This window comes from Rhizobium binae (assembly GCF_017357225.1).
Lineage (GTDB): Bacteria > Pseudomonadota > Alphaproteobacteria > Rhizobiales > Rhizobiaceae > Rhizobium > Rhizobium binae.
This window is the reverse complement of the sequence record NZ_CP071611.1, coordinates 114,526-170,764: the sequence shown is the minus strand read 5'-3', so window position 1 is coordinate 170,764 and position 56,239 is coordinate 114,526. Positions and strand designations below refer to the sequence as shown.

53 protein-coding genes and 3 pseudogenes (2 of these 56 running past the window's edge) are annotated in these 56,239 nt (G+C 62.5%); 28 read left to right on the top strand and 28 right to left on the bottom strand.

Annotated features, from left to right (window positions below):
• The 4 genes in view from J2J99_RS33630 to J2J99_RS33615 are tightly spaced (at most 25 nt apart) and all read left to right on the top strand, a layout consistent with a single transcriptional unit that may run on beyond the window.
• A protein-coding gene (locus J2J99_RS33630; RefSeq protein WP_168296391.1) for an ABC transporter ATP-binding protein crosses the window boundary here: on the top strand, positions 1-788 show its 3' portion. The gene continues 745 nt to the left of window position 1, outside the view; the window shows 788 of its 1,533 coding nt (coding positions 746-1,533); its start codon lies beyond the left edge, outside the window; its stop codon occupies positions 786-788.
• On the top strand, positions 778-1,827 hold the full coding sequence (locus tag J2J99_RS33625) for an ABC transporter permease (RefSeq protein ID WP_168296290.1): 1,050 nt from the start codon (positions 778-780) through the stop codon (positions 1,825-1,827). Before J2J99_RS33630 ends, J2J99_RS33625 begins: the two co-directional genes overlap by 11 nt.
• The gene (locus J2J99_RS33620) at positions 1,824-2,768 is read left to right on the top strand and encodes an ABC transporter permease (protein WP_168296289.1); all 945 of its coding nucleotides are present in this window, start codon (positions 1,824-1,826) and stop codon (positions 2,766-2,768) included. The genes J2J99_RS33625 and J2J99_RS33620 overlap by 4 nt, the downstream gene beginning before the upstream one ends.
• Positions 2,769-2,793: 25 nt before the next feature.
• On the top strand, positions 2,794-4,083 hold the full coding sequence (locus J2J99_RS33615; protein ID WP_168296288.1) for an amidohydrolase family protein: 1,290 nt from the start codon (positions 2,794-2,796) through the stop codon (positions 4,081-4,083).
• 51 nt (positions 4,084-4,134) lie between these two features.
• On the opposite strand, the gene J2J99_RS33610 is transcribed toward J2J99_RS33615, so the two are convergent.
• A complete protein-coding gene (locus J2J99_RS33610) occupies positions 4,135-4,914 on the bottom strand; it encodes a class I SAM-dependent methyltransferase (RefSeq protein ID WP_168296287.1) in 780 nt (259 codons plus the stop codon).
• Between the two features lie 136 nt (positions 4,915-5,050).
• Between J2J99_RS33610 and J2J99_RS33605 the strand changes: the two genes are divergently transcribed.
• Positions 5,051-5,926 (top strand): alpha/beta fold hydrolase, encoded by an 876-nt coding sequence (locus J2J99_RS33605; protein ID WP_485064287.1) that lies wholly within the window; start codon positions 5,051-5,053, stop codon positions 5,924-5,926.
• Positions 5,927-5,982: 56 nt separating this feature from the next.
• Here J2J99_RS33605 and msrA read toward each other — a convergent pair whose 3' ends face one another.
• A complete protein-coding gene (gene msrA, locus J2J99_RS33600) occupies positions 5,983-6,492 on the bottom strand; it encodes a peptide-methionine (S)-S-oxide reductase MsrA (RefSeq protein ID WP_168296286.1) in 510 nt (169 codons plus the stop codon).
• 185 nt (positions 6,493-6,677) lie between these two features.
• On the opposite strand from msrA, the gene J2J99_RS33595 reads away from it, so the two are divergent.
• Genes J2J99_RS33595 through J2J99_RS33580 form a run of 4 tightly spaced genes read left to right on the top strand, consistent with a single transcriptional unit; the run spans position 6,678 to position 10,651 of the window.
• Complete coding sequence (locus J2J99_RS33595) at positions 6,678-7,823, top strand: extracellular solute-binding protein (RefSeq protein ID WP_168296285.1); 1,146 nt, start codon at positions 6,678-6,680, stop codon at positions 7,821-7,823.
• Positions 7,823-8,713: an ABC transporter permease gene (locus tag J2J99_RS33590; RefSeq protein ID WP_168296389.1), complete on the top strand. Its 891-nt coding sequence runs from the start codon at positions 7,823-7,825 to the stop codon at positions 8,711-8,713. Before J2J99_RS33595 ends, J2J99_RS33590 begins: the two co-directional genes overlap by 1 nt.
• Positions 8,710-9,537, top strand: coding sequence for an ABC transporter permease (locus J2J99_RS33585; RefSeq protein ID WP_168296284.1), 828 nt, complete (start codon positions 8,710-8,712; stop codon positions 9,535-9,537). The genes J2J99_RS33590 and J2J99_RS33585 overlap by 4 nt, the downstream gene beginning before the upstream one ends.
• 34 nt (positions 9,538-9,571) lie before the next feature.
• Positions 9,572-10,651, top strand: a complete 1,080-nt coding sequence (locus J2J99_RS33580) for an ABC transporter ATP-binding protein (protein WP_168296283.1) — start codon at positions 9,572-9,574, stop codon at positions 10,649-10,651.
• Positions 10,652-10,669: 18 nt separating this feature from the next.
• Here J2J99_RS33580 and J2J99_RS33575 read toward each other — a convergent pair whose 3' ends face one another.
• From J2J99_RS33575 to J2J99_RS33545, 7 genes are all read right to left on the bottom strand, one after another.
• Positions 10,670-11,503: an inositol monophosphatase family protein gene (locus J2J99_RS33575; protein WP_168296282.1), complete on the bottom strand. Its 834-nt coding sequence runs from the start codon at positions 11,501-11,503 to the stop codon at positions 10,670-10,672.
• A 109-nt stretch (positions 11,504-11,612) separates the two neighbouring features.
• A complete protein-coding gene (locus J2J99_RS33570) occupies positions 11,613-12,689 on the bottom strand; it encodes an ABC transporter ATP-binding protein (RefSeq protein ID WP_168296281.1) in 1,077 nt (358 codons plus the stop codon).
• Between the two features lie 61 nt (positions 12,690-12,750).
• Positions 12,751-13,638, bottom strand: a complete 888-nt coding sequence (locus J2J99_RS33565) for a carbohydrate ABC transporter permease (RefSeq protein WP_168296280.1) — start codon at positions 13,636-13,638, stop codon at positions 12,751-12,753.
• Between the two features lie 3 nt (positions 13,639-13,641).
• On the bottom strand, positions 13,642-14,550 hold the full coding sequence (locus J2J99_RS33560; RefSeq protein WP_168296279.1) for a carbohydrate ABC transporter permease: 909 nt from the start codon (positions 14,548-14,550) through the stop codon (positions 13,642-13,644).
• A gap of 67 nt (positions 14,551-14,617) precedes the next feature.
• Positions 14,618-15,880 (bottom strand): ABC transporter substrate-binding protein, encoded by a 1,263-nt coding sequence (locus tag J2J99_RS33555; protein ID WP_168296278.1) that lies wholly within the window; start codon positions 15,878-15,880, stop codon positions 14,618-14,620.
• A gap of 103 nt (positions 15,881-15,983) precedes the next feature.
• Positions 15,984-16,883: a sugar phosphate isomerase/epimerase family protein gene (locus J2J99_RS33550; RefSeq protein ID WP_168296277.1), complete on the bottom strand. Its 900-nt coding sequence runs from the start codon at positions 16,881-16,883 to the stop codon at positions 15,984-15,986.
• 11 nt (positions 16,884-16,894) lie between these two features.
• Positions 16,895-17,929 (bottom strand): Gfo/Idh/MocA family protein, encoded by a 1,035-nt coding sequence (locus J2J99_RS33545; RefSeq protein ID WP_168296276.1) that lies wholly within the window; start codon positions 17,927-17,929, stop codon positions 16,895-16,897.
• Positions 17,930-18,064: 135 nt separating this feature from the next.
• On the opposite strand from J2J99_RS33545, the gene J2J99_RS33540 reads away from it, so the two are divergent.
• The 8 genes from J2J99_RS33540 (at position 18,065) to J2J99_RS33505 (ending at position 26,343) form a co-directional block, all read left to right on the top strand.
• Complete coding sequence (locus J2J99_RS33540; RefSeq protein WP_168296275.1) at positions 18,065-19,105, top strand: substrate-binding domain-containing protein; 1,041 nt, start codon at positions 18,065-18,067, stop codon at positions 19,103-19,105.
• A gap of 159 nt (positions 19,106-19,264) precedes the next feature.
• A complete protein-coding gene (locus J2J99_RS33535; RefSeq protein WP_168296274.1) occupies positions 19,265-20,875 on the top strand; it encodes an ABC transporter substrate-binding protein in 1,611 nt (536 codons plus the stop codon).
• Positions 20,876-20,915: 40 nt separating this feature from the next.
• Entirely contained in the window at positions 20,916-21,905 is a 990-nt protein-coding gene (locus J2J99_RS33530) for an ABC transporter permease (RefSeq protein ID WP_168296273.1), read from the top strand.
• The gene (locus J2J99_RS33525; RefSeq protein WP_168296272.1) at positions 21,902-22,735 is read left to right on the top strand and encodes an ABC transporter permease; all 834 of its coding nucleotides are present in this window, start codon (positions 21,902-21,904) and stop codon (positions 22,733-22,735) included. Before J2J99_RS33530 ends, J2J99_RS33525 begins: the two co-directional genes overlap by 4 nt.
• A complete protein-coding gene (locus J2J99_RS33520) occupies positions 22,732-23,529 on the top strand; it encodes an ABC transporter ATP-binding protein (RefSeq protein WP_168296271.1) in 798 nt (265 codons plus the stop codon). Before J2J99_RS33525 ends, J2J99_RS33520 begins: the two co-directional genes overlap by 4 nt.
• A complete protein-coding gene (locus tag J2J99_RS33515) occupies positions 23,526-24,305 on the top strand; it encodes an ABC transporter ATP-binding protein (protein WP_168296270.1) in 780 nt (259 codons plus the stop codon). The genes J2J99_RS33520 and J2J99_RS33515 overlap by 4 nt, the downstream gene beginning before the upstream one ends.
• Positions 24,306-24,316: 11 nt before the next feature.
• The gene (locus J2J99_RS33510; RefSeq protein ID WP_168296269.1) at positions 24,317-25,408 is read left to right on the top strand and encodes a pyridoxal-phosphate-dependent aminotransferase family protein; all 1,092 of its coding nucleotides are present in this window, start codon (positions 24,317-24,319) and stop codon (positions 25,406-25,408) included.
• Between the two features lie 65 nt (positions 25,409-25,473).
• Positions 25,474-26,343 (top strand): glycerophosphodiester phosphodiesterase, encoded by an 870-nt coding sequence (locus J2J99_RS33505; protein WP_168296268.1) that lies wholly within the window; start codon positions 25,474-25,476, stop codon positions 26,341-26,343.
• Here the strand turns inward: J2J99_RS33505 and J2J99_RS33500 are convergent.
• The 7 genes from J2J99_RS33500 to J2J99_RS33470 form a co-directional block, all read right to left on the bottom strand.
• Positions 26,340-27,161: an inositol monophosphatase family protein gene (locus J2J99_RS33500; RefSeq protein ID WP_168296267.1), complete on the bottom strand. Its 822-nt coding sequence runs from the start codon at positions 27,159-27,161 to the stop codon at positions 26,340-26,342. The two genes, J2J99_RS33505 and J2J99_RS33500, sit on opposite strands and share 4 nt — an antisense overlap.
• A complete protein-coding gene (locus J2J99_RS33495) occupies positions 27,161-28,165 on the bottom strand; it encodes a LacI family DNA-binding transcriptional regulator (protein ID WP_168296266.1) in 1,005 nt (334 codons plus the stop codon). Before J2J99_RS33495 ends, J2J99_RS33500 begins: the two co-directional genes overlap by 1 nt.
• A complete protein-coding gene (locus tag J2J99_RS33490; protein WP_168296265.1) occupies positions 28,149-28,928 on the bottom strand; it encodes a glycerophosphodiester phosphodiesterase in 780 nt (259 codons plus the stop codon). Before J2J99_RS33490 ends, J2J99_RS33495 begins: the two co-directional genes overlap by 17 nt.
• Positions 28,928-29,983: an ABC transporter ATP-binding protein gene (locus tag J2J99_RS33485; protein ID WP_168296264.1), complete on the bottom strand. Its 1,056-nt coding sequence runs from the start codon at positions 29,981-29,983 to the stop codon at positions 28,928-28,930. Before J2J99_RS33485 ends, J2J99_RS33490 begins: the two co-directional genes overlap by 1 nt.
• On the bottom strand, positions 29,983-30,825 hold the full coding sequence (locus J2J99_RS33480; protein ID WP_168296263.1) for a carbohydrate ABC transporter permease: 843 nt from the start codon (positions 30,823-30,825) through the stop codon (positions 29,983-29,985). The genes J2J99_RS33485 and J2J99_RS33480 overlap by 1 nt, the downstream gene beginning before the upstream one ends.
• A 2-nt stretch (positions 30,826-30,827) precedes the next feature.
• Positions 30,828-32,129, bottom strand: a complete 1,302-nt coding sequence (locus tag J2J99_RS33475) for a carbohydrate ABC transporter permease (RefSeq protein ID WP_168296262.1) — start codon at positions 32,127-32,129, stop codon at positions 30,828-30,830.
• Between the two features lie 63 nt (positions 32,130-32,192).
• On the bottom strand, positions 32,193-33,539 hold the full coding sequence (locus tag J2J99_RS33470; RefSeq protein WP_168296261.1) for an extracellular solute-binding protein: 1,347 nt from the start codon (positions 33,537-33,539) through the stop codon (positions 32,193-32,195).
• A 581-nt stretch (positions 33,540-34,120) separates the two neighbouring features.
• Between J2J99_RS33470 and J2J99_RS33465 the strand changes: the two genes are divergently transcribed.
• Entirely contained in the window at positions 34,121-34,309 is a 189-nt protein-coding gene (locus tag J2J99_RS33465; RefSeq protein WP_168296260.1) for a hypothetical protein, read from the top strand.
• A gap of 97 nt (positions 34,310-34,406) precedes the next feature.
• Here the strand turns inward: J2J99_RS33465 and J2J99_RS33460 are convergent, their stop codons facing one another.
• From J2J99_RS33460 to J2J99_RS33435, 7 genes and pseudogenes are all read right to left on the bottom strand, one after another.
• Positions 34,407-35,237: a sugar phosphate isomerase/epimerase gene (locus tag J2J99_RS33460; protein ID WP_168296259.1), complete on the bottom strand. Its 831-nt coding sequence runs from the start codon at positions 35,235-35,237 to the stop codon at positions 34,407-34,409.
• Positions 35,234-36,439, bottom strand: a complete 1,206-nt coding sequence (locus J2J99_RS33455) for an NAD(P)/FAD-dependent oxidoreductase (protein WP_168296258.1) — start codon at positions 36,437-36,439, stop codon at positions 35,234-35,236. The genes J2J99_RS33460 and J2J99_RS33455 overlap by 4 nt, the downstream gene beginning before the upstream one ends.
• 67 nt (positions 36,440-36,506) lie before the next feature.
• Positions 36,507-36,818: a MocE family 2Fe-2S type ferredoxin gene (locus tag J2J99_RS33450; RefSeq protein WP_088686841.1), complete on the bottom strand. Its 312-nt coding sequence runs from the start codon at positions 36,816-36,818 to the stop codon at positions 36,507-36,509.
• The gene (locus J2J99_RS33445; protein ID WP_168296257.1) at positions 36,815-37,849 is read right to left on the bottom strand and encodes a sterol desaturase family protein; all 1,035 of its coding nucleotides are present in this window, start codon (positions 37,847-37,849) and stop codon (positions 36,815-36,817) included. Before J2J99_RS33445 ends, J2J99_RS33450 begins: the two co-directional genes overlap by 4 nt.
• Positions 37,850-38,018: 169 nt before the next feature.
• The gene (locus J2J99_RS33440; protein ID WP_168296256.1) at positions 38,019-39,020 is read right to left on the bottom strand and encodes a LacI family DNA-binding transcriptional regulator; all 1,002 of its coding nucleotides are present in this window, start codon (positions 39,018-39,020) and stop codon (positions 38,019-38,021) included.
• Between the two features lie 63 nt (positions 39,021-39,083).
• Positions 39,084-39,302: pseudogene (locus J2J99_RS34660) on the bottom strand (Tn3 family transposase); the annotation flags it as partial.
• Between the two features lie 361 nt (positions 39,303-39,663).
• Positions 39,664-39,987 (bottom strand): annotated as a pseudogene (locus J2J99_RS33435) (FAD-dependent oxidoreductase); the annotation flags it as partial.
• A gap of 4 nt (positions 39,988-39,991) precedes the next feature.
• On the opposite strand from J2J99_RS33435, the pseudogene J2J99_RS34435 reads away from it, so the two are divergent.
• From J2J99_RS34435 to J2J99_RS33425, 3 genes and pseudogenes are all read left to right on the top strand, one after another.
• Positions 39,992-40,130 (top strand): annotated as a pseudogene (locus J2J99_RS34435) (SAM-dependent methyltransferase); the annotation flags it as partial.
• A 433-nt stretch (positions 40,131-40,563) separates the two neighbouring features.
• Positions 40,564-41,022, top strand: coding sequence for a YbaK/EbsC family protein (locus J2J99_RS33430; protein WP_088686836.1), 459 nt, complete (start codon positions 40,564-40,566; stop codon positions 41,020-41,022).
• Between the two features lie 85 nt (positions 41,023-41,107).
• Entirely contained in the window at positions 41,108-42,109 is a 1,002-nt protein-coding gene (locus tag J2J99_RS33425) for a Tim44 domain-containing protein (protein ID WP_168296255.1), read from the top strand.
• A gap of 49 nt (positions 42,110-42,158) precedes the next feature.
• Here J2J99_RS33425 and J2J99_RS33420 read toward each other — a convergent pair whose 3' ends face one another.
• Positions 42,159-43,190, bottom strand: coding sequence for a hydroxyacid dehydrogenase (locus J2J99_RS33420; RefSeq protein WP_168296254.1), 1,032 nt, complete (start codon positions 43,188-43,190; stop codon positions 42,159-42,161).
• Positions 43,191-43,487: 297 nt separating this feature from the next.
• On the opposite strand from J2J99_RS33420, the gene J2J99_RS33415 reads away from it, so the two are divergent.
• The 7 genes from J2J99_RS33415 to cydX all read left to right on the top strand — a co-directional run bounded on the left by J2J99_RS33415 (position 43,488) and on the right by cydX (position 51,330).
• On the top strand, positions 43,488-44,087 hold the full coding sequence (locus J2J99_RS33415) for a HupE/UreJ family protein (protein WP_168296253.1): 600 nt from the start codon (positions 43,488-43,490) through the stop codon (positions 44,085-44,087).
• Positions 44,088-44,375: 288 nt separating this feature from the next.
• Positions 44,376-44,954, top strand: coding sequence for a GbsR/MarR family transcriptional regulator (locus J2J99_RS33410; RefSeq protein WP_168296252.1), 579 nt, complete (start codon positions 44,376-44,378; stop codon positions 44,952-44,954).
• 4 nt (positions 44,955-44,958) lie between these two features.
• The gene (cydD, locus tag J2J99_RS33405; RefSeq protein WP_168296251.1) at positions 44,959-46,689 is read left to right on the top strand and encodes a thiol reductant ABC exporter subunit CydD; all 1,731 of its coding nucleotides are present in this window, start codon (positions 44,959-44,961) and stop codon (positions 46,687-46,689) included.
• Positions 46,686-48,377, top strand: coding sequence for an amino acid ABC transporter ATP-binding/permease protein (locus tag J2J99_RS33400; RefSeq protein ID WP_168296250.1), 1,692 nt, complete (start codon positions 46,686-46,688; stop codon positions 48,375-48,377). Before cydD ends, J2J99_RS33400 begins: the two co-directional genes overlap by 4 nt.
• 76 nt (positions 48,378-48,453) lie before the next feature.
• On the top strand, positions 48,454-50,034 hold the full coding sequence (locus J2J99_RS33395; protein WP_168296249.1) for a cytochrome ubiquinol oxidase subunit I: 1,581 nt from the start codon (positions 48,454-48,456) through the stop codon (positions 50,032-50,034).
• A gap of 5 nt (positions 50,035-50,039) precedes the next feature.
• Positions 50,040-51,194, top strand: coding sequence for a cytochrome d ubiquinol oxidase subunit II (cydB, locus tag J2J99_RS33390; protein ID WP_168296248.1), 1,155 nt, complete (start codon positions 50,040-50,042; stop codon positions 51,192-51,194).
• 13 nt (positions 51,195-51,207) lie between these two features.
• Positions 51,208-51,330 (top strand): cytochrome bd-I oxidase subunit CydX, encoded by a 123-nt coding sequence (gene cydX, locus J2J99_RS33385; protein ID WP_003595707.1) that lies wholly within the window; start codon positions 51,208-51,210, stop codon positions 51,328-51,330.
• A 46-nt stretch (positions 51,331-51,376) separates the two neighbouring features.
• Here cydX and J2J99_RS33380 read toward each other — a convergent pair whose 3' ends face one another.
• The 4 genes from J2J99_RS33380 to J2J99_RS33365 all read right to left on the bottom strand — a co-directional run.
• A complete protein-coding gene (locus J2J99_RS33380) occupies positions 51,377-53,380 on the bottom strand; it encodes an aldo/keto reductase (protein ID WP_168296247.1) in 2,004 nt (667 codons plus the stop codon).
• A gap of 148 nt (positions 53,381-53,528) precedes the next feature.
• Positions 53,529-54,611 carry an ABC transporter ATP-binding protein gene (locus J2J99_RS33375; RefSeq protein WP_168296246.1) on the bottom strand — a complete coding sequence of 361 codons (1,083 nt, stop codon included), beginning with the start codon at positions 54,609-54,611 and terminating at the stop codon, positions 53,529-53,531.
• A gap of 13 nt (positions 54,612-54,624) precedes the next feature.
• Complete coding sequence (locus tag J2J99_RS33370) at positions 54,625-55,461, bottom strand: carbohydrate ABC transporter permease (RefSeq protein WP_168296245.1); 837 nt, start codon at positions 55,459-55,461, stop codon at positions 54,625-54,627.
• Positions 55,458-56,239 carry the 3' portion of a carbohydrate ABC transporter permease gene (locus tag J2J99_RS33365; protein WP_168296244.1) on the bottom strand. Its footprint extends 79 nt past the window's final position, so the window shows 782 of its 861 coding nt (coding positions 80-861); the start codon falls outside the window, past its right edge; its stop codon occupies positions 55,458-55,460. The genes J2J99_RS33370 and J2J99_RS33365 overlap by 4 nt, the downstream gene beginning before the upstream one ends.

The window sequence follows — 56,239 nt, the reverse complement described above, 5'->3', positions numbered from 1 at the left end:
CGTCGACACCTGGCGCCGTTGCACTCGAGGCTTCGGGCGTGACCGTGCGAATTGGCGGCATCGATCGTCTGAAATCGATCAGCTTTCGGCTGCACCAGGGAGAGATCCTCGGCATTATCGGCGTTTCGGGCAATGGCCAGGCGGCGTTGGCGCATCTTCTTTCCGGCACGCTGGCGCGCAGCTGCGGCGACCTCAGGCTGTTCGGCGAAGTGGTCGGCAATCTTGACGTCGCCGATGTCGTCGAAGCCGGCATCGGCCGCATTCCCGAGGACCGCAACCATGAGGGTGTGATCGGCGAAATGGCCATCTGGGAAAATGCCGTGCTGGAGCGCATCGCTTCGCCCGCCTTCTCGCGCCGCGGCCTCGTCAACCGCAAGGCCGGCATGGCCTTTGCGCGCGAGATCATCGACGGCTTCGACGTTCGCGGCGGCGGCCCGGCAACCCGCACGCGGCTGCTGTCCGGCGGCAATATGCAAAAGCTCATTCTCGGGCGCAGTCTCTATCGGCGGCCGCGCATCCTGATCGCGGCGCAGCCTGCGCGCGGCCTCGATGAAGGTGCGGTTGCCGCCGTGCATGCGCGCCTGCTGGAAGCTCGCCGGCAGGGGACTGCGGTGCTGCTGATCTCGGAGGATCTTGACGAGGTGATCGCGCTTGCAGACCGCATACAGGCGATCGTCGGCGGCCGGCTGTCGCCGCCCGTCAATGCCGATGGCGCCGACGCCCGTAGGCTGGGGCTGATGATGGCCGGCGAATGGCAAGAGACCCGCGAGCCCGATCATGCGATTTGAGCGCCGCGAGCACCGCCCGCTTTACCTGCTGATCGCCACACCCGTCATCGCCATCATCGGGGCGCTGGCGCTGGCGGGCATCTTGATCTCGATCGCCGGCGCACCTGTTCTCGACGCCTATTGGCGCATCCTGACCGGCGCCTTCGGTTCGCGGCTTTCGGCGACCGAAACACTGACGCGGGCGACGCCACTGATGCTGACCGGACTTGCCGCCGCCGTCGCTTTCCGCGCGCGGCTCTGGAATATCGGCGCCGAGGGCCAGTTCTATCTCGGCGCCATCGCCGTTGCGGCGGCAAGCTCGAAACTGCTCGGCAATCTTCCGGCACCCATTCTCATTCCGCTACTGCTGCTGGTTGGTGCCATTGCCGGCATGGTGCTGATCTTGATCCCGCTGTGGCTGAGGTTGCGCTTTTCCGTCGATGAGGTCGTCACAAGCCTGCTGATGAATTTCATCGCCGTGCTGTTCGTCTCGATGCTGATAGACGGCGTGCTCAAGGATCCGCTCGCCTTCGGCTGGCCGCAGTCGCAGTCCGTCAGCGATCATGCCATGCTGGCGAAGCTGATCGCCCGCTCGCGCCTGCATATCGGATTTGCCATCGCGATCTTGCTGGCGATCGTCATTCACTTCATCCAGTCCCGCACCGTATTTGGCATGCAGTCGCGCGCCGCGGGCCTCAATCCTGCCGGTGCGGTTTTTGCTGGTGTGCCGCTCGGAAGAACATTGGTGAAGGTTGCCTGTCTCTCCGGTGGGCTTGCAGGGCTTGCAGGCGCAATCGAAGTGATGGGCGTCAAGGGGTATGTGACGACCGACCTGTCGCCCGGTTTCGGCTATGCCGGCATCGTGGTGGCGATGCTTGCCAACCTCAATCCGCTCGGTGTGGTCTTCGCCGCCATTTTCACGGCCACGATGTTCGTCGGCGCCGACGGCATGAGCCGGGGTCTCGGCATCCCGACCTATATTGCCGATGTCACGGTGGCGCTGTCGCTGCTGACGATGCTGATCGCATTGTTCTTCACCCAGTACAGGATAAGGCGATGACGCAACTGTTCGATATCATCGCCTCCGCCGGGCTATGGGCGGCAATCCTGCGGATCGCCACACCGCTGATTTTCGGCACGCTCGGCGCCCTGCTCTGTGAACGGGCCGGCGTGCTCAATCTCGGCATCGAAGGCATCATGACTTTCGGCGCGATGATCGGCTGGCTATCCGTCTATCATGGCGCCGATCTCTGGACCGGCCTGCTGATTGCTGCGATCGCCGGCGGTGTCTTCGGCCTGCTGCATGCGGGGCTAACGGTGACGCTTGGCCTCTCGCAGCATGTCGCCGGTCTCGGCGTCACCCTCTTTGCGTCGAGCTTCAGCTATTATGTTTTCCGGCTGATCGTGCCGCTTGCCAATACGCCGCCGACCATCGTGCCGTTCCAGCCGATCGCCATCCCCGGCCTCTCGACGCTGCCGTTCGTCGGCCCGGCCTTCTTTACGCAGACGGCGCCGACCTATCTTGCGATCCTGATTGCCCTCTTGATGGCCTACATCTTTTTCCGCACGCCCGTGGGGCTTGCGATCCGCATGACCGGAGAGAACCCGCACGCGGCGGAAGCCCAGGGCGTCAATCCGATGAAGGTGCGTTACGGCGCGGTCATCGCCGGAAGCGCGCTGATGGGAATGGGCGGCGCCTTCCTGACCTTGTCGGCGTTCAACAGCTTCTTCCCGACCATGGTGCAGGGGCGCGGCTGGATCTGCATCGCGCTCGTCGTCTTCGCGTCTTGGCGGCCGGGCCGCGCGCTGTTCGGGGCCCTGCTCTTCGCCTTCTTCGATGCCTTTCAGCTTCGGCTGCAGACGGCGCTGAGCGGCCTCGTGCCCTATCAGCTTTTCCTGATGACGCCCTATATCCTTTCCATTGCCGCTCTTGCCATCATGGCCCGCCGCGCCCGCGTCCCGCAGGCGCTGATGCAGCCCTATCGTCGCGGCGAGCGGTGAGGCCGCCTTTTCCAACGAGGTTCCGATGTTCGATCTAATCGTCAGAAACGCAAATCTCCCCGATGGCCGCACCGGCATCGACATCGGCATCGAGGGCGACAGGATCATTGCCGTCGAGCGCGATCTGCAGGCGCAGGCGCCGGAGGAAATCGAGGCAAGCGGCAGGCTGGTCAGCCCGCCGTTCGTCGATCCGCATTTTCACATGGACGCCACGCTGTCGCTCGGCCTGCCGCGGATGAACGTCTCCGGCACACTGCTCGAGGGCATCGCGCTCTGGGGAGAGTTGCGTCCGATCGTGACGAAGGAGGAATTGGTCGACCGCGCGCTGCGCTATTGCGATCTCGCGGTCACGCAGGGTCTGCTTTTCATCCGCAGCCATGTCGATACGAGTGATCCTAGACTGGTGACCGTCGAGGCGATGATCGAAGTCCGCGAAAGGGTCGCGCCCTACATCGATCTGCAATTGGTCGCCTTTCCCCAGGACGGTTATTACCGCTCGCCTGGCGCGATCGACGCGCTCAACCGGGCGCTCGATATGGGCGTCGACATTGTCGGCGGCATTCCTCACTTCGAACGGACGATGGGCGACGGCACGGCGTCGGTCGAGGCGCTCTGCCGTATCGCCGCCGATCGCGGTCTGCCGGTCGACATGCATTGCGACGAAACCGACGATCCGCTCTCGCGCCATATCGAGACGCTGGCCGCGCAAACCATCCGCTTCGGCCTGCAAGGACGTGTCGCCGGCTCGCATCTGACCTCGATGCATTCGATGGACAATTATTATGTTTCCAAGCTCATTCCGCTGATGGCAGAGGCGGAGATCAACGTAATTCCCAATCCGCTGATCAACATCATGCTGCAGGGCCGGCACGATACCTATCCGAAACGCCGCGGCATGACCCGGGTCCGCGAGCTGATGGATGCCGGGCTGAATGTCTCCTTCGGGCACGATTGCGTCATGGATCCGTGGTATTCAATGGGGTCCGGCGACATGCTGGAGGTCGGCCACATGGCGATCCATATCGCGCAGATGGCTGGCATCGACGACAAGAAAAGGATCTTCGACGCCCTGACCGTCAATTCGGCGAAGACGATGGGGCTTGCAGGCTACGGGCTGGAGAAAGGTTGCAATGCGGACCTCGTCATCCTCCAGGCGAACGATACGCTGGAGGCACTGCGGCTGAGGCCGAACCGGCTGGCCGTCGTGCGTCGCGGCAAGGTCGTCGCCCGCACGGCGCCGCGCATCGGCGAGCTTGCTCTGAACGGGCGTCCGGCCCGGATCGACTCCGGTCTGGACTACGTACCTCGCTATTGAGAAGTGGCGGCGCTGACCGTCGGTGAGGAGCGAATCCCTGCCCGGCTCTTGCTATCCCGCGGCTCGGCGAGCGGTGATGATCCATGCCTGCGAGTCGAACAACACACCCTGCGGAGTCATGTGCGCCTCCAGTAGATCGCGCAGCCGCTGCAGCGGTTGGTCTGGCGTTTCATCGGTTTGTGCGAGGGCGTCCTTTACAAGATAAAGGCTGATGAGCGCATCAAACGCCGCTTCGACGTCCGATCCATAGAAGACCGGCTCCCGGACCCCGGCAAAGTCAATCGAGACAAAGCCTGCTGCGCCGAGAAGCTCCGTTGCGACGTTTGGATCGCCCAACGAAAAGGGATTGGGAGCACCCGGGGAAATGGCAGCTTCAGGCGCAAGGGCTTGCCGGATGGCGCCGGACCAAGCGTTGCGCTCCCGGCTCTGCCACACCATCCACACGAGGCGCCCGCCCGGCCGCATCGCCCGGCCGATATTGGCAAAAGCCGCCGCCGGATCGGCAAAAAACATCACGCCGAACCGGCTGATGCAGAGGTCGAAACCGGCCCTCGGGAACGCATGGGACTGCGCGTCTGCCTGCTCGAACACCACATTTCGCAAACCTTCAGCGGCGCTCCGTTGCCTTGCGACCTCGAGCATCTCAGCCGAAACGTCCACACCGACCGCTTCTCCTTGCGGTGCGGCGCGGGCGGCCTCGCGCGTCGTTTGCCCTGCACCGCAGCCGATATCGAGAACTCGATCACCCGGGCCGACGCCGGCGGCAATCCTGAGGTGCCGATTGTGTCTCGCGAGTTCCGCATCGTAAAAGTCGGGACGATCCAACGCCATAACGCTTCCCCCTGCTTCATTCGGTAGAGCAGCCAAGCGGCCGTCACGCCTGCCAGGTCACCCGAAACAGATTGCATATCAGGATCAGTTATGCAAGGTGGAGGGTAATCGCCGTCTGCAACCAGGAGGATTGGCCGTGGATACGACCGGATCGCCCGTCACCGAAAAGATCGTCGAACTCACAGGTGTACAACTGCAGACCCAGGCCTTCGGCGACCCGGCCGGTGCACCTGTCCTGCTGATCATGGGGGTGATGTCCTCGATGCTGTGGTGGCCGGAACGGTTCTGTGAGGAACTTGCCGCCCAAGGGCGTTACGTCATTCGCTACGACCAGCGTGATACCGGCCTTTCCACACATTATTCGCCCGGTGAGCCAGGCTATTCGTTTGACGATCTGTCCGAAGACGCCATCGCCCTTCTCGATGGCTATGGGATTGAAGCCGCGCATCTTGTGGGCATGTCGATGGGCGGTTTCGTCGCGCAGGAGGCCGCATTGCGCCACCCCCGGCGTGTGCTGACCCTCACCCTGATCAGCACCTCGCCAATCGGAGTAGACGGCCTGCCCTCTTCGACCAAGGCTTACAAGGAGCATTCCGCCGCTGCCGAGCGCATCGACTGGTCGGACCTCGGAGCGATTGCCGATTTCATGCGTCGCGATTCAGCCATGCTGGCCGGCACCAGGCATCCGCACGATGCCGAAGCGGCGCGCATCCTGATCGCGCGTGACATGGAGCGTGCCACCTCCTTTATCAGTGCGACCAATCATTTCATGCTGTCGAGCGGGGACAAGGCCGCCACGCTGCATGCGTCCAACCTCGAGGCGTCGGTTCTCGCGATCCATGGCACCGCCGATCCGCTGTTCCCGATCGAGCACGCGGAGGCCTTCACTCAGGCGGTACCGAACGCGCGACTGCACCGGATTGCCGGCGGAGGGCACGAAATTCACGATCGCGACATCGACGAGATGGTGCGCGTCATTGTCGATCATACTGGTTCCGGGCCTGGCGGCTAAACGGCTGAATGCTCCATGCATGCCGGCGTCGCGTCTGGCATGATGCATGAATTGCGTCAGGCGATCTGCTGGCGGGCCGGCAGCTTCCAGCCGGGTCGGACGAAGTGGCAGGTATAGCCGTTCGGGATGCGCTCGAGATAGTCCTGGTGCTCGGGTTCGGCCTCCCAGAAATCGCCGGCCGGAACGACTTCGGTGACGACCTTGCCGGGCCACAGGCCGGATGCGTCGACATCGGCGATCGTTTCCCTGGCGACGCGCTCCTGCTCGGGGCTGGTGTAGAAAATCGCCGAGCGGTAGCTCGTGCCGACGTCGTTGCCCTGGCGATTGCGCGTCGTCGGATCGTGGATCTGGAAGAAGAATTCGAGAATGTCCCGATAGCTGATCTTGGCGGGATCGAAGAGAATCTCGATCGCCTCGGCATGGGTTCCGTGGTTGCGGTAGGTCGCATTCGGCACGTCGCCGCCGGTATAGCCGACGCGGGTCGATATCACGCCCTTATAGCGGCGGATGAGGTCCTGCATGCCCCAGAAGCAGCCACCGGCGAGCACTGCACGTTCTTCGGTCATTGGGTGTCTCCTTGTTTGCCCAGAGATAGTGTCTCGCGCCGCCGATTTCCATAAGGCGGGAAAAGCACAGCTGTGCAATTTGACCGCAAACAGCCTCGTCCTGTCATGTCGATGTTACCCGCCGGCGTTAGCAAAGGCCTGGACAATCCGCAGAGGCAGAGCCTCGACACCTGATGGAGACGGTTATGAATAGACGTGAATTTCTGATCACATCTTCGGCTGCGGCCGGTCTTCTGGCTCTCCCGCGCTTCGCATCGGCGGCTGCCGGTACGATCGACCTTTACAGCGGTTCGGATGCCAATATCGTCGACCTCTGGAACAACGTCATCCGCCCCGCCTTCGAAAAGGCGCATCCCGGCGTTGGCCTGAAGGTGACCGATGCCGGCGACAATAACGGCCTGCGCGCCATCGCCGACCGTGCACTCGCGGCGCTGAAGACGAAAACCGATCCGCAAGCCGATCTGTTCGAGCAGTTCGATCCGCGTCTGCCGTCCGGCGGCATTGATGCCGGCCTCTGGGTCAAATTCTCGGCCGAGAACATCGAAGGCTACGACCACATCAACCCGCTCGCCCTCGATACGCCCTACTCGCTTCCCTATCGCGGTTCGCAGGTCCTGCTTGCCTACGACAACACCAAGCTCGACCCGAAGGATGCGCCGAAGAGCTGGGATCAGCTGACCGCATGGATCAAAGCAAATCCGGGCCAGTTCATCTACAACAGGCCCGACAAGGGTGGTTCGGGCGGCAACTTCGTCCGCCGCGCAATTCATGAGGTGAACGGCCGCGATCCGAAGAAATTCAAGGTCGACAATTTCACCGCCGACTCCGCCACCGAGGCGCTGGCGCCAGCCTGGAAGATCCTCAGCGATCTTGCACCCTCGCTCTACGACAAGGGCGCTTATACATCAGGCAACACCCAGTCGATCCAGCTGCTCGCCCAGGGGGTCGTCACCATGGTGCCGGTCTGGTCGGACCAGGTGCTGCAGGCGATCGCGCAGGGCGTGCTGCCCGAGACGACCGGCCTCGTGCAGCTCGGCGATCTCGCCCTTTGCGGCGGCTTCTCCAGCATCACCGTATTCTCGAACGGCGCCAACAAGGACGCGGCCCTGAAGCTTGCCGCATTCATGCTGACGAAGGACATGCAGGAAGCAATCATCACTCAGATCGGCGGCTTCCCTGCCGTCTCCTGGGACCACATCTCCGACGATCTGCGCAAGAAATATGCCGACGTCATTCCGTCGACCATCCCGACCTTCCCGAGCGGCGATTGGGAAAAGGCGATCAACGACGGCTGGTACCGCAGTGTCGCCCCTGGCATTAGCCGCACATGATGTCCGCCGACACCGCGCTGGCGGCACCGCGCGGTCACCAATTCATCAACAGGGGGAGCTCGATCGGGCTTCTCCTCGTCGCCCTGCCGGTTTTGCTGCTGGCGTGGCTGATCGTCTATCCGATCTTTTCGGCGGTCGTCGGCACCATCTTCGTTCGAGGCCCCGATGGCGCGACGGACCTGACGTTCGCCTCCTACAGCTTCTTCTTCACCGACGGCTACAGCCTCGCCAACCTGTGGATGACGCTCTGGACCACTGCCATCTGCGGCATTCTGCTGCTGATGATCGGCTTTCCGATCGCGCTTTACCTTCGCTTCTCGCAAGGGCGCCTTGTCGCCTATGTGCAGGCGCTGGCGATCTTTCCGATGTTCGTGCCGTCGATCATCCTCGCCTATGCGCTGATCAGGACGATCGGGCCGAACGGCACCGTCGACCTGCTGCTGAATGCCGTCGGTCTGCCCAAGCTGCGCACCCCCTACATGACGCCGTGGGGACCGGTCATCGGCCTCGTCTGGGATAATCTGCCCCTGACGGTTTTGATGCTGACGGCCGGGCTTTCCGCCGTGTCGAACAGCGCCGTCGAGGCCGCCCGCGACGTCGGCGCAAGCCCACTTCGGGTCTTCGTCTCGATCATCCTGCCGCGCATGGGCAATTCCCTGCTGGTCACCGCATCCTTTGCCGTGCTCGGCATCTTCTCGGCCTTCACGCTTCCCTATGTGCTCGGCCCGGCATCGCCGGAGATGATGGGGCCGTTCATGCAGCGCACTTTTGCCGACATGAATGACCCGCTGAACGCCATGACCCAGGCGGTCATCACATTCGGCTTCTGCCTGGTCTTCGGTATCTTCTATATCCGGACGATTGCCCGCAATCGCGAGGCCCGCCCATGAGTGCCGACAGACCAGGCATCGCTTTCCGCTTCGACTGGATCGGCCTGCTCTTCGCATGCCTGCTGACGCTGTTCATCGCGCTGCCGCTGATCGTCGTCGGCACATGGGCCTTCACCGAGGTCTGGCGTTACCCCTCGGTCATCCCGCAGCAGTTCGGCCTGCGGTTCTGGGGCCAGACGCTGGCGCGGGGAGATGTCTGGGATGCGCTCTTTCTCAGTCTGCGGCTGACGGCGACGGTGACCCTGCTCTCCGCCGTCATCTGCCTTCCAGCCGCCTACGCCTTTGCGCGCCTGCGCTTTCCCGGCAGGAACATCCTGTTCCTGTCATTTCTCGCATCGCATGCCTTCCCGAAATTCGGCCTGCTCGTCGCCATTGCCGGCATTTTCCTGCAGCTCGGCCTGATCAGCACCTTCTGGGGTGTCGTGCTGATCCAGCTCGTCGGCACGCTGATGTTGATGATCTGGATTCCGGTCGCAGCCTTCCAGAATGTCGACCGGCGCATGGAAGAGGCGGCACGCGATGCCGGCGCTTCGCCGCTGCGCGTCTTCTGGTCGATTACCCTGCCGCAAGCCGCGCCGACGATATCAGCCGCCCTGCTGCTGACCTTCGTCGGCACCTTTTACGAGACCGAAGGCGCCTGGCTGATCGGCGCGCCCGGGATTCGCACCATGCCGGTGCTGATGATCAGCTTCATCAACAATCAAATCGTCGTGCAATACGGCGCCGTGCTCTCGGTGATGCTGTGGGTGCCGTCCTTCATCGCGCTGATCTTTGCGCGCCGTGTGATCGGCACGGGCGCCTTTGCGAGAGGTTTCGGCGCGTGAGGCGCCGCGCGTCAAAACAAGGAAAGGGTTGAGAATGGCACATCTGGCGATCGAAGGCGTGTCGAAGCTGTTTGGATCAGCCTCTGCCGTTCGCGATTTTTCGCTCGAAGTCGGCGACGGCGAACTCGTCTGCCTGCTCGGCCCATCCGGCTCCGGCAAGTCGACGCTTCTCAGAATGATCGGCGGCTTCGAGCGTCCGAGCGGCGGCACGATCCGCATCGATGCCAGGGATGTGACGAGCCTGCCGCCCGAGCGGCGCCCGACTGGCATGGTGTTTCAGAGCCATGCTCTCTGGACGCACATGGATGTCTTCAACAACATCGCCTTCGGTCTGAAGCTCCGCCGGCTGCCGAAATCCGAAATTCGCCAGCGCGTCAAGGATGCGCTTGATCTGGTCGGCCTTGCCAATTACGGGCGGCGTATGACGACGCAACTGTCGGGCGGACAGCAGCAGCGCGTGGCGCTTGCCCGCTCGCTGGTGCTCGAGCCGAAGATCCTTCTGCTCGACGAGCCCTTCGCCAGCCTCGATCAGCATCTGCGCGAAAGGCTGCGGGAGGAGGTGCGCGATATTCAGCAGCGCCTCGGCATCACCACCCTGTTCGTCACCCACGGTCAGGACGAGGCTTTGGCGCTCGCCGATCGCATCGTCGTCATGCGCGACGGATGCACGGAACAGATCGCGGCGCCGAACGTCATTTATCGGCAGCCGCAGACGGCTTTCGTCGCCGGTTTCATCGGCTCGATGAACTTCGTCCAGAGCCGCACCAAAAGCGGCGTCTGCGACCATCCGCTCTTCCCGCTGGCGGTTCCGGTCGAAGACGGGCCGGTGACGCTGGCCGCCCGTCCGGAAGCGCTGACGATCCGTCTCTCGGACCGGCCGGATGCCGCGACTGTCCATCGCATCGTCGATTTCGGCACTCACAAGATGGTTGATGTCGATCTTGCCGACGGCAGCCGCCTGAAAGCCATGGTGGCGCCGGACGATCGGATCCGGACCGGGATGAAGGTCGAGCCGGGCTTCGCCAGCTTTTTCGTCTTCCGCGACAATGAACTCCTCCACCGGTCGATAACGGCAAGTGACGATGCGGAGACGAGAGCGCTGCTGCAGGTTTAAACCGGCGGGATGCGCCGTTCACCCCTTGATCCCGAAGCCTTCCTTGAGCCAGGGATGCAGCGCCTTGCTGGCGGCGAGGATATCGCCCTTCCCGTCGACTTCGGTGCCGGAAAAACGGGTGACGATGCCGCCTGCCTCTTCGACCATCAGGGCCGAGGCGCCGAAGTCATGGATCGAAAGCCCGTCCTCGAAGAAACCGTCCAGCCGGCCGCAGGCGACATAGGCGATCGACAGCGCCGCCGAGCCCAGGCGGCGCACGCCCGCCGTGTTGGCCATCAGGCGCTTGATGGCATCGAAATAGGTCTCTTCCGCAACCGCCTTCACCTGGCCTGGAATGGGCAGCCCGGCGCCGATCAGCACGTTTTCGATGTCGGCGACATCGGCGCAGCGGATGCGCTCGCCGTTAAGATAGGCGCCGCCGCCGCGTTCGGCGCTGAACAGCTCGTCCTGCATGGCATCGTAAACGACGCCGGCCACCAGCCTGCCGCCTTCAGCGATGGCGATCGTGATGCCGAAATGCGGGACGCCCCAGGCGTAATTGGTGGTGCCGTCGATCGGGTCGATGTAGATGACCGGCGTGTCCGGCCCGGCCGTGCGGTTACCAACGGTTTCCTCGCCCTGGATGGCATAATCAGGAAAGGCCTTGGTCATTTCGTCGACGATGATCCGCTCGACGGCGACATCGATCTCGGTCTGATAGTCGCGCGGCGCCTTGGCGAGCATTTCCCGAGATGTTCGCCGCCGCAGCGAGACGCGGGCGGTTTCTCCCGCCTTCACCACTGCTTCGGCAAGCACGACAAGACGGGATGAAGCGGTCGGTGAAAGACGCGCTGATATGGGGGAGGATGTCATGAAAAATCCGGATGTTGCAGCTGTGACGGAGCGACTCGTGCGGAGCTACTCCCTTGGCAGAGGCCGATGATGGTTTTATGAACCCGCCGATCGCCCTCGCCGACCAATATTATATCAGGCGCTCCGTCGACGCGTCGAAAAGATGGATCTGGGCCGGATCGACCGAGAGGCCAATCATGTCTCCCGCCTTGACCCTGTCGCGGCGCGTCTCGACGATCGTCAGTTCCGGCTCGGTCGCCGCGACGATGAAGGTCGAAGAACCGGTCGATTCGACGAAGGCAATCGGGACGTCGAAGCTGCCCTGCCCGGGCGCGACAACCTCGATATGTTCAGGCCGGATCCCCGCGATGAGCTTGCGCCCGGGCTCGATGGCGCGGTTGATCGCAAGTGTCTGCTTCACGGCGCCGAAATCCAGGATCAGGCTCTTGCCGTCTTCCGCGACGATCGCCGGAATGAAATTCATCGCCGGCGAGCCGATGAAGCCGGCGACGAACCGGTTCGCCGGCCGGTCGTAGAGATCGAGCGGCGCGCCCTGCTGTTCGATGATGCCATCGCGCATCACCACCACATGGTCGGCCATCGTCATCGCTTCGACCTGGTCGTGGGTGACGTAGACGAAGGTGGCGTTCAGCCGGTCATGCAACGCCCGGATTTCCTTGCGCATCGAGACACGCAACGCGGCATCAAGGTTGGAAAGCGGCTCGTCGAACAGGAAGGCCTGGGGATTGCGGATAATTGCGCGGCCCATGGCGACGCGCTGCCGTTGTCCCCCGGAAAGCTGGCGCGGATAACGATCGAGCAGTCTGGAAAGGCCGGTGATGGCAGCGACCTCCTCTGCTTTCTGTTTTGCCTCAGCCTTGGGGACGCGGTGCATCTTCAGCGAATAGGTCAGGTTCTGTTCCACCGTCATATGCGGATAGAGGGCGTAACTCTGAAAGACCATGGCGATATCGCGTGCCCGCGGCGGCACGTCGTTCATCACCTTGCCGGCAATCTTCAGCGTGCCGCCGGTAATTTTTTCCAGCCCGGCAAGCGAACGGAGCAACGTCGACTTGCCGCATCCTGACGGACCGACCAGCGCCACGAATGTGCCCTTGGGAATCGAAAGGTTGACGTTCTTAAGCGCGTGAAAGGCGCCGTAGTGCTTCTCGACGCCCGAGAGTTCGATTTGGATGTCCTGGCTCATACCGAAACCCTTGCTGGTCCCCAACCGGGACCGATGAGATCGCCAAAGATGAAAAACGTCGTCATTTGACTGCTCCGGCGGCGATGCCGCGCGTCAGCGTGCGCTGGAAGATCAAGAAGAAGATCACGGTCGGTACTATACCCAGGAAAGCCGCCGAGGCCTGCAGCACCGGGTCCGACATGTTCTGACCGCGGGTAAGGCCCATGGCGACCGAGACCGTCTGGTTGTTGTTGGACACCAGCATGACGAGCGGGATCAAGAATTCGTTCCAAGTCCAGATGAAAAAGAAGGTTCCCAGGACCATGAGCGTCGGCCTCAGCATCGGAACGACCACAAACCATAGCGTTTTCCAGTGGGTCGAGCCATCCATCTCGGCCGCTTCGAGGATTTCCTTGGGAAAGGTATTCAGCACGGTCGAGAGCAGGTAAGTCCCGAAAGCGCTTTGCAGGACCGCGAAAATGATGATCACGGAAAGCTGCGTATCGTAGAGGCCGCTCGCTTTCGCCATGTAGTAAAGCGGGTAAATAATGGACTCCTGCGGCACCATAATGCCGAGAAGAAAGACCACCAAAATCACGCGCGAACCCGGCACCTTGCCGACCCCAATCGCATAGGCGTTGAACAGGCTTATCAGTACCCCCAACACCGATACAGCCAGACTGATCACCACGCTGTTGAGCAGCTTGCGGCCGAATTCAGACACCGTCCAGAATTTCTCGATCGCCGTGAGATCAATCGACCGAGGAATCGAAAGCGGTCCGCCGACCGCGTATTCGGCGCTCGCCTTGACGGCGTTGAGCAGAGCAAGGAAAAAGGGAAAAAGCGTAAAGGCGAGGAGCAGAATAAGGATGGCCAGCACCACCCACCGCATGGGATCGCGTCGGGCGCGATCGGCAGGTGCGGTCGCTTTTGCCTTGGTGGTACCGTCGCTGAGAACTGAGTAAGCCATGATCTACTCCCTCGCCTCCTGCTGGGACTGGAAACGTAGGAAAATCACGGCCAAAGCGATCGTCAGAGTCGTCTGCACGACCGCGATGGCTGCGGCATAGCCGACGCGTTGTGTTGTGAAGAAGTGGTAGTAAGTCAGATAGGATGGCACGAGGGTGGAATTGTCGGGGCCGCCGGCGGTGATGACAAAGATTGGCGCAAAGACTTTAAGCGCTGCGATCAGCGTGGTCAGCACAACGACGAAAATCTCCGGCGCCAGGAGCGGAATGGTGATCGTCACCAGCCGGCTCCACCAGTTTGCCCCATCGAGCTCGGCAGCCTCGTAGAGAGAAGGGTCGATGCGCGAAAGACCGGCCATGAAAACCACCAGACAATAGCCGACCTGTATCCAGACAATGACGAGCGAGACGGCAGCAAGCGCGTATGTCGCATCGCCGATCCAGTTCTGGGCGAGGTTATCAAGGCCGATGGCCTTCAGCGTGATGTTGATGACACCAACGGGATTGAGAATCCAGCCCCAGAGCACGCCCGCGACCGTTACGGGCAAAATCTGCGGTAAGTAAAAACCGGCCCTGAAGAAGCTCGAAACCCATTCCCCGAACTGGTCCCTGACGTAGTCGAACAGCAGAGCGGCCAGCACCAGGCCGATGCACACCGGTATTACCGTCATCGAGACGATGAACAGCAGCGTGTGATACATCGATCCCCAGAATTGATCGTCCGTAAGCAGGCGATGATAATTCTGCAGGCCGACCGGGCGAGGCGTGCCGACACCTTTCCATGCCGTGAAGCTCAGTCCGAGATTGGCAAGCTGCGGTATGAGCACGATTAGAATGAAGCCAATCGCGCCCGGGATGAGGTAGAGGCTATAACTTGGTGAACCGTCGCTCGATTGCCGGCTGGATATGGCCATGTCATTCTTCCTTCAGCCTCGCATAATGGGCTGCACCAGAGGCGCAGCCCAGCGTTCAATGGTCGCGCTACTGATTTTCCTGCGCGTCGTCGTAGACCTGCTTGATCTCTTCGACGAATTGTTCCGCAGTCAGACTGCCCTGGAAGAGACCGGTGTCTTTCTGATTGAGCACGTCGTAGTAGCCGGGGACCGGCCAGTCAGGATAGAAACCCAGGCCGTTTTTGTCAGAGATCTGCTTGAAAACCGCTGCGGCGTTCTTGCCGATGGGGTTGGTGATGGCGGAAAGATCAGCGGCAATCGGCACGCCGCCGGCATTGCCGAGTTCAGCTTGGTACTTCGGCGACAAGGTCAGACTGATCCACTCGGCGGCGAGATCGGGATTCTTGCTACCCTTGGGAACGACCCAGAGATTGCCTGTCGAGCCGACCGAATATTTCGGCGTCGGAATGACGAACTGGCCCCATTTGAAGTCCTTGATGGTCGAGGCGAAGGTGCCGAGATTCCACGTGCCCGAGACGTACATCGGTGCTTTGCCGGAGGTAAAGAGCAGAGCCGCGTCCGGGTCCTTCATGCCCGTGGAGTCCTTGCTGATGTAGCCCTTGCCAACCCAGTCGACCAATGTCTGCGCCGCATAGAGATAGGGCGCGCCGTCGAGGGGAGCCTTCAAACCCTGATAATTCTGGACCCAGGCGTCATCGGCCTTGGTATAGGCGAGAGAGGCAAGCAAGTGCTGGCCACTGGTGTCGATGGCGCCGAGCGCGAGAGGCGTGACACCCTTCTGCTTGAAGGCTTCCATGTCGGCGACCCACTCTTCGAGTGTCGTCGGCGGCTTTAGGCCTGCCTTTTCGAACATGTCAATATTATAGAAGCACGAAACATATTCGCCGAAGACCGAGACGCCCCAAATGGGTCCGGAGCCATAGATGCCCTTTTCGTCATAACGGCTTAGGACAAAATCGCCTTCGTTAAGGATCTTGTCCCAGCCTTCCTTCTTCACATAGGCATCCAGATTGGTCAGCAATCCCTGGCTTGCAACCAAGCCAGCGGTGGCGTTGCCCTTGTTGTACTCGAGCACGTCGGGGGCCTGATCGGAATTGAGGATCATGCCGCCTGAGGCCTGCAACTGCTGAAAGGTCTTCTGCTCGAAGCTGATGTTGATATCCGGATGTTTCGCCTGGAACTCCTCGAGCGCTTTCTTCCAGACAATGCCCTGAGCCGTGGTCGGCTCCTCGAACCACCAGATTTTGAAGGTCTTCTGTTCAGCATGGCCGATTGATGTCATCAGCATGGCCGTGCCGAGTGCTAGCGCAAGTCTTGCAATTCTTTTCATGCTTTCCTCCCAAAAAAGCGGCTGCGCCGCGAAAAGACCAAGTTAGTCAGTCATGGCGCAGCTGGGCCTCCCAGCCCAACGGCGCCCTACCTTAGGCGGTCGATCAGGGATCAACAACGAAATCTCCGCCCCGGCACTTCTTCAGATAGTTGAGCCCGTGAACCTGGCCAGTCATTTCGAGCTCGTCGCGATAGACCGGGTCGTGCCAGCCTTCGATGTCGATCGAGCCGGACCAGCCGGCAAGGCGCAGTTCGGAAATGATGTCGGTCCAGTTGCTGTCGCCGAAACCCGGCGTGCGCATGAAGACGAATTTCTCCTTGCCGAAGATGCCGTGTTCCTTGATGACCTCCCAGCGGATGGTCGCGTCCTTGCCATGGACGTGGAAGAATTTGTGCGCCCATTTGCGGATCTGCGGCATGGGGTCGATCAGATAGACCATCTGATGGCAGGGCTCCCATTCCAGGCCGATATGATCATCCGGCGTCTCGTTGAAGATCAGCTCCCAGGCGTCCGGATTATGGGCGATGTTCCAGTCGCCGCTCGCCCAGTTGCCGTCCATGGCGCAGTTCTCGAAGGCGATCTTGATGCCCTTGTCGGCGGCACGCTTGGCGAGCTCGCTCCAGATCTGCTTGTAGCGGCCCAGGCTGTCGGTCAGCGGCTTGCCGCGGATGCGGCCGGTGAAGCCGGCGACGCAAGATGCGCCGAAGTGATGGGCATTGTCGATGCAATCCTTCCAGCCCTGCAGCGTCTCCAGATCGCTTGCGCTCTCTTCCAGCGGATTGCCGAACATGCCGAGCGTCGAGATCGTGATGTCGCGGTCGCCGATCGCCTCGAGGCAGCGCTTGCCGAGTTCGGCGAGGTCCTGGCCCTTGGTCGTCTGCCAGAAGAAGGGCTCGAAGCTTTCAAAGCCCAAATCGGCAATCTGGCCGATGCGCTCGGCGGCATCGCCCTTGTTGCCGCTGACCATGGTGCCGATGCGAATGGATTTTGCAGGGTTGCTCACGTCACGTCTTCCTATGCTGAAATTTCGATACGCCGGCCGGTCTTGGCGCTTTCGATGGCGCCGAAGACCATGGAGAGGCTTCGGATATTGTCGGAATTGACCGTTTCGGGCTGTTTGCCGGTGCGGATCGCCGCGATGAAATCGGCGATGACGCTGGCGTGGCCGTGGGTTTCCGCGGCATGTTCCGGACCGGGAACGTTTACGGCAGCAGAGCCGCGCAAAAGCCCGGGCTCCTCGCCGGCCACTGCCGCCTTGAAACTCTCCTCGCCATCCCAGGTGAGCATGCCCTTCGAGCCGACGAGACGCCACTGGCTTTCCCAACTGGTGCGTTCGCCCTCGGCGCACCAGGAGCCGCGATAGGTGAAGACGATATCGTCGGAAAATTCGAAGATGGCATTGGCCGAGGCGCCGTGCCGGTACCATGACCCCTTCGGATTGCGCTCGACGCAATAGACGGCGAGCGGCTTCCTGTCGGCGACGTAGCGCGCGGCATCGAAGGTGTGGATCGCCATGTCGAGCAGCAGCACATTGTCCATCTCCTCGCGGAAGCCGCCGAAATGCGGCGCCAGGAAGAAGTCGCAATGGATGGCGGTGAGTTCACCGATCGCGCCGCTGTCGACGAAACGGCGCAGGCGCCGGATGCCCGAGATGAAGCGGCGGTTCTGGATGACGGCATGGATGCGGCCGGTTTGCGCGGCGAGATCGATCAGCGCGGCGCCCTCGGCGAGCGAGGCGGCCATCGGCTTTTCGCTCAGCACGTGGCAGCCGGCCTTGAGTGCGGTCGACACGACATCGTAACGGGCGGCCGGAATGACGATGTCGAAGACCAGATCAGCTTTTGTCGCCGCGATGACCTCGGAGAGATCCGAGCCGATAACGGCGCTCCCAAGCCGGAACTCGGCAGCGAGCTTTTCCGCCGTCTCGCGATCGAGGTCGACGAGGCCGACAATGGTGATGGAATCGGCGAGATCGGGGTTGGACGCGATGGCGCGCAACCAACCTTTGGACATAGCTCCGCACCCGCACAGAATGGCACTGAATTTCACGATTTCCTCCAGGGAATGCCGCCAACTCTCCTCGTGACATGCGCTCCGTAAACGTTTACGACTGTATGCGAAATCATTTTGCGGTGTCAATAGAGGCCAATTGTGAAATTATCGGTGGGAGGAAAAACGCAACCGATGAAAGGGATTCGCCAGCTTGCCGAATACCTGGATATCTCGATCGGAACGGTCTCCCGCGCCCTGAACGGCAGGCCCGATGTCAATGAGGAAACCCGTCGTCGCGTGTTGGCGGCGGCCGAGGAATTCGGCTATGTCGCCAATCAATCCGGACGGAGCTTGAGGCAGGGAGAGACGAAGGTTATCGGCCTGATGATCGAATCCAGCGCGGAGGCGGTCGAAAATGCCGACAACTTCTTCCTCGGCGTCACCAGCGGCCTGCAGAGCGTTTTCGCCCGCCACAAGCTCGATCTCGTCATGCTGCCCTGCCCGAGCGATGAGGACCCGTACGAATATTTGAAGCGTATGGTGGCGCGTCGCGTCGTCGATGCGATGATCATCTCGAACACGCAGCGCATCGACCGTCGCATCGATCTTCTGTCGTGGGCAAAGATTCCGTTTGTTACGGTCGGTCGCAGCCTTTCGGCGAATACCTTCCCATGGATCGATCTCGATTTCGAGGGCGTGGCCGACCGCGCCGTCGAGCGGTTGGTGGCGCGCGGCCACCGCCGGATCGCGATTACGGCGCCGTCGAGCGAGGTCAATCTTGGTTATGTCTTTGTCGAGAGCTATCGCCGTGCACTCGAGCGAAACGGCATCGCCTTCGATCCATCGCTCGTCATTCGCGTCAAATCGAGCGAACAGGGAGGCTATCAGGCAGCGCATGAACTGCTGCAGATTGAAGACCGACCGACCGTGGTGATCCTGATCTACGAACTGATGGCGATAGGCCTCTACCGCCGTCTGATGGAATCGGGCGTCATGCCCGGCCGCGATTTTGCGGTGATCGGCTTCCGCGATGCTCCGCGCGCACGGTTTCTGCGGCCGCCGCTCAGCTGCTTCCGCATGTCGCTCTACGATCTCGGCGTTGCGCTCGGCCAGACGCTGCTCGCCCACATGCCGGCCTATCGAGAATTCTATTCGAATGACGGTGGCAACATCATCTGGCCGCTCGAACTGGTGGCAGGGGAAAGCGACGCGTTTCAGCTGACGGTGGTCTGAAGGTTGCCGGCTTCGGCAACCCTTGCGAACACGGCAGAGGATATAATGGCCGGGTGACAAAAAATGTCTCGCGGAGCCGGATCATTCGAATTTAATCTCTATTCGAACCGCTAATTCGGGTCGAATATGGTGGCTGGTTTCGATCGTTCAGGAGGGCTCATGACCATTCCAGAAATCTCGCGGCGCACGCTGATGAAGGGCGCTGCTTTGCTGCTTGCCTCGACGGCGCTCGCCCGCCAGACGCTGGCGCAGACCGCGCCGAGCGGCGGGAGACTGATCGTTGCGGCCGATTCCGAGCCCAAGAACCTCAACCCCGCCATCGTTGCTTCGAACGGCGTCTTTTTCATCGCCAGCAAGGTGATCGAACCACTGGCCGAAGCCTTGTTTGACGGCAAGGACGGGCTTGCGCCCCGGCTTGCCACCACCTGGGAAGGCTCGGCCGATGGCCTTTCCGTCACCTTCAAGCTGCGCGACGGGGTCACTTGGCACGACGGCAAGCCGTTCACCTCGGTCGATGTCGCCTTCTCCGCCCTCAACATCTGGAAGCCGCTGCAGAATCTCGGCCGCCTCGTCTTCGCCAATCTCGAAACCGTCGATACGCCAGACGACTACACCGCCATCTTCCGCTTCTCCAGGCCGACCCCGTTCCAGCTCATCCGCAATGCCCTGCCCGTCGTCACCAGCGTCGTCGCCAAACACATCTTCGACGGCAGCGATATCGCCACCAATCCGGCCAACAACACGCTTATCGGCACCGGCCCGTTCAAGTTTGCCGAACACAGGCCCGGCGAATACTACCGGCTGACGCGCAATGAGAATTACTGGGACAAGGACCAGCCGAAGCTCGACGAGATCGTCTTCCGCGTGCTGCCCGATCGCGCGTCGGCGGGTGCGGCGCTCGAAGCCGACGAAATTCAGCTCGCCGCCTTCTCGGCGGTGCCGCTTGCCGATCTCGACCGCATCTCCAAGGTCGACGGCATCAAGGTGATTTCGAAAGGTTACGAGGCTTTGACCTACCAGCTTGTCGTCGAGATCAATCATCGCCGCAAGGAGCTCGCCGATCTCAGGGTACGCCAGGCGATCGCGCACGCTATCGACAAGAAATTCGTGGTCGACACGATCTTCCTCGGTTATGCCGCCGCCGCCACAGGTCCGGTGCCGAAGAATGCGCCGGAATTCTACACATCCGATGTCGCGACCTATGACTTCAATCCGGCGGCCGCCAACGATATTCTCGACAAGGCGGGCTATGCCAAGGGGGCGGACGGCAACCGCTTCAAGCTGAAGCTCCGCCCCGCGCCCTATTTCAACGAGACCCGCCAGTTCGGCGATTACTTTCGCCAGGCGCTTGCTGCGATCGGCATCGATGCCGAGATCGTCAATGCCGATGCGGCCGCGCATCAGAAGGCTGTTTATACCGACCATGATTTCGATCTCGCCGTCGCCCCGCCGGTCTTCCGCGGCGATCCGGCGATCTCCACCACCATTCTCGTCCAGTCCGGCACGCCTGATGGTGTGCCCTTCTCCAACCAAGGTGGCTACGCCAATCCCGAGCTCGACAAGATCATCAAGCAGGCCTCCGAGTCCGTCGACACGGCGGCGCGCACCGGTCTCTACCGCAAGTTCCAGGAGCTCGTCGTCGCCGATCTGCCGCTGATCAACGTCGCGGAGTGGGGTTTCATTACCGTCGCGCGGGACACCGTGCTCAATGTTTCGAACAATCCGCGCTGGGCCGTCTCGAACTGGGGCGATACCGCGCTGCAATCATGATAGGATCGGCGGCAAATCTCCTCCAGAGGCCCTGTCTGGCGTGAAACGTGCAATCATTCTCCTGAGGCGCAGGGCGATCAGCAGCATTCCGGTGCTGCTGATCGTGGTGATCTTCACCTTTTTCCTGCTCGAATCCGCCTCGGGCGATGCCGTCGACGCCTATCTCGGCTCGATTGGCGGCGGCGATGCGGCACTCAGGCAGGCGCTGCGTGAGAGTTACGGCCTCGACCAGTCCGTGCTGGCACGGCTCTGGCTCTATCTTTCTTCGCTGGCGCGGCTCGATCTCGGCTGGTCGGTCGCCTTCGACCGGCCGGTCGGCGCGCTCATCGCCGAACGCCTGCCCAATACGCTGCTGTTGATGGGCAGCGCGACTGCACTTTCTTTCGGCCTTGGTTCTGCGCTTGGCATCCTCGCCGGGGCTCGGCCGGGAAGCTTGCGCGACCGGCTGCTGTCGATCGGTTCGCTGATCGTCTATGCCATTCCGAGCTTTTGGCTCGGCCTGGTCCTCAGCATCGCCTTTTCGGTGAAGCTGCGTTGGTTTCCGATCGCCGGCATCGAGACGATCGCTTCGGGCAAGACAGGGTTTTCCCGCGCGCTCGACATTGCCGATCATCTGGTCCTGCCGGTCGGCGCACTGGCCCTGATTTATCTCGCCCTGTTCCTGCGGGTGATGCGGGCTGGCATGGCCGAGGCCTGGAAGCTCGATTTCGTGCTCTTTGCCCGCGCCAAGGGCCTGTCGCGCAGCCGCGTCGTGCTGCGCCATGTGGCGCGCAATGCGCTGCTTCCGCTCGTCACCATGCTGGGGTTGCAATCGGCGGCGATGCTCGGCGGCAGCGTGGTGATCGAGAGCGTCTTTGCGATCCCCGGCTTCGGGCGATTGGCGCAGGAAGCGGTCAACGGCCGCGATGCGCCGCTGTTGATGGGCATCGTCGTCACCAGCGCCATTCTCGTCATTTCGATCAATGTCTTCGTCGATCTTATCTATGCCGCGCTCGACCCGCGCATCGGTGCTTCGGAGGGCGGCGCATGAGCCGTCTCCAACGTCTGCTCGGCACGTGGGAAGGCATGGCCGGGTTGGCAATCCTGGCCATCCTGCTTCTGGTCGGGCTGCTTGCCCCCACCATCTCGTCCGGCGATCCGCTCAGGATTGCCGGGCGGGCGCTGCTTGCGCCCTTCACCGACCCGGCTTTTCCACTTGGTACGGATCGCCTCGGACGCGACGTGCTCGCCGGCCTGCTCTATGGCGCGCGAACCTCGCTTGCCGTCGGCCTCGCGGCAGCCTTTTCGGCCATGGTCCTCGGCGTCTGCGTCGGCATGGCGGCCGGATTTTCCGGCGGGGTCGTCGACGAGGCGCTGATGCGCGTGGTCGACGCCTTCCAGATCGTGCCGGGCTTCCTGCTTGCGCTTGCCTTCGTCAGCACTATCGGGGTGTCGACCTCGATCGTCGTACTTGCCATCGCCCTTGGCGCCTGGGCCGATCCGGCGCGCCTGATGCGAGCCCAGGTGCTGGTGATCCGCGAGCAGGATTACGTCGCCTCGGCAAAAGTGATCGGCATGCATCCTGTTGAAATCGCCTTGCGGGAAATCCTGCCGAACGCGCTGCCGCCGGTGCTGGCGCTTTCCGCCACCATCGTCGCCGGCGCGATCCTCACCGAGGCGGCCCTTTCCTTTCTCGGCCTCGGCAATCCGAATATCGCCACCTGGGGCTCGATGATCGCCGAGGGCCGTAGCGTGCTGCGCTCGGCGCCCTATCTCTCCGTCATACCGGGCGCGGCACTTGCCGTGACCGTGCTCGGCGTTCATCTCTTCAGCGAAGGTCTCGGCAGGGCGCTTGGCGATGACGGCGGGAGGGGGGCATGAGCGACAGTTTCTGCAGCCTCCGGCAGCTCTCGGTCACCTATCGGCGCGGCAAAAGCAATGCTGCCGCCGCGCTCGACAGCATCGATCTCGATATCGCCGCCGGCGAAAGGCTGGCGATCATCGGTGAAAGCGGCTCCGGCAAGAGCACGCTCGCCCGGGCGCTCGCCGGTCTGCTGCCCGAGGCAACGAAAGTCACCGGCGAGATGCTCTGGCCCGCGCTCGGCCACCCGCCCCGCCCGGGCCGCGATTTCGGTTTCATCTTCCAGGATCCGGGCACGAGCCTCAATCCCGTCCTGACGGTCGGCGAACAGATTGCCGAGGGCGCCAGGCGCCATCTCGGGCTCAGCTGGAAACAGGCCTCCATCGGAGCCGAGGAACTGCTTGGGCGGGTGCGGATGCCGCAGCCCGACAAAGCGATGCGGGCCTTTCCGCATCAGCTTTCCGGCGGCCAGCGCCAGCGCGTGGCGATCGCGGCGGCAATCGCTGCCAAGCCTGCGCTGCTGATCGCCGACGAGGCGACCAGCGCCCTCGACGTCGTCGTCCAGGCGGAGATCGTCCATCTGCTCGATGGGCTGGTGCGCGAGGACGGCATGACGCTGCTTTTCATCACCCACGATATCGCGCTCGCTTCCGGCTTCGTCGACCGAATTGCCGTCTTTCGCCATGCGCGGCTGGTCGAGGCAGGTCCCGTCCGCTCGGTGCTTTCGGCGCCTGTGAGCGACTATACCGCCGCTCTCATCGCCAGCCATCGCGACCTCGCGACGCCAACGCTGATCGAAGAGCTGACGCCATGAATCCATTGCTGTCCATCGAAAATATCTCGAAAGGTTTTTCTTCGGCAGGCCGCCGGATCGCCGCGCTCGACAATGTGTCGCTGACGATCGCAACCGGGGAAACGCTCGGTCTGGTCGGCGCCTCCGGCAGCGGAAAATCGACATTGTCGCGCATCCTGCTGCGGCTTCTCTCCTGTGATGCCGGTACGATCCGCTTTGAGGGAGAGGACTGGCTGGCGCTGAGAGGTGCTGAGCTGCGCCGCAGGCGGGCGCGCATGCAGATGGTGTTCCAGGATCCGCTCGCCGCCTTCAATCCGCTGGTGACTGTCGGCACCGTCCTCGACGATCCGTTGCGCATCAACCGTGTCGTATCGAAAGACCGGCGTGCAGGCGAAGTCGCCATGCTTCTCGAACGTGTCGGCCTACCTGCCGACTATGCCCGCCGGCCGGTCCGCGCGCTCTCCGGCGGCCAGCGCCAGCGTGTGGCGATTGCCCGGGCGATCGCCACACGGCCGTCGCTGCTGGTGCTCGACGAGGCGGTCTCGGCGCTAGACGTCACCGTGCGCGGCAGGATCCTCGAACTGTTAGTCGAGCTGCAGAAGGAGCACGGCCTTGCCTGTCTGTTCATTTCGCACGATCTTGCCGTGGTGCGCGCCGTTTCCCACCGCATCGCCGTCATGGACGGCGGACGGATCGTCGAGACCGGCCGGGCCGCGGCAGTCGTTGCTGCGCCGCAATCGGATGCCGGCCGCGCGCTCGTGGCAGCCGTTCCCCGTCTGGTGAACGAACCGTTCTGAAGGAAGCGTCCATGTTCGATCTCGGTTGGAATCTCCTGCACGGCGCGCCTTTGTACCCTGCGGAGCGCTACGCCATCGTCGCTGACAGGATCGGCCGCATTCTGCGCTGCCGGGGTGACGTGGTGCTGGTGCAGGCAGAGGCGGTGGTGGCGCTGGAAGCGGCGGCCGTCAGTCTCGCGCGTCCCGGCCTTTCGGCCCTCAACCTCGTCACCAGTCCCTATGGCGGCTGGTTCGGGCAGTGGCTGCGGCGAGGCGGCGCAACCGTTCGGAATGTCGTCGCCGAACCGGGCCTGCCGATCGAGATCGACGCCGTCGCCAAGGCGCTCGATGCCGGCCCTCCTATCGATGTGCTCGCCGTGGTTCACGCGGAATCTGCGAGCGGCATTCTCAACCCGCTGCCAGAGATACTCGCGCTGGCGCGCGCCCGCGGCATCGTCACCGTCGTTGATGCGGTCGCCTCGGTCGGCGGACATCGGCTCGAGGTCGACGATCTCGGCATCGACATCGCGGTGATCGGCCCGCAGAAGGCGCTCGGCGGTCCGGCGGGTGTCTCTGCGCTCTCCATAAGTCAGGGTGCCTGGGATCTCGTTCTCAAGGGCGGCGCGCCGCGCGACTCCATCCTGTCGTTGGCCGATCTGAAGGGCTGGCTCGACGATGGCCGGCGCGCCCTGCCCGGGACGCCGGCGCCACTGGAATTTTTTGCGCTGGAGGCGGCGCTCGACCGCATCGAGGCCGAGGGGCTGGAGAATGTCATTGCCCGCCATGCGCTGGCGGCATCGGCGACGCGGGCCGGGCTTGCCGCACTCGGCGCCGGAAGCTGGGTGCCGGCGGCAAAGGCTTCGAACCTGGTGACGGCGGTACGGATGCCGGAGGGGCTGGCGCCGGCCGAGCTGATCGCATCCGCCGGGCGCCTCGGGGTCGAACTGGCCGCAGGCACCGGGGCCGCCACCCATCTCGTGCGCCTGAACCACACAGGTCCGCGCGCCGCATTCCAGACGGTGCTTTCGAATGTCGTGGCCTGCGGCACAGCCCTCAGGCAGGCCGGCCATCCCGCGAATATCGCCGCGGCCGCAGATGCGATAGCCGCAGCCTACAGTCGCTGAAACCTATATTCGGGTCTTGATAATCGCGGCGCGGCAAGGCAGGAGAGTGGCATCGCGGAGACCGGATGCAGATGACGAAATTGCAGGATGCGCAGGGCCTGGAGATTTTGCATGAGGGGCATCGCACGCGCCTGAAATGGCACCGGCTGCGCAAGCGGTTTGCCGATCCGCTGTTTTCCGCCGAGGTGATGGCGGAGGGTTTTGCGGCGGGCGCATCGATGGAGCTGGATCTGCGCGTTCGCGCCGACGGCGGCTTCGTCGTGCTGCACGACAGGGAGCTTGAAGGTGAAACGACAGGCCATGGACTGATCGCCGGCAGCCGCCTTGCCGACCTCCGCGGTATCAGGATGAAGGATGGAGGGCGGCCGCTGATCCTCAGCGAGGATCTCGCCGCCATGATGCAATCGTCGCACCCGGCGGCACTGCTGCAATTCGACATCAAGGACGATTATGAAGCGATCGGCGTCGGCGGTATAGCGCACCTTGCCGAACATTTTCGCGATATCTCCGCCTCGGTGATCGTCAGCGGCGGCAGTTTCGACCTCATCGTCGCGGTCAAGGAAAAGCTCCCGCATCTGCTGCGCGGCATCGACCCGACCGACAAGCTTTACGATATCAGGCAGGCCGGCGGCTGGAAGGCGGTCGAAACGGAATTGCGCGCCGATCTCAGCGGCCCGACCGAACCGGACACGGTCTATCTCCACTGGCCGCTGATCCTTGCTGCCGCCAAGGATGGTCTCGACATGATCGCGCTCTGCCAGGACGACGGCAAACGCGTTGATGCCTGGACCTTCACCTTGAAGCATCCCGAGGTCGGTTTCAGCGACGAGGAATGGCGGAGCTTCCAGGCGCTGATGGCTCTGAAGCCGGATCAGATCACCACCGACGAGGCGCCTGCGACCGAACGCGCCTGGCGCCGCGGCACGGCGGACTAACGGCTGGGCATGAGCCCCTCGATGTCGAGGATGAAGGCGAATTCGCCCGCAAGCCCCGGCGCATGGGCGATGACTGGCCCGCCATCGGCGAGCAGCTTGTCGATCGCCGGCATCGCCACGATCGCGCCGGCCTCTTTGGCAATCAGGGCGCCGGCAAGCATATCCCAGGCATTGAGATGGCGTTCGTAATAGAGATCGGCGGTACCCTCCGCGACACGAACCAAGTCGATGGCGGCCGCGCCCATGCGGCGATAGTCCATGCCACGTTCGTGCAGCCGTCTGGAGATTGCAAGATGGTCGTCAAAACTCGTTTTGCGGGAATGGCCGAGGATGACCAGCGCATTGGCCGGATCGGCGGTCGCAGCCGCATGAATGGGAAGCCCGTCCTTGAAGGCGCCATCGCCGCGCAGGGCATGGAAGACCTTGTCCTCTGAGGCGTCGTATACCACGCCGATCTCGATCCTGCCGCCGGCGACGAAAGCGATTGAGACGCCCCAATGCCGGAAGCCCCTGATGTAGTTGGTCGTGCCGTCGATCGGATCGACGACCCAAGTGCCGGCCGCGCCCGATCGGCCGCCGCTCTCCTCCCCCATGAAGGTATCATCGGGAAAGCGCGAGATCAGTCCGTCACGGATCGCCTGTTCAGCCTTCTTGTCGGCGACAGTCACGAAATCCTGCAATCCCTTGTTTTCGACGGCGAGAGCGCCGGGATTGGCGTCGCGCCGAAACCGGGCCGCTTCCCGTCCGGTTTCGAGGGCGACGGCGATCGCGACTTCCGCCCGTGCCCGGATGGCTGCGCTATCGAATACCGATTTCATCAGGCGGTCCTTCTTCTTATCAGTGTCACCGGCGTGAACTCGACGCGCGCCGTCAGGTCCGGCTCGGCTATCCGGCTCATCAGCAGATCGACGGTCTGTTCGGCCTGGACATCGCAGGGCTGGCGGATGGTCGTTAGCTCATAGGCGGTCCAGCTCGCCTGCGGAATGTCGTCGTGGCCAATGATGGAGAGCGGCGGCGCGTCGTCGCGGCCGCGGCCCTGCATGATGCGGTCAAGGACGCCGCAGGCCATGTAGTCGTTGGCGCAGAACAGGCCGTCAATGCGGGATGCGGCAAGTTCGCCGGCCGCATCGTATCCGCTCCGGTAATCGTTGATTCTGAGATGCAGAAACTGCGGCTCGGCACCGAGCTCCTTGCAGCGGGCAATGAAGGCCTCGCTGCGCCGCCGGGCCGTATAGGATATGGCGGGTGCGGCCATCACGGCGGGCTTTCGCACGCCGCTTTCGATCAAGTGGGTGGCGGCGAGATGGCCAGCCATGCGATCGTCCGAGATGATGCGATCGACAAAGGGAATATCGTTGCCCTTGTTGATCAGCACGATTGGCACGCCCTCGGCCGCACATTGCTCGCAGATTGCGGTCGGCGGTGCGTCCGAGGTGACGATGACGCCGGACACGGCGTAGTGCAGCAGCTGGCCGATAACCGTCGACGTATCCGCCTCCTGTGAGGTCGGCAGCAGGATCGGGCGGAAATTGCGGGCAAGCAGCACTCTCGCCAGATGCTCGATCTGCAATGTGCGGAACGGATTGTCGAGGCCGGCGGCCACGACGCCGACGAGATCGGAACGTTTGTTGGTGAGGCTTCGGGCAAGATAGTTCACCCGGTAGCCGAGCTCCTTGGCGGCCTGATAGACCTTTTCGCGGGTCTTCGGTGAGACGCTGGCATCCGGTGTGAAGGCGCGCGACACGGCCGCACGCGAGACGCCGGCCACCCGCGCCACGTCGAAGGAGGTTACCTTGCGCGGCCCCTTATCCCTGTCTGGCAACTGCTCTTTCCCTCTCTGCCGACGGCCGCATCAGATCGGGCAGATCCGTGCAGATGCCGAGAACCGGAAGTTTCATGATATCATCGAGAATGGTCGGCCGCTCCTCGTGCCAGAGCACGATCTCACGACCCGCGTCGAAGGCACGCTGCATCAGCGCGTCGGTAACCAGGTCCTGCGGCCGTTCCCCTGCCCTCTCCCAGCAGAGATGCAGAATATCGGCGCCGGCCCCGTCGCCGAGGGCATGCGGATCGTGACCGACGCGGATCAGCACCGAAAGCGGGAAATCGCAGCCCGCGTCGCGGAGTTCGCGCACCTGCGCCGTATCGAAGGAGCCGAGGCAGGCGAAACGCTGGTTCATCTCGGCAAGATGGCGCCAGCAGAGCAGGCCGGTCCCAGGCGCCTTGAGCTCGACATAGAGGCCGGTTCCGGTCTCGCGGCCGAGGGCTGCCACCTCCGAAAAAAGCGGCACGTCGACGCCGTTGAGAGCTGCGAGCTCGGCGGCCGTCATTTCGGAAATGCGGCGGTCGATGCCGAAGACGCGCTCGAGATGGTCGTCATGCGAGACGACGACCACGCCGTCGCGGGTCAGCTGCGTGTCGAGTTCCCACATCTCGGCGCCGAGTTCGGAAGCGCGGCGGAAGGCGGCGATGGTATTCTCGCGTTCATGGCCGCTGGCGCCGCGATGGCCAATGCAGAAGGGCAGTCGGCCCTTGCCCGACGGCCAGCCGTAACGCGTGAAAAATGCCGAAAAATCGCGGGTCATCAAATCCTCCTGCCATTTTCGTCGAAGACGAGCACGCCACGGCTATCGATCGCCCAGGTGACATGGTCGCCGACGTGGATATCGTGGCGCACCGGCTGAATCGAACGCAGCAGCGGACCACCTGCAAGAGCCACGTCGTAGAGGTTTTCGCGGCCCTGTGTCTCGGCGAAGGTGATCTTGCCGGTGACGGGCGTATCACCCGCCGGCGTGAAATGCTCCGGTCTGACGCCGAGCGTCAGCTTGCTGCCGTCGGAGGCGCCGACGGTACCCGGCAGCGGCACGCGGATCTCGCTCTCGGGGATGATGAAGGAGCCTTTGTCCATGACGCCGCGCAGGAAAGTGATCGGCGGATTCCCGAGGAAGCCGGCGACGAAGGCGGTCTTCGGATCATTGTACATTTCGGCCGGCGTGGCGACCTGGACGATCTCGCCTTCCTTCATGATGGCGATGCGGTCGCACATGCTCATCGCTTCCACTTGATCATGGGTGACGAGGATGGCGGTGATGCCGGTCTCCCGCTGCAGGCGGCGGATTTCCGAGCGCATTTCGAGGCGCAGCTTGGCGTCGAGATTGGCGAGCGGTTCGTCGAGCAGCAGCACGTCGGGCTTGCGGATCAGGGCGCGCGCCAGCGCCACGCGCTGCTGCTGGCCGCCGGAAAGCTCGGCCGGCCGGCGGCCCATCAGATTGCCGATCTGGACGAGGGCGGCGATCTTGTCGACCTCCTTGCGGATTTCGCCGGCAGGCGCCCCCTTTACCTTCAGCGGAAAGCCGATGTTTTCGGCGACCGTCATGTGCGGGTAGAGCGCGTAGGACTGGAAGACGACGCCGACATTGCGGGCCTGGCTCGGCAGGTCGGTGACGTCGCGGTCACCGAAGAGGATACGTCCGCTGGTCGGCCGGTGAATGCCGCAGATCGCGAAAAGCGTCGTCGATTTGCCGCAGCCGGAAGGGCCGAGCAGTGCCAGCATCTCGCCGTTGCTGACTTCGAGCTGCATATTCTCGATGACCTTGGTGGAGCCGAAGCTCTTCGAGAAATTATCGAGGAAGATGCGCATCAGCCTTTGTTCCCGCCGCCGTAAATGTTCATGAGGTATTTGTTGAAGAGCGCGTAAGCGATCAGAACCGGAATGAGGTAGAAGAGGCCGACCGCCTTGAACATGTTGAAATCGTAATTGTTGTCGTCGGCGAGGAAGCCGGCGAGATAGACCGACAGAACCTGCACCTGGTTTCCCGGCGCCAGCACCTGCGGCAGGATGAACTCGCCCCAGCCGGCGAGGAAGGAAAACAGGCCGAGCGCCATGATGCCGGGCTTGACCTGCGGCAGCACGAGGCTGCGCCAGACCCGGAAACGCGAGGCGCCGTCGACGACGCCGGCCATTTCGATTTCCCAGGGCACGGTGTCGTAAAAACCCTTCATCAGCCAGATGCCGAGCGGCAGGTCGATCGCCGCCTTCACCAGGATGACGCCGATCAGCGAATTGTAGAGGCCGATCATCTGCAGCACGATGAAGATTGCGATGATCAGCGTCACCGACGGGAAGGCGTGCAGCACCATGACGCCGGCCAGGAAGAAGCCGCGCGCTGGTACGTTCAGCCGCGAGAGCACGTAGCCCGCCATTGACGAGACAATGAGCACCAGGCTGGTGGTGCAGGCCGAAAACAGCAGCGTATTCAGCGTCACTTGCCAGATATTCGCCTTGCCCGGCGTCGTCTGCCACAGGAAACGCCAATGATCGAGCGTCAGGCCGGAGGGCAGCAGCGCATCAGGCTGCTTCACCGTCACGGTGTCGAGGAAGAGATAGACATACATCAACAGCAGCGGCAGGCTGACAACGGTGAGCGCCGTTATGACAGGCCAGCTGCTGTAATTTGCCGAGGGCTGCGATCGTTCGGCCATGGTCAATCCTCGATCAGGGGCTTGGCGACAAGCGTGCCGTGGTTAAAGACGCGTAGATAGACAAGCGACAGCGCCACGCCGATGACGACGAGCACCAGCGCCATGGCCGCACCCAGCCCGTATTCGAGATTGCCGGCATAGTTCCGGAGCGCCGTGTGATAGGCGGCAAGCGCCCAGACCTCGGTCGCATTGCCCGGTCCGCCATTGGTGGCGAGCAGAATTTCATTGAAGGAGGCGAGCAGCGACAGCGTCTGATAGCAGGTAACGAAGAGGATCGGCCAGCGCATCTGCGGCAGAATGATGTAGCGAATCTGCTGCCAGCGCGAGGCGCCGTCGACCTCGCTCGCATGGAACTGGCTCTTCGGAATCGCCTTCATCGCCGAGGAAAAGACCAGCATGCCCATCGAGGCGCCGATGAAGCCGTTGATTAGCACGACGAAGAGCCAGGCATGATAGGCGGTATCGAGCAGGTAGTTCTTCGGGGCATAGCCGAGTTTGCCCATCAGCACGGAGATGAAGCCGGTATCCCAAGCAAGCCATTTCCACAGCATCACATAGATGACGACGGGCGTGATGCGCGGCAGCAGCCAGATGCCACGGAAGATCGAAGCCGGCGTCGGCGGCATGTAGTGCGTCCAGATGGCGAGCAATAGCGCATAGCCGACATTGAAGAGCGCCAGCACCAGTGCGACGTAGAGCGCGGTGTTGAAAAGCACGCGCGCCATGTCGGGCGAGGTGGCGATGCGCGCGAAATTGTCGGTCGTCCAGGTCCAGCCGGTATAGGTGGCCGTGGCGACCGTTTCCTTCTGCTCGGGCGTCAGCTTGAGGCCAAGGGTGTCCAGCGACGAAAACAGCTGCTCCCTGCTGTCGAAGCGGGTGTTGACGACGGAGCGGTTGAATTGTTCGGAGATCTGTTTGACGTCGCGCGTCGAAGGCCGCTCGGCAAGATTCTTGATCATGCGTTCGGCGTCGCGGCGCGTCGGAAAGACCTCGCCTGCATGCTTGGCGCGCAATTCAGCGGCGATGTCAGGCGCAAGTCCGAGGCCCTCGACGGCCTTGAGGCCCGCTTCGTCGATCGCGTAGCGCGGTTCGGATATCTCGGCGGCGATGTCGGGCATCGACGATTTCAATGTGATCAGCGAATTGGGGGCGATCTGGTAGACGCCGCCCGAAATGCCGGTGGCGGTGGTCATGTTGGTCATCGAGAAGACTGCCGTCAGAACGACCGGCAGCAGGAAGAAGAGGACGATCATGATCGCCGCGGGCGCGATCATCAGCAGTCCAAGCGTTCTGGACGATTTCATGGAAGCCTCCTCGCGGGACCGATCGGGCGGCGGGTCGCCGCCGCCCAGAGGGATGCTTCGGTTTTAGCGGATGACGATCTTGTCGCCGAGCGTGCTTTTCAGCTCGCTCTCGGCATCGCCGATGGCGGCGTCGACGGTCTTGGCGCCGGTCCACGATGCCTGAAGACCCTTCCACATGATGTTCCAGTAGGTGCCGAAATCGGAATTGTTCGGCATCGCATTGGCATGCGGCAGCAGGCGCTCGGTCGCTTCGCGGGTCCAGCGGTCGGCCGAGTAGAATTCGACTTCGGATTCCGCCTCGGAAATGCCGAGATGCGCTGATTTGACCGCATGCAGCGCGTTGGTGCGCGGCTCGGAGGCGATCTTGATCAGCTGGGCGGCGATTTCGGTGTCTTCCTTGTCGTGACCGGCGGTCAGCAGGTAGACGAGCGGGTGCGTCAGCGTGTTGGCCTTGCCGCCTTCGCCGGCGGGGATCAGCGTGAAGACGATATTGCCGAAGAAGTCCTTCAGCCCTTCCTGATTGACCATGCGGGCATAGTGCCAGGTGCCAGCGTCCCAGATGCCGGCCTTGCCCGTGGAAACTTCCTTCCACCACTGGTCGCCCGGCATGCCGATGTGGTTCTTCTTGGTAACGCCGGTCGAAACGGCATCGGCGAAGAACTGATAGGTGCGCTTCATCGCAGCCTTGTCGAAAACGAGCTTGCCGTTTTCTTCCATGGCGCCGCCGAAGGACGTGTAGAACTGCCAGTAGTCGGGGCCGTTGCTGGTGCGAGGATAGAAGCCGTAGCCGGGCTGGACGAGGCCCTTGTCCTGCATTTTCTTGGCGTCTTCCAGCAGGTTCTTCATGGTGTACTTGCCGTCCTGAACGCTCTGAGGCAGCGCATCCAGATCGGCGTCGCTGTAGCCGATCGCCTTCATGTATGGCTTCCAGAAGAACATCGGGCGGGATTCGGCGTCCTGCGGAATGCCGTAGACGGTGCCGTTGTAGGAGGCGATCTTCAGCAGGTTCTCATAGATGCCGTTGAGCGGCCAGGAGTCGAGATCGACATAATCCTCGATCGGAACGATGAGGCCGGCCTGCGACCAGGGCGCAATGTCTTCATGACCGCTGACGACGATGTTCGGGGCAGTCTTGGCTTCGGCGGCAAGGGTCAGCGCCTGCTTGAAGTCGTCCCAGCCGGAATAGGGCTTCTTCTCGACGGTGATCTTCAAGTCCTCGCCCTTGAGTGCGGCTTGGCGCTGCAGCTGCTGGGCTGCGATCTCGATGGCGTCGAGGCGATACGTGTCGTTGGGGCCGGTGCCGCCGGCCCAGACGCCAATAGTAACGTCCTTGGCGAGTGCAAATGCGGAGGTCGAGGCCAGGATGGCGGCCGCGATCGTAAGGGATTTCAACGTCGGCAAAATGGTCATTTTCTTCGTCTCCCTTGAAGAGCAGTGTGAGGCCTCTTGATGGGTCATCACTGGTGTTGATGGCCGTTCCGATAACCCCACGAAAACGTGGCGTATGCCGCTCTAGGGGGCGAACGTAACGGCCGAATGACAAAATTGAGCACGTGTGCAAAATTATTATGACGATGTTCTCGGCGCGGTCAATTGCCCATCAGAAGGCGAGGCCAATTGCCGGTGAAAATCGGCATCGAAGGTGTGCTGAGGCAACGTCGAGAGCCGCAACATGGCCTCGCCACGACCACGCCGTCGGCTCTTCGAAGCGTTCGAAATCGCGCGCTTGCCTGTATTTTCGTAATCGGCTAATAATTGCGCCGGAGCCGTTCAACAATGGAGGCGTGCAATGACAGATATTTCTTCGTCCAACGCCTCTTTGGCATAGGCCCTCGAAGCTCCCGACCCTCGATCATATCCGAGATCTTTCAAGCTTCCCCATCCAAAGGTGGCACTCGTTTCGCACGCAGCGTCTGGGCGCGGTGATGTCCGCGCTATGACGCTGCGCACTTTCAGCTTGAAAGAAGGGCGGCTCAGAATTCTGACTGCTGATGATCATGACCAATCAACGCGCCGGCGAAAGCCTGTCGGCATCCATGCGCGAGCTTTGCTCGCGGTTCAGATTCAGAGAGATTCTCGTCGCAACCATCATTGCCTGGTGGAGATGTCGTCATATGGTGAACAGCATCGACACCTTCCCATCCTGGCTGCGCCGTGACCTCGCTTTGTCCGATGATTAGAGCGGACCCTCGCTGATGTTGCCGAGGGAATATCCGGCAGGGAATGGTTTCAAGACGAGATCATCCCTGCCGGCTTTCGGCCAACGTGATATGGCTATCAAATTCCGGCCCAGAGATCACGAAGCATCTGCCGAAGCAGCAGCGCCTCCGCCCATCGATCGGTGGTGTCGTTGCTGTCTCGCCCGGTGATCGCATAGGGCTTCGGCCCCAGCTCGCAGGTGAAGACCAGCTCGGCATTCGAAGCCGCACGACTGCGCCATTCGCGCATGCCGTAGTCCCACCATTGAAGGAAGAGTTCGACCCAGGGCCGATGGTGAGGAAACGAAATTTCGATCTGCACCTGCTCACACGATGCGACCCTCCCATGGAAGGCCTGCGCGTTGTGCAGGATGCGATGAATCATGGCATGGGTTTCGGCATCGACCGGAAGCGCAAACTCACGTGCGACTGTAAAATGCGAGAGGTCGGCGAGCAGCGGCAGATCTGGCCTCTCCTCCAGCAGGTCGAGCGTAAACAACAGATCGGTCGTCATCCGGTTGCGGTGGGTTTCGATGAAGACGGGGACGCGGGCATCTTCGGCAAGCTGCATCCAGCCGTCCAGGATCGGCAGGCACTCCTCGACGCGGCGCAGTCGGACATCGGGCTGCACGTTGATATGACTGACCGGGAATTCCACGGCAAGCTCGAGCGGCAGGCGCAAATCCCCGACGTTGCGAGGAAAACAGACGCCTTCGATCTTCAATCCGGTGTCCCTGATGGCGTCATTCAGCCTGACAACGTCGGCGCGGTTGGTATAGTGGGCGCTGATGCCATCGAAGCCGGCCTCCGAGATCATCGCGATGTTCTCGTCGAGGCTGCGCTCATAGCCATCTGTATGTCGGCGCTCCATGGCCCAGAGCGACTGGAAGATCAGCAGCTTCTGCATCATGCCGCCCTTGCGCTCTTCAGGAGCGTCTTGAGATTCACGTTCGGATCGGCGAGAGATGCGGGATCGAGATGCACCCGGGCTGCGATCAGCAATTCGGCAAGCTTGATATCCTTGGCGAGACCATTGCCGATGCCAAGCCCGGCTGCGGCGACGAGACGCCCGCCATCCAGATAGAATTCCAGTTCGCCATCACCAAACGAGCGGACCACGCTTTGATGGGGCGGCTGCGGCAACCCGACGACCTGGAGGCCGAGATCGTATTGATCGGACCAGAACCAGGGGATGGCGGCGAAAACCTCGACTGAAGCAACCATATTGCGAGCGGCAAGCTCGGCCTGGGCCCTGGCATTCCGCCAGCTTTCGAAACGAATATGACCTCCGCCGGGCTGACTCACTGCTGCGCAGTCGCCCGCCGCAAAGATATCGGGCGCGCTCGTGCGAAGATGGACGTCCGTCAGAATGCCGTTGCCTGTCGCCAATCCAGCCTGCTGCGCCAGCGTAATCTCGGGCATTACACCGATGGCGCTGACAACGAGGTCGGCTTGAACCGTGCTGCCATCCGTCAGAATGACGCCGTCATCGGTGATTGCCGCGACGCCCCGGTCGAGATGAAAATCGACGCCTTCAGCCATGTGTCTGGCATGCAGCCTTTCGGCAAAGCGCGAGGGGATGGCGCGCCCCAGGATCTTGGGCGCTGCTTCAATGACGCTGACCGCAATGCCCTTGCCGCGAAGCACGGACGCAAGCTCCATCCCGATCAAACCGCCGCCGATGACAGCAACGTTCCGACCTGTTCTCGCATTGGAGAATATCGCTTCGGCATCGGCATGGGTGCGGAAGTCGAGCGCGCGTTCGGCGCCAGGGGAGGCAAGCCGTCTTGGACGCGCGCCGGTGGCAAGCAACAGCTTTTCATAGCCCAGCACGCGTCCGTCGCCTAAAGCGACTGTGCGAGCATCGGTATCCAGCTTCGAGGCCGACACGCCCTTGAGATAGTCGATGCCGGCGCCAGCCAGAGCCTCCTGCGCGCAGATCAGTTTCATCTGCACGGCACCACTCGTCGGCTTCGACAGCGGCGGTCGTTCGTAGGGCAGATGCGGCTCCGCTCCGACAAGCGTGATGGATCCGGAATATTCCGCCTCCCGCAGAGCAAATGCAGCGCGCGTTCCGCATTCCCCTGCACCGATGATGACAATGCCGCTCATAAAGCTCTCCAAAAAAGAGGCCACCCGACGTATTCCGGTGCCGCTCAGGCCTGCAGCGATTGCGGGCTCAGACCAGAGCCACGCGAACCTCCCCGTCGACCACTTCGGCCGGATAGATTTTCAAATTCTCGCAGGCCGGGAGCCTCAGCGCCTCGCCGGTGCGATAGTCGAAAGCGCCGGAATGCTTGGGACATTCCACCTCGAAGTCCATGACCAGCCCGTCAGCCAGATGGATCGCCTCGTGCGTACAGAGGCCGGCCGTGCAATAGACGCTGTCGTCGGGGCCGCGATAGATGGCGTAGGTGCGGCTGCCATGGTCGAAGCGGATGGCGCCTTCCTGCTCGATGTCGTCGAGTTTGCAAGCAGTAATCCAGCTCATTCGGCCGCTCCCGTGACTTCCATACGGCCCTTGCGGGCCGCGAGTTTCTCTTTCCGCCGGCGGTAGCGTTCCTGCATCAGGGCCTCGCCTTCCGGCGAGCCGTCGTGCCAGGTGCCGAACCATTTATCGAGTGGGATCAGCGCATCGCCGTAATTCACCTCGAAATATTTGTGGTGCAGGTAATGCGCATAGGCGTGGCTGTCGACGAGCTTGTCCTCGCCGATCTCGACCTTGTCGAAACCCACATGACCGGGAATGGCGCCGAAGCCTGCATAATGCAGCTGGTAGAGCATGAGGATCGGATTGGACGGCAGGATCAGGTGGTAGAAGGCCGTGCCGAGATAGAGCAGATGCTCGACCGGATGCATCGATAGCGAGGACCAGGGCGAGGGATTGACGGAGTTATGGTGGACCGAGTGCACCCACTTGTAGAGGAAGGGCATATGAATGAGCCGGTGGATGCAGAAGAAGTGGAACTCGTGAATGATCGGCACGACGAGCGCCACGAGGGCAAGCGTCCAGGGGCGCTCCGCAAAGCTCAGCCAGGGTGCGTAGCCGTTGGCGTAAGCCCAGAGCATTGCAGCCTCGATCGCCGTCCAGATGGTCACGCCGGACAGGAAGGTGCGCAGCATGTTGTCGACGTTCTGGCGCTCGAACCAGAAGGCTTTGTTCTTCTGTTCGGACGGAAATTTTCCGTTGTACTTGAAGCGGTTTTCCTGCCGCTTCAGCACATAGAGATGCACCTCGAAGGCGCCGTAAAAGAGCAAGACGCAGATCGCGTTGACCGCATAAAGCCAGGCGATCCAGCCGATGCCAAGCGTTTGCATCGTTTCCTTTAGCGGAATGACCCAGGCCCAATAAGCGGCGGCGGAGGCGGCAAAAATCGCATTCCAGGGAAAGAAGTAATGCGGCAGCCATTTCAGAACGGCCATAAGCCGCGGCGGAAAAGCAAATAGCGGCGCGGTCTCGACAGGGTTGTTGGGCGCCCAGTCGCCGCGCTTGTTTCGCGTTCCGAATTTGAGATCATCCATTTCACTCTCCTCCAGGCGAAACGGAAATATCCCCTTCGCACAAGTCCTCTTGAAAGAGAGCGCCTGGTGCGCCTGATCCGGTGTCGCTGTCGACGCTCCGGCTCTCCTTCTTGCCTTGAAATTAGCAGGAGGCCGGCGCGGCAGCGAAGTCATTCTTGATCAAATCAGATCAAAGCCCTTCCTTGGTAATGGTGATGAAACGGATGGGCGCCTGATCGGGCTCGATCTCGGTCAAGCCGATCCGGCGCAGCACCAGATCGAGCGATCGCCTGGCCTGCGCCTCGGGCGCCTGGTCAAGCACCACATCCATGACGCCGTCCTGCAGGGCGCTGCGTGTATAGTCGGTGAGCTCGTGGCCGACGAAGAAGATGCCGCGCTCGCGCGCCTGCCGCCGCAGCACATTGATCAGCGCGGAATTGCCGCCGCCGGCATTGTAGAGGCCGGCAAGGTCCGGATACATCCGCAATGCCGAGGACAGGAGTTCAGCGCCGAGATGCTCTTCATCGAGGCCGAATCCCAGGCACTGGAAGCTGGTGGCGTCGGGGTGCTCGAGAAAATAGTCCGAAAAGCCGCGGATGCGATCGCGGTGTACCTGATAGATCGGATGGCAGATTGCAAAGACGGGACCGGTCCGCCGAGCCATTCGGCTGATGAACAGCGCTGCCGTGCGGCCGGCGGCATAATTGTCGATGCCGACGAATTCGCCCGTACGTTCCGAGGCACGGGTGACGACGTGGACCACCGGCAAGCCTTGGGCGCTGACCTTCTCGACGGCCGCGCCGATCACCGGATTGCTCGGCACTGCCAGGATCAGGGCGGCGCGGCGCAGGCCGGCCGACAGAATGCGGCGCGCGATTTCTTCCGGCTTCATCTCTTCGGTAAAGCTGCGATGCACGATGACCAGCGGGTCGAGGGTTGCCGCGATCCTCTCGAAGGCTGCGGAGAGCCGCTGGTAGAAAGTCGTTTCAGGACGCACCATCAACACCTCTATGCGCAGCAGGCCGCGATGGGTGTCCGGGAGCTTGCGGGGGTAATCCAGTGCGCGTGCGGCAATGATCACTTTCTCCACAAGTTCGGGGCGCACACCGCCGCGCCCGTTCAGGACCCGCTCGACGGTTGCTGTTCCGACGCCCGCCTGGCGGGCGATGTCCCGATAATTCGGCTTGCTCACTTTGTGATCCTCAAAGGACTCAGGCAGATTGGGGCTCCGTGGGAGTTTCTGCAATAATACCCGCTAAGGGAATCTGAAGTTCTCTGGATTGAAGCGATTCGCGCGGATCGGCCTGAAACGTTCGAGGGGTCGGTCAATTTCGTTTCAGAGATCGTCGGTGAGCGCGATATGAGCCCGTGGGAGCGGTGCGACCTGGAAGCAGCTCGTCCGAAATAGCGATACCCTGGCCGCGCACGTAATCTACAGCGTGGCGAGATAGACGGTGTTCCACAGGATGATGGCCTGATGACGAGGAGATTATGCGATCGGCGATGCGCCTTGGCGAAAGCGACATCCTCGACAGACAGCGCGTAATGCGCCAGGGCTCTATCATAAACGTCGGGCGGCTCGAACCGAATGGTGCGCGGCTGCGCATCGAGGAAGGGCATCGACGACGACCACCCTCAAGCCGATGGAGGCGTGTCTTTTTTCCGGATCCGGAGTGCACGAAGGTTGCAGGGCTAGGCAAGGTCGATCGACAGGTGACTGCGTAACCACACGATTGCGGCCGGCTGTCTTGGCGAGGTAGATCGCCCAGTCGTCCGCTGCCCGCAACCTCCAGAATATGACAGCCCGCGGCAACCGGGGAAGAGATTCTCTGCTCTCAAACCAGCATCGACTGCTGGGCGAAAATACCCGCCATCGCGCCTTGCCATGATGCCGTGGTGACCGAGGGCATTCCGGGGTTGGCGAGGTCGCCGGCGGCGTAGATGCCGGGGATGCCGGTCTCGCGGCGCTCATCGACCTTGAGGGCGATGCCGCTGGGCGTATCGACTGTGGCGAGGCCCAGTGATTCATGCAGGCTGGCGGACGGCTTGTTGCGCGGATGAGCGAACAGGATGTCGACCGCGACATCGGGGCCGGTATTGAGTTTGACGGTGGCGCTATGGCCCCCGCGATGGCCGATCCCGGTGATCCGGCCCTCGACGACAGTGACACTCGAAGTCGGCCCGCTGGCGCGCGCTTGCTGATCAGCCAGACGACATCCGCGCCCGCGCCTCGGCCGCGGTTCGTGCCGCCTTCGCGGACCGCCCCGGCGAGCGGTCGGTAATAATCGACGGTGCGGCGTGAATCGTCACCGCGCGCAATCCGGCAAGCTGACAAAGATTAACAGGAGGAGACGCCCGTCTCGATGGCTCGGCGTCGGCAGTGACGCGATCGACCCCGCACCGCTTGCGGCAGGAACGCTGTTGTCCCAGTCGCGCCGCTGCCATTGGTGTATACTCATCGGCGATTACCTCTGGAGCGCAATTGACCGCCCTTCGAACGATTCAGGCCAATCCGCGCGAACCACTTCGATCCCAACAAGTCGATTTCCCTTAGCGGGTATTCGTGCAGTAATGCCACAGAGCCCCAGATGGTGCGGTGTCCCAGAACCACTCGATGGCGGCCGCCTGATTGAAATTTCTGGAATATCCGGCTAGGTAGCAATGCGTGAATTTTCCATGGCCACATCACCGCGCGGCGTTTTTAGACTCGGTTCTTTTTCGAAGTATCCTGTCCCATGAGCCTTGAATCCGTTCGCGCCTTCCTCGGCGCCCATGCACCCGATATCGAAATCATCGAGACCGCCGAGAGCTCCTCGACGGTGGCGCTTGCTGCCGAAGCCCACGGCGTCGAACCGGCCCAGATCGCCAAGACGATCTGCCTGCGCGTCGGCGAGCAGGCGATGTTGGTCGTCGCCGGTGGCACGGCGCGGCTCGACAATCGCAAGTTCAAGGATACGTTCGGGGCCAAGGGGCGCATGCTCGATGCGGAGGAGGTCGTGGCAGTGACGAGCCATCCTGTCGGCGGCGTCTGCCCGTTCGGCCTGCCTTCGCCGCTGCCGATTTACTGCGACGTCTCGCTGAAGCGCTTCGATGAAGTCGTGCCTGCGGCCGGCTCGACCAATTCGGCCGTGCGCATCGCCACCGGCCGATTGGCGGAGCTGACCGGCGCGCGCTGGGTCGATGTCTGCCAGTAAAGCTGCCGAAGAACTTCAAACCCGGGAAAGACTACCTATATTAGCTCTCGACATGCCGTGATTGTGCATGACAGGAGACCAAGGAATGCCGAGTGCCGTTTCGCGTTTTGCCAGAATCGCAGCCATTGCCGTACTGACGAGCGCTACCGTTTTTGCCACGATCAGTGATGCCGATGCGCGCCGCGCCGGTGGTTTCGGTGGATTCGGAAGCCGCGGCACGCGGACTTTCAGCGCCCCTCCCGTCACTCGCACCGCACCTGCCCCGGCTGCGCCGATCGAACGCTCGATGACGCCGCGCCCGCAGACGACCGCGCCCTATAACACCCAGCAGCCCGGCTACGCCCAGCAGCGCCCTGGTTTCTTCAACGGCTTCGGCCGATCGATGATCGGCGGCCTGATTGCCGGCGGCCTTCTCGGTATGCTGCTCGGTCACGGTTTCGGCGGCGGTTTCGGCTTGCTCGGCATGTTGCTGCAGATTGCGTTGATCGGCGGTGGCATCATGCTGGCGATGCGCTATTTCGCCAACCGCCGCCAGCCCTCCTATGGTGTCGGTGGCCAGAGCCGCTCCTATAGCATGTCTCCCACGAAAAATTCGTCCTTCCAGATCCCGGCGATCGGTTCGGGCGCCGGTTTCGGCGGGCAGTCGCGCGGCAACCGGCCGGGCGATGAGATCGGGCTGACCCAAGCCGACCTCGATCAATTCGAGGAATTGCTGACCAACGTTCAAACCGCTTACGGTGCCGAGGATTACGGCACGCTGCGCCGGCTGACGACGCCGGAAGCCATGTCCTATCTTGCCGAGGAGCTCGGCGAAAACGCCACCAACGGCGTGCGCAACCGCGTTTCCGACGTCAAGCTGCTGCAGGGCGATATCGCCGAGGCCTGGCGCGAAAACGGCCAGGAGTATGCAACTCTCGCCATGCGTTACTCCTCGATCGATGCCATGGTCGAACGCGACAGCGGCCGGGTAGTTTCCGGCGACGACCGCCGCCCGAGCGAAAGCACCGAAATCTGGACCTTCGTGCGCAAGCCGGGCGCGGATTGGAAGCTCGCCGCGATCCAGGGCACCGGCCAGCGCGCCGCTTAACGAAACCTCTTGTCATGCCGCTCAAGCTGCCGGTCAGCTGGGCGGCTTTTCAGTTGACCGCGACCGGTTTGGAGCGCATGCGCGAGACCGTCTCGCGTTCGGCGCGTTTGCAGCGCATCGGCGGCAGGCCGCGATCCATCAGGTCCATGTCTTCGAGCACCATGTCGCCCATCTTCTTGAAGGCGCCGTCGAGCGCGCCGGCTCGGTGTGCTGAGCGGATGAAGCCTTTGAGGCTGCGCACTGGATGTCCGGCCGGCAGCGGCTCCGCCGGGTAGACGTCGCTCGCCGCGACGATGTGGCCCGACGAGACGGCGGCAATCAGCGCATCGAAATCGACGACATCGGCGCGGCTGAGCAGGATGAAGGCCGCGCCCTTGCGCATGCTGGCGAAGGCTTCGGCGCCAAGGAATCCCTTGTTTTCGCTGGTGACGGCCGCGACGACGAAGACGAAATCGCTCTTCGTCAGCACATCCTCGAGGTTTGCGGGCTCGACGCCGTTTTCCTCGAGGATCGAACGGGGCAGCCAAGGATCGAAGACCCTGATGCGCGCCCTGAAGCCGGAAAGCACCCGGCGCAGCGCCCTGCCGAGATCGCCGAAGCCGATGATGCCGATCTCGGAACCGGCGACGAGCCGCGCGCTCGCATTGCCCTCCCCGCCCCAGAGCTCGCGGCCCTCGCGAAAGGCGACGTCCGCGTCGACGATGCCGCGCGCCAAGGCCAGGGCGAAGCCGAGGCCGATTTCGGCGACCGGTTCGGCGAAGACCTGGCCCGTCGTCACGACATGAATGCCGCGCTGGAAGAGCACGTCATAGGGCATATTGCTCAGGAGATTGCTCTCGACGTTGAGGATCGAGCGCAGGGCCGGCATTCTGGCAAGCGTTTCGGCCGAAAGCGGCGGCTGGCCGATGATGTAACGCGTCCTGCCGAGGATCTCGTCGCCGAGGCCGGCGATATTTTCCGGGTCGGCTTCGACGATTTGGTATTTCGCATGCAGTTCGGCGCGCGCCTTGTCGGTGAAGATCAGATCGAGCGTGCGCGGTTCGGGCGCACTGATCGCCAGCGGCCGTTCGGTATTGGTCATGGGCATCCCTCTCTGTCTCAGTCGACGATTGATAGCTGCTGGGCAGAGCCCTTTCCAGTTGGCGAAGCGGAATATGAGTGCGTTTTGGTCGAAACGCTCCGGTCCTGCGCAGTCTGGCGTCAGGCGAAAGCAATCGAAAGCGGCATTTGCCTATCGGATAAGCAATTGAATTGGTTGGCATTTAGCAGGTTTTTCGTTGACGACGCAAATTCCTTGATCTAGCGTGTTGCACGCGACGTTGAGCCATGCCGATGTTCGGCCGCCGCAGGAATTTGTAGTTTGACGAGGAATCGAGCAATGAAATCAGCACTCAAGAGCGTCCTTGTTGCCTTGGCCGCCGCAGCGCTTCCGGCCGTCGCCTCGGCCCATCCCGCCATCGGCGAAACTGCCGGCTTCAGCCATGGCTTTGCTCATCCGATGTCCGGCCTCGATCATATGCTCGCAATGGTGATGGTCGGGGTATTTGCCTTTCAGCTTGGCGGTCGCGCCACCTGGCTCGTGCCGACGACCTTCGTTCTGGTGATGGCGCTCGGCGGCGCTCTCGGGGTGGCCGGCATCAATGTTCCCTTCGTTGAAACCGGCATTGCGCTCTCGGTCGTCATCCTCGGCGCCATCGTGGCGCTCAACGTCAAGGCGCCGCTCGCTGTAGCGGCCGGTCTCATCGGTCTTTTCGCCATCTTCCACGGTCACGCGCACGGCGCTGAAATGCCGGAAAATGCTGCTGGCGCCGCCTATGCCGCCGGTTTCATGGTCGCGACCGCACTGCTGCACGCCGCTGGCCTCGCACTTGGCTACGTTGTCGGGCGCGCCGGCGAACGTCAAGGCGTCCTGGTGACGCGCACGGCTGGCAGCATTGCTGCCCTCGCCGGCGTCGGCATCCTGTCCGGCTTGATCTGAACCGGACGCCATTCCAGCCGCCTCCGCAGTGGGCGGCCGCACCTGATATCGCAGTCACAAACGCCCGGTAACACGTTGCCGGGCGTTTTTGCGTCACCTCGCAAATTGCTGCGAACTTGACTTAAGTCAAATCCAGCGGTGGCCGGCCAGGCTATATATGGTGCACGACCAACGAACCGACGGGCATCCAAATTGACGCAGGGCCGCCTTGCAGATTGTCGGCCGGGTCCGAAAGTCTGTATAGTAATTTCAGAAATTTCTGAAATCACAGACGCAACGGAAACGACCATGAACCTTCCGCCTCTTGTCCAGTCCTTCGTTCTCCATTTCGGCGAAATGGGTTCTCGCTGGGGAATCAACCGCACGGTCGGCCAGATCTATGCCCTGCTCTTCGTCTCCCCTGCCCCACTCTGCGCGGAAGAAATCGCCGATTCCCTCGGCATCTCGCGCTCCAATGTCTCGATGAGCCTGCGCGAATTGCAGGCCTGGAACCTCGTGCTTCTCAAGCACAAGCCGGATGACCGCCGCGATTTCTTCACCACGCCGGATGATGTCTGGCAGATATTGCGGACGCTCGCCGAGGAGCGAAAGAAGCGCGAGGTCGATCCGACGCTGTCGGTTCTGCGCGAAATCCTGATGCAGCGCCCCGCCAGCGAAGCCGAGCGCTATGCGCAGGAGCGCATGGGCGAGATGCACACGCTGATCGAACAGCTGACGCATTGGTACGAGGATGTAAAACAACTTGAAACAGAAAGGCTCGCAACGCTACTCTCGCTTGGCGCGAAAGTGACAAAGCTTCTGGAGGCCAAGGACCGGGTCATCTCGCTCGGCCGCACCCGCCGGCCGAATCCTGCGAACAAGAGTTAGCGCCATGGGCACAGCTTTCTTCGACGCGACAAACGAACCGGAGGTACGGCCACGGGATGACGCCGCCGTCTTGCCGGGTGGCCGCGCGGCGAAGGGCCGGCTGCGCAGGGCGGCGATGCTGCAGGCGCTGGCCGCCGCCATCTGGATCCCGCAGGCGGGGTTGTTGGCCATCGCCGTAGGCCGCATCGCCGATGGTGGCGGATTACATGACATTCTCTGGCCGGCTGTCGGCACTCTCCTCCTCGGATTGGTGAGAAGCGGTCTCGATGCGGCTGGCGGCCGCCTCGCCTTTCGTGCCGCGCGCGCCGAACTCAGCCGCAAACGCCGGATCGCCGTCTCGGCCCTTTCCATATCGTCGCCTGTCGATCGCGGCCGGCCGGCATCCGGCAAAGCCGCAAGCGTTATCGGCGAGCAGGCCGAGCTCATCGTTCCCTATCTCGTTCGTTTCCAACCGGCGCGCATGAAGGCGAGCCTCGTGCCGCTCGTCATCCTTGCCGTCATCCTGCCGGTTTCCTGGATCGCCGCACTGGTTCTGTTGTTCGCCGCGCCGCTGATCCCTGTTTTCATGGCCCTGATCGGCTGGCGTGCCCAGGCCGCCAGCGAAAGACAACTTGTCGCGACCGGCGGTCTCAACGGCTTCCTGCTCGATCGGCTGCGCGGGCTGGCAACGATCCGCGCGCTCGATGCGGTCGACGCAACTGCGCTCAGGCTGCGGGATGAAGCGGATGCGCTGCGTAAACGCACCATGACGGTGCTGAAGATCGCCTTTCTCTCCTCGGCCGTGCTTGAACTTTTCGCCGCGCTTGGTGTGGCGATGATTGCCGTCTATGTCGGATTCAGCCTGCTCGGCGAGATCCGCTTCGGCACCTGGTCGGGCCGCCTCGACCTGACCGAGGGCCTGTTCATCCTGCTGCTTGCGCCGGCTTTCTTCGAGCCGCTGCGCGAACTCTCTGCCGTCTGGCACGACCGGGCGGCGGGCGAAGCGGGGCTGAAAGCGCTGGACTCCATTGCCGCCGGCGACCTGTCCATTCAGGGTTCTGGCCAGGCAATGGCCTCTGCCGGCGAGGAGGCGCCCGCCATCGGGCTTGAAAATCTCGCCTTTCGCTATGGCGCCGACGAGCCGCTGATTCTCGACGGTTTCCACCTCGAGATCGCCGGCGGCGAACATCTGGCGCTGCTCGGCGCCAGCGGCTCCGGCAAGTCGACGCTTCTTTCTTTGATCGCGGGGCTGGCGCCCTGCACCGGCGGCCGCATCGTCATCGGCGGAGTCGAGCTTTTGGGTCATACGGCGGCCGCTCTGCGCGGTAGCATGGCCTGGATTGGCCAGAAGCCGCATATCTTCGCCGGCACCATTACCGGCAATATTTCGCTCGGCAGACCGGGCATCACGCGCAGCGACGCGGCAAAAGCGCTGGATGCCGCGAGACTTGGGAAGGTGGCCGATGCCTATGGCAGCCAGCCGCTCGGCGAAGCAGGAATCGGGCTTTCCGGCGGCGAGGCGCTGCGGCTTGCGATCGCGCGCGCGGCCTGCAATCCGCATCTCAAGATCATCCTGGCCGACGAACCGACCGCGCATCTCGACGCCGCAACCGCCGCCGAGGTCACGGAAAGCCTGCTTTCGCTTGCGCGCGGCCGCACTTTGATCGTCGCGACCCATGACCCGCTGCTGGCTGCCCGCATGCATCGCAGCATGCGCATCGACGCCGATCTCATCATCCGGGAGGCAGCCGAATGAGCACATTTGTTGCAGACCTCAAGCCGATCCTGCGTCTCTTCCTTGCCGAGCGCCGGCGCGCGCTGATGTTTGGCGCGGTGCTCTCGGCCGCGACGGTGACCGCGGGCATTGCGCTGCTCGGCCTGTCCGGCTGGTTCATCACTGCAACCGCGCTCGCCGGTCTTTCGGCGTCGGCGGCCATGACCTTCGACGTCTTTGCGCCTGCGGCCGGCATCCGTTTGCTCGCCATCGTCCGCACCGCGGCGCGTTACGGTGAAAGGCTTGCGACCCATGACGCGACGCTCGGCGTGCTGGCAGCCCTTCGCGAAAGGCTGTTTCGCGGCTTTGCCGAGCCGGGCGCTGCCCGCGCCCTGCTGCATCGCCCTGCCCGGCTGCTCTTCCGGCTGACGGCCGATATCGATGCGCTCGACTCCCTCTATCTCCGAATTCTCGTCCCTGCTGTCGTGGCGCTCGGTGCTGCATTGGCCGCCAGCGGGGTGCTCGGCCTGATGTATCCTGTGTTCGGCCTGTGCTTTGGCCTTTTCCTCGCCGGCGCCGGCCTGGGCCTGCCCTGGATCGCCGGCCGCGCGGCGCGCAAGCATGCGCGCAGGCGCGCCCATGGCATCGAGGCGCTGAGGTCGCGGACGATCGATCTCGTCGCCGGCCAGACCGACCTGCTGATGGCCGGCCGGCTCGATGGTCAGACAAGCGCGATCATGGCCGCCGATGGCTATGCCGCTCGTGCCGACGATCGGCTGAACCGCGTCGAAACCCGTCTGACTTTCGGATTCGGCCTCGTCTCCACCATGTTGCTGACCGCATCGCTGCTCGCCGTCGCCGCGCTGGCAGAGACGAAGGCGATCACCGCGCCTGTCGCGGCCCTCGGCCTGCTCGTCGCCTTCGCGGCAGTCGAACCCTTCGCGGCGCTGCGGCGCGGCGCCCTGGAAATCGGCCGGACGCTGCTGGCGGCGAAGCGTATCTCGCCGCGTCTTGCCGTCGCGACGGCAGCTGAACCTTTGGCGCCGCCGATGCCGGGATATGTCTTTTCACTGGCTGGTGTGACCGCCTTCTATGAACGCTCGGCCGTGCCCGCCCTTCAAAACATCGACCTCGTGCTCAAGCAGGGCGAAAGGCTGGCCATTATCGGGACCAGCGGCGCCGGCAAATCCAGCCTGCTTGCTCTGCTTTCCGGCGAATTGCCTGCAGCGTCGGGAAGCGTCGCCGCGGCGGCGGCGACGCTGCTGACGCAGCGGACGGAACTCTTCGAGGATAGCCTGCGCGGCAATCTCCTTCTTTCCAATCCGGATGCGAGCGAGGCCCACCTGCACGATGCGCTCGCCGCCGCCGGCCTGCTGGCCGATGTCGATGCCATGCCGCAAGGGCTTGAGACGCCGCTCGGCGAAGGCGGCCTCGGCCTGTCCGGCGGCCAGTCACGCCGGCTGGCGCTCGCCCGGCTTTTCCTGCGCAATACGCCGCTCTGGCTGCTCGACGAGCCGACCGAAGGCCTCGACGGCGCCACCGCCCGCGATGTGCTCCAGCGCCTGTCGGCGATGGCAGCGGGCCGTTCGCTTGTTATCGCGACCCATATCCGCCGCGAGGCTGTTATCGCAGACCGCATCGCCGTTATCGAAGGTGGCCGCATTTCAGAAGTTTCGCGCCGTGGAGAGGCGGCATTCGAAAAGGCGCTCGACCGGCTTCGGCCGGACTGAGCGAGACCGCATGCCCTCAACCGCCGCCCGGCGCTTGGGAATGCTCCGTACCCCGTGTGACCGTGGGAGAAAGACAATGGAACTAGATATCGTAGCACTTTCGCGCTTCCAATTCGCATTGACGGCGCTTTACCACTTCCTGTTCGTGCCGCTGACGCTCGGCCTGTCCGTGCTGCTGGCGATCATGGAAACCGTCTATGTCATGACCGGACGCCAGATCTGGCGGCAGATGACGAAATTCTGGGGCACGCTGTTCGGCATCAATTTCGTGCTCGGCGTCGCCACCGGCATTGTCATGGAATTCCAGTTCGGCATGAACTGGAGCTACTACAGCTATTATGTCGGCGACATCTTCGGTGCGCCGCTGGCGATCGAAGGCCTGATGGCCTTCTTCCTGGAGGCGACCTTCGTCGGCCTGTTCTTCTTCGGCTGGGACAAGCTGTCGAAGGTCGGCCATCTCGTCGCCACCTGGGCGGTGGCGCTCGGCTCGAATTTTTCCGCGCTCTGGATCCTCATCGCCAATGGCTGGATGCAGAACCCGGTGGGATCTGCCCTCAATCCGCAGACGATGCGCATGGAGATCACGAGCTTCTTCGACGTTGTCTTCAATCCGGTCGCCCAGGCGAAATTCGTCCATACGGTGTCGGCGGGTTATGTCTGTGCCTCGATCTTCGTGCTCGGCGTCTCGGCCTGGTATGTGCTGAAGGGCCGGCATATCGAGCTTGCCAAGCGCTCGATGACGGTCGCCGCTTCCTTCGGTCTCGCCTCGGCGCTGTCTGTGGTCGTGCTCGGCGACGAGAGCGGTTATCTCGCGACCGAGAACCAGAAGATGAAACTTGCCGCAATCGAAGCCATGTGGGAGACGGAGCCGGCTCCGGCCGCCTTCACCGCCTTCGGTTTCCCGGATCAGGAAGCGCGCGAAACGCATTTCGCCGTGCATATTCCCTGGGTCATGGGCCTGATCGGCACAAGGTCGCTGACAACAGAGATCCCCGGTATCGACAAGCTCGAACAGCAGGCCGAAAGCCGCATCCGCGACGGCATCAAGGCCTATGACGCACTGATGCAGATTCGTGCGGCACCGGCGCAGGATCAGGTCGCGCAGGAAGTGCGCACCTCCTTCGAGGATCTCGGCCATGATTTGGGTTACGCGCTTCTTCTGAAGCGCTATGTCGACGACCCGCGCCAGGCGACCGACGCGCAGATCGTGCAGGCCGCGCGTGACACGATCCCGCATGTGCCGACACTCTTCTGGTCCTTCCGCATCATGGTCGGCCTCGGCATCTTCTTCATCCTGTTGACCGCCACCTTCTTCTGGCTGTCGGCACGGCGCCACCTCGACAAATACCCGCTGCTCTTACGGGTCGCGGTGCTGGCGATCCCCCTTCCCTGGGTCGCCATCGAACTCGGCTGGGTGGTCGCCGAATTCGGCCGCCAGCCCTGGGTGATCGAAGGCGTGCTGCCGACGGCCGCCGCCGTGTCCAGCCTCGGCGCCAGCACCGTGCTTTTGACGATCATCGGTTTTGCCGCACTCTATACGGTGCTGATCGTCATCGAGATGAGCCTGATGATCAAGGCGATCAGACAGGGGCCGGAACCGGATGACGAGCCGGAGGCCGTGCTGATTTCCGAAACCCTCGTCCCAGCCGCGGGGTGACGGCCATGATCCTTCATGAACTCATCGATTATGAAACCCTGCGTGTCATCTGGTGGCTGCTGCTCGGCCTGCTGCTGATCGCTTTCGCGGCCACAGGCGGCTTCGACCTCGGCGTCGGAACGCTTCTGCCTTTCGTTGCCCGGACCGATACGGAACGGCGCGTGGCGATCAACACCATCGGCGCCACCTGGGAAGGCAACCAGGTCTGGCTGATCCTCGGCGGTGGTGCCATTTTCGCCGCCTGGCCGCCGCTCTATGCGGTTTCCTTCTCGGGCTTTTATCTCGCCATGTTTGCGATCCTCCTGGCGCTCATCCTGCGTCCGGTTGGTTTCAAATACCGGTCGAAGCGGGACAGTGCCCGCTGGCGCAACGGCTGGGACTGGGCGCTCTTCATCGGCGGCTTCGTGCCGGCGCTGATCTTCGGCGTTGCCGTCGGCAATGTGCTGCAGGGCGTGCCCTTCCGCTTTGCCGACGACATGCGGATCTTCTACGAAGGCTCGTTCTTCGCTTTGCTTAACCCCTATGCCCTGCTCTGCGGCCTGTTGTCCGTCGCCATGCTGACGATGCATGGTGCGGCCTGGCTGGTCTTGAAGGCGAGCGGGCCGGTTGCCGAGCGCGCGAGAAGCTATGGCGGCATTGCCGCCCTTGCCGCCATCGTGCTTTTCGCGCTCGGCGGCCTTTTCCTGTGGATCGGCGTCGGCGGCTATCGCATTACCAGCGATATCAGCCCGATCGGACCGTCAAACCCGCTGTTGAAGACCGTGGCGATCAAGAATGGCGCATGGCTTGCCAATTACAACGCCCATCCCTGGATGATCGTGGCGCCCCTCCTCGGTTTTGCAGGTGCGGCATTGGCCTTCCTCTCGATGTGGGCAAGGCGCGAAGTGATGACGCTCGTCTTCAGCAAGGTGGCGATATCAGGTATCATCTCCACGGTCGGGCTGGCGATGTTCCCGTTCATCCTGCCTTCCTCGCTCGATCCACGATCAAGCCTGACGGTGTGGGACGCATCCTCCAGCCATATGACGCTGTTCATCATGCTTGTTGTGACGGTGATCTTCCTGCCGATCATCGTCGCCTACACGGCTTGGGTCTACAAGGTTTTGTGGGGCAAAGTCGACGAGAAGTCGGTCACCGACAAGAACAGCCACGCCTACTGAGGGAGACGAAACGATGTGGTATTTCGCATGGATCCTCGGCCTGCCGCTGGCTGCCGCCTTCGCCGTCCTCAACGCCATGTGGTATGAGCTGATGGATGACGCCGCCCGAAAGAAGGCGTCCGAAACGCGCAAATAAATATGGAGAAGGGCGCGGCTTTGAGCTGCGCCCTTTGTTCTATTTATCAGCCTTCCAGCCACTTCACCTGATTGGGCGTCAGCTTGATGTCGAGCGCCGAGAGGCTGTCTTCCAGTTCGGCGACGGTGCGCGGCCCGATCAGCGGGATGACTGGGAAGGGCTGGGCGATGACATAGGCGAGCGCGATGTGGATCGGATTGCGGCCGAGCTTTTTGGCCAGTTCGATGGCGCGGTCGCGGCGGCCGAAATTGCGCTCGGAATACCAGGCCCGCACGATCTCCTCATCATCCCGCTTGTCGCGGCCGGCGCGGTCGGTGAAGAAGCCGCGGCCCTGGCTCGACCAGGCGAAGTTCGGGATCTGCTTCTCGTTCAGCCACTTCTTCCAATCGTCGTCGGAGGCGGCGACGCAGCCGGCCCAGATCGGATCGAGCATCTCGGCAAGCGAGAAGTTGTTGGAGAGTGCCGCCGGCGCAGCCTTGCCTGATTTTTCCGCATAGGCGATCGCCTCGTCGAAACGCGCCCGCGTCCAGTTCGAACCGCCGAAAATACCGCGAATGCGGCCGCGCTTGACCTCGGCATCCATCGCATCGACGAACTCGCCGACCGGCACGTCGGTATTGTCGCGATGCATGAAATAGATGTCGACATAGTCGGTCTTCAGCCGGGCGAGCGACTGGTCGAGCTGCTTGGCGATCATGTCGGGATAGCAGATCGGCGAATGCGCGCCCTTGCCGATCAGCACGATCTCCTCGCGCGGCACCTTGCGGCTGGTATGCCAGTCCCCGAAGATCGACTCGGTCTTGCCGGCGCCATAGACATAGGCCGTGTCGAAGGCATTGCCGCCGGCCTCGTAGAAGGCATCGAGCGTCAGGGAGGCGGCGGCGAAATTCGGGAAGAATTCGAAGCCGAGCGTGACGACCGAAGCCGGCTTGGAAATGCCGGGAATCTCACGCTGCGGAATGCTGCTGCCGCGCGTGACTGCACCGCCGGCAATGTTGGTCGTGCGCTTTGCCGCCTTCTCGACGCCGTATTCGAGGCCGACCGAGGCGCGCCACTGGTCAAGCACGCGCAGGTTTCCGATCGAATCCGCCCAGCTCATGCCGGGAGCGGGGAATTCCGTCCGGCCGGCGCGGATGGCATCGCCCGCCGCGTCTGCCTCGAAGGAATAGAGCCAGCGATCTTCCTTTATCTCGAGGGTTTCCTGCTTGCCGCCCTTGAAGATCTCGATCTTGCCGACGCCGCCCTTGTGGCCAGAGGCGAACCAGAAGTCGGTGACCTCGATCCGGCCCTCGGACCCGATGATGCGCAGCACATTGTCCTGTTGCGCCATGATCGAGCAGGAGACTTCGGCGATGATCTCATTCGGGAATTTGAGCACGGCGGACGCCCATTCATCGACGCCGCTCTCTCCGAGATGGGCGACGCCCGAAACCTTTTCCGGTTCGAGGAAGGCCTTGCCGTCCGCAGCGCCGGCGATCAGTCTCGCCATCGAGACCGGATAGCCGCCGACATCGAGAATGCCGCCGCCGGCTGTATCGTTGGCGAACAGCCGGTGTTCCGGCCGATAGCTGCCCATATTGAAGCCGAAGCTCGAGCGGATGATACGCACCGTACCGATGACGCCGCTCTTGATGAGCTCCACCAGCTTTTCCGTCTGCGGATGCACCCGATACATGAAGGCCTCGCCGGCAAAGACGGCGGCTTTCTTCGCCTCGTAGTAAACGGCTTCGGCATCATAGGCCGAAAGTGCGATTGGCTTCTCCACAAGGATATGCTTGCCGGCGCGTGCGGCCTTGATCGCCCATTCGACATGGCCGGTGTGTGGCGTGGAGATATAGACCGCGTCTACTTCCTTGTCGGCGAGCAGCGCCTCGTAACCATTGACGATGCGGGCGCCGGGGAAATTTTCGGCAAGTCCAGGCTTGGAAGGGTTGCGGGTGGCGATCGCCACCAGTTTGCCGGTGCGCGAATGGGCGACGCCGTCTGCAAAGGTGCGGGCGATGGCGCCGGGGCCGATAATGCCCCAGCGGATCGGTTGATCGGAAGTCATGGAAACCTCTTTCGTCTTTCTGCCTTGGGATTGCGACAAAGCATGATGTCGAAATGTGCGAGCGGTTTTCGGACGACATCATGCTCTAACTCTCTAATTTAGAACAGGATTCAGATTTTCGGTCGGCCCGGCCTAAAATCATCCTGTTCTAGCGAAGCCGGGTGCCGGCGCCGTCAAATAGGAATGTGCGGCTTGCGGGAAGGCCGACGGTTAGCGTCTCGCGATTGCCGGCGATGCGTGATTCCGGCCGCTCGATGATCAGCTGCTCGCTGCCGATGGCGGCATAGATGTAGCTGGTGTTGCCGAGATGTTCGGCGACATCGACCGCGACGGTCAGATCGGCGTTGCCCGCGCCGGCATCGACGAAATGTTCGGGTCGGATGCCGATGGTCACCTTCGTGCCGGTTTCGAGGGGGCTGGCAACGGGGAACGGCAGCCGCGTCTCGGGATTGCTTTCCAGCGCAATGATCGCCTTGCCCGGCTGCGCTTCCAGCACCGCGGCCTTGAGGAAATTCATCTTCGGCGAGCCGACGAAGCCGGCGACGAACTGGTTGGCGGGGTCATCGTAGAGATCGAGCGGCGCGCCGATCTGCTCGATATTGCCGGCGCGCAGCACGACGATCCGGTCGGCGAGCGTCATCGCTTCCGTCTGGTCGTGGGTGACGTAGATCATCGTCGTGCCGAGCTGCTTGTGCAGCCTCGAGATCTCGACGCGCATCTGCACGCGCAATTCGGCGTCGAGGTTCGACAGAGGCTCGTCGAACAGGAAGACCTCGGGTTCGCGCACGATGGCGCGGCCGATTGCGACGCGCTGGCGCTGGCCGCCGGAAAGCTGCTTCGGCCGCCGCTTCATCAGTTCGGTGATCTGCAGGATATCGGCGACATGGCTCACGCGCCGCTCGGTATCGGCCTTCGGGTTGCCGTTCATGCGCAAGCCGAAGCTCAAGTTTTCCTCGACCGTCAGGTGCGGATAGAGCGCATAGGACTGGAAGACCATGGCGATGCCGCGATCGGCCGGCTCGACGTCGTTGACGACCTTGCCTCCGATCCGAAGCTCGCCCGATGTAATATCCTCGAGGCCGGCGATCATCCTCAGCAGCGTGGACTTGCCGCAGCCGGAAGGGCCGACGAAGACGACGAATTCGCCGTCCTTCACCTCCAGGTTGGCGCCATGGATGATCTCGAAGCCGCCGAAGCGTTTGACGATGTTGGTAAGTGAAAGCTCTGCCATTCGGCTTCCCCGATTACTTGATTGCGCCGGCCGCGATGCCGGCGATGAAATGGCGCTGGAGCGCCACGAAGACGACGAGGATCGGCGCCGTCAGCAGCACCGCGCCGGCCATGATGCCGCCCCAGGACACCTTGGTGAGGCCAATCAGCGTTCCCAAGGCCACCGGCGCCGTCATCATCCCCGGTCTGGAATTGATGAGCAGCGGCCAGAGGTAATTGTTCCACGAATGCAGGAAGAGAATGATCGCCAATGCCGCCATGGTGGGGCGCGCCAGCGGCAGTGCGATGCGCAGGAAGATCTGCCATTCCTTGACGCCCTCGACGCGGGCTGCGTCGAAGAGCTCGCCCGGCATCATCGAGAAGGACTGCCGCATGAATAAGACGCCGAGGGAATTGAAGAGCGGCGGCACGATCAGAGCCACCCAGGTGTTTGCCAGCTTGAACTCGCGCGCGACCATGATGAATTGCGGGATGACCACCACGGAGAACGGTAGCGTGATCGTGCCGAGAATGATGGCGATGACGACAGAGCGGCCGATGAAACGATAACGGGCCAGCGCCCAGCCGGCCATCGACGTCAGCATCACCGAGAGCACGGTATAGATAAGCGCCACGCCGATGGAGATCACCATTGCGCCGATGAAATCGGTATCGGCCTGCAGATTTTTGAAATTCTCGACGAAGTTGGTCGATGGCCACAGCACGATCTCGGGATTGAAGATGCCGTTGTCGGGCATCGTCGAGAAGACGAACATCATCCACAGCGGAAACAGCCAGATCAGCGCCAGCGGCGCCAGCGCAGCGTGCAGCGCGATCTGGCGGATCAGAAGGGATTGCGATTTGGATCTCATTTCGGGTCCCTCCCGATCCAGAGATTGAAAAAGGAGATCACCACGGCGAGAGCGGCCATCGTGTAGGCGATCGCCGAGGCATAGCCGAAGTTGAGCGAGGTGAAACCCTGGCGGTAGAGGAAGAGGCCGAGTGTCTCCGTGCCGCCGCCCGGACCACCGCGATTGGTGATGAGGAAGGGCTCGGTAAAGAGCTGCATGGTGCCGATCACCGAGAGCACCACACAGAAGAGGATGATCGGTTTCAGGAGCGGCAGGGTGATGTGGAAGAACTGCTGTGTCTTGTTCACCCGATCGAGCGTCGCGGCCTCGTAGACATCGTCGGGAATGGCCTGCAGGCCGGCCAGGATGATGATGGCGTTATAGCCGGCCCAGCGCCATGTGACGGCGAGGATGATCACGCCCATTGCAGCAGTGGCGTTGTCGAACCAGGAGATCGGGCTGAAGCCGATCGCTGAAATCATCTTGTTGATGATGCCGAAATCGAGGCTGAACATCAGCCGGAACACGGCAGCATAAGCGACCTCGCCGACGACGACGGGGGCAAAGAAGGCGAAACGGAAAAGCGGGCGCGCTTTCAGGAGCGGCGAATTGAGCAGCACGGCCATGACAGTGGCGAGCGCGATCATCACAGGCACCTGTATCACCAGGATAATCAGCGTGTTGTACAGAGCGTTATAGAAAGCAGGGTCGTAGAAGAGGCGGCCCCAATTGGCCTGGAAACTGTATCTCCACGGATTGATGCGGGTGTTCTGAAAGGAAATCAGGAACGAGTCGATAA

Excerpts from the sequence above, each read along its gene's own strand:
- J2J99_RS33620 (WP_168296289.1), top strand. The coding sequence starts at position 1,824 with ATGACGCAACTGTTCGATATCATCGCCTCCGCCGGGCTATGGGCGGCA.
- J2J99_RS33455 (WP_168296258.1), bottom strand. The coding sequence starts at position 36,439 with ATGAGCGGCATTGTCATCATCGGTGCAGGGGAATGCGGAACGCGCGCT.
- J2J99_RS33480 (WP_168296263.1), bottom strand. The coding sequence starts at position 30,825 with ATGGCCGAACGATCGCAGCCCTCGGCAAATTACAGCAGCTGGCCTGTC.
- J2J99_RS33490 (WP_168296265.1), bottom strand. The coding sequence starts at position 28,928 with ATGACCCGCGATTTTTCGGCATTTTTCACGCGTTACGGCTGGCCGTCG.
- J2J99_RS33615 (WP_168296288.1), top strand. The coding sequence starts at position 2,794 with ATGTTCGATCTAATCGTCAGAAACGCAAATCTCCCCGATGGCCGCACC.
- J2J99_RS33575 (WP_168296282.1), bottom strand. The coding sequence starts at position 11,503 with ATGACATCCTCCCCCATATCAGCGCGTCTTTCACCGACCGCTTCATCC.
- J2J99_RS33500 (WP_168296267.1), bottom strand. The coding sequence starts at position 27,161 with ATGAAATCGGTATTCGATAGCGCAGCCATCCGGGCACGGGCGGAAGTC.
- J2J99_RS33370 (WP_168296245.1), bottom strand. The coding sequence starts at position 55,461 with ATGAGATCCAAATCGCAATCCCTTCTGATCCGCCAGATCGCGCTGCAC.
- J2J99_RS33595 (WP_168296285.1), top strand. The coding sequence starts at position 6,678 with ATGAATAGACGTGAATTTCTGATCACATCTTCGGCTGCGGCCGGTCTT.
- J2J99_RS33510 (WP_168296269.1), top strand. The coding sequence starts at position 24,317 with ATGTTCGATCTCGGTTGGAATCTCCTGCACGGCGCGCCTTTGTACCCT.
- cydB (WP_168296248.1), top strand. The coding sequence starts at position 50,040 with ATGATCCTTCATGAACTCATCGATTATGAAACCCTGCGTGTCATCTGG.
- J2J99_RS33465 (WP_168296260.1), top strand. The coding sequence starts at position 34,121 with ATGATCATGACCAATCAACGCGCCGGCGAAAGCCTGTCGGCATCCATG.
- J2J99_RS33400 (WP_168296250.1), top strand. The coding sequence starts at position 46,686 with ATGAGCACATTTGTTGCAGACCTCAAGCCGATCCTGCGTCTCTTCCTT.
- J2J99_RS33540 (WP_168296275.1), top strand. The coding sequence starts at position 18,065 with ATGAAAGGGATTCGCCAGCTTGCCGAATACCTGGATATCTCGATCGGA.
- J2J99_RS33470 (WP_168296261.1), bottom strand. The coding sequence starts at position 33,539 with ATGACCATTTTGCCGACGTTGAAATCCCTTACGATCGCGGCCGCCATC.
- J2J99_RS33580 (WP_168296283.1), top strand. The coding sequence starts at position 9,572 with ATGGCACATCTGGCGATCGAAGGCGTGTCGAAGCTGTTTGGATCAGCC.
- J2J99_RS33560 (WP_168296279.1), bottom strand. The coding sequence starts at position 14,550 with ATGGCCATATCCAGCCGGCAATCGAGCGACGGTTCACCAAGTTATAGC.
- J2J99_RS33585 (WP_168296284.1), top strand. The coding sequence starts at position 8,710 with ATGAGTGCCGACAGACCAGGCATCGCTTTCCGCTTCGACTGGATCGGC.
- J2J99_RS33410 (WP_168296252.1), top strand. The coding sequence starts at position 44,376 with ATGAACCTTCCGCCTCTTGTCCAGTCCTTCGTTCTCCATTTCGGCGAA.
- J2J99_RS33425 (WP_168296255.1), top strand. The coding sequence starts at position 41,108 with ATGCCGAGTGCCGTTTCGCGTTTTGCCAGAATCGCAGCCATTGCCGTA.
- J2J99_RS33625 (WP_168296290.1), top strand. The coding sequence starts at position 778 with ATGCGATTTGAGCGCCGCGAGCACCGCCCGCTTTACCTGCTGATCGCC.
- cydD (WP_168296251.1), top strand. The coding sequence starts at position 44,959 with ATGGGCACAGCTTTCTTCGACGCGACAAACGAACCGGAGGTACGGCCA.
- J2J99_RS33420 (WP_168296254.1), bottom strand. The coding sequence starts at position 43,190 with ATGACCAATACCGAACGGCCGCTGGCGATCAGTGCGCCCGAACCGCGC.
- J2J99_RS33380 (WP_168296247.1), bottom strand. The coding sequence starts at position 53,380 with ATGACTTCCGATCAACCGATCCGCTGGGGCATTATCGGCCCCGGCGCC.
- J2J99_RS33485 (WP_168296264.1), bottom strand. The coding sequence starts at position 29,983 with ATGCGCATCTTCCTCGATAATTTCTCGAAGAGCTTCGGCTCCACCAAG.
- J2J99_RS33535 (WP_168296274.1), top strand. The coding sequence starts at position 19,265 with ATGACCATTCCAGAAATCTCGCGGCGCACGCTGATGAAGGGCGCTGCT.
- J2J99_RS33520 (WP_168296271.1), top strand. The coding sequence starts at position 22,732 with ATGAGCGACAGTTTCTGCAGCCTCCGGCAGCTCTCGGTCACCTATCGG.
- msrA (WP_168296286.1), bottom strand. The coding sequence starts at position 6,492 with ATGACCGAAGAACGTGCAGTGCTCGCCGGTGGCTGCTTCTGGGGCATG.
- J2J99_RS33375 (WP_168296246.1), bottom strand. The coding sequence starts at position 54,611 with ATGGCAGAGCTTTCACTTACCAACATCGTCAAACGCTTCGGCGGCTTC.
- J2J99_RS33555 (WP_168296278.1), bottom strand. The coding sequence starts at position 15,880 with ATGAAAAGAATTGCAAGACTTGCGCTAGCACTCGGCACGGCCATGCTG.
- J2J99_RS33590 (WP_168296389.1), top strand. The coding sequence starts at position 7,823 with ATGTCCGCCGACACCGCGCTGGCGGCACCGCGCGGTCACCAATTCATC.
- J2J99_RS33610 (WP_168296287.1), bottom strand. The coding sequence starts at position 4,914 with ATGGCGTTGGATCGTCCCGACTTTTACGATGCGGAACTCGCGAGACAC.
- J2J99_RS33445 (WP_168296257.1), bottom strand. The coding sequence starts at position 37,849 with ATGGATGATCTCAAATTCGGAACGCGAAACAAGCGCGGCGACTGGGCG.
- J2J99_RS33475 (WP_168296262.1), bottom strand. The coding sequence starts at position 32,129 with ATGAAATCGTCCAGAACGCTTGGACTGCTGATGATCGCGCCCGCGGCG.
- J2J99_RS33565 (WP_168296280.1), bottom strand. The coding sequence starts at position 13,638 with ATGGCTTACTCAGTTCTCAGCGACGGTACCACCAAGGCAAAAGCGACC.
- J2J99_RS33460 (WP_168296259.1), bottom strand. The coding sequence starts at position 35,237 with ATGATGCAGAAGCTGCTGATCTTCCAGTCGCTCTGGGCCATGGAGCGC.
- J2J99_RS33505 (WP_168296268.1), top strand. The coding sequence starts at position 25,474 with ATGCAGATGACGAAATTGCAGGATGCGCAGGGCCTGGAGATTTTGCAT.
- J2J99_RS33515 (WP_168296270.1), top strand. The coding sequence starts at position 23,526 with ATGAATCCATTGCTGTCCATCGAAAATATCTCGAAAGGTTTTTCTTCG.
- J2J99_RS33395 (WP_168296249.1), top strand. The coding sequence starts at position 48,454 with ATGGAACTAGATATCGTAGCACTTTCGCGCTTCCAATTCGCATTGACG.
- J2J99_RS33450 (WP_088686841.1), bottom strand. The coding sequence starts at position 36,818 with ATGAGCTGGATTACTGCTTGCAAACTCGACGACATCGAGCAGGAAGGC.
- cydX (WP_003595707.1), top strand. The coding sequence starts at position 51,208 with ATGTGGTATTTCGCATGGATCCTCGGCCTGCCGCTGGCTGCCGCCTTC.
- J2J99_RS33430 (WP_088686836.1), top strand. The coding sequence starts at position 40,564 with ATGAGCCTTGAATCCGTTCGCGCCTTCCTCGGCGCCCATGCACCCGAT.
- J2J99_RS33415 (WP_168296253.1), top strand. The coding sequence starts at position 43,488 with ATGAAATCAGCACTCAAGAGCGTCCTTGTTGCCTTGGCCGCCGCAGCG.
- J2J99_RS33570 (WP_168296281.1), bottom strand. The coding sequence starts at position 12,689 with ATGAGCCAGGACATCCAAATCGAACTCTCGGGCGTCGAGAAGCACTAC.
- J2J99_RS33525 (WP_168296272.1), top strand. The coding sequence starts at position 21,902 with ATGAGCCGTCTCCAACGTCTGCTCGGCACGTGGGAAGGCATGGCCGGG.